53 protein-coding genes, 4 tRNA genes, 1 rRNA gene and 4 pseudogenes (2 of these 62 running past the window's edge) are annotated in these 57671 nt (G+C 36.5%); 29 read left to right on the top strand and 33 right to left on the bottom strand.

Annotation, left to right across the window (positions count from 1 at the left end; translation table 11 throughout):
* Positions 1–1143, bottom strand: the 5' portion of a protein-coding gene (gene hisS, locus ACRRVD_RS02240; RefSeq protein WP_432461536.1) for a histidine--tRNA ligase. 231 nt of this gene lie to the left of the window's left edge; 1143 of the gene's 1374 nt are visible here — the first part of the coding sequence; it begins with the start codon at positions 1141–1143; its stop codon lies beyond the left edge, outside the window.
* A gap of 773 nt (positions 1144–1916) precedes the next feature.
* Here hisS and ACRRVD_RS02235 point away from each other — a divergent pair.
* The 7 genes and pseudogenes from ACRRVD_RS02235 to ACRRVD_RS02205 form a co-directional block, all read left to right on the top strand.
* Positions 1917–3440: ribosomal RNA gene (locus ACRRVD_RS02235) — 16S ribosomal RNA — on the top strand.
* Positions 3441–3859: 419 nt separating this feature from the next.
* On the top strand, positions 3860–4378 hold the full coding sequence (locus ACRRVD_RS02230; RefSeq protein ID WP_432461535.1) for a hypothetical protein: 519 nt from the start codon (positions 3860–3862) through the stop codon (positions 4376–4378).
* A 200-nt stretch (positions 4379–4578) separates the two neighbouring features.
* Positions 4579–5229, top strand: a complete 651-nt coding sequence (locus ACRRVD_RS02225; RefSeq protein WP_432461534.1) for an SPOR domain-containing protein — start codon at positions 4579–4581, stop codon at positions 5227–5229.
* Between the two features lie 49 nt (positions 5230–5278).
* Positions 5279–5893, top strand: a complete 615-nt coding sequence (locus tag ACRRVD_RS02220) for a MotA/TolQ/ExbB proton channel family protein (protein ID WP_432461533.1) — start codon at positions 5279–5281, stop codon at positions 5891–5893.
* A gap of 27 nt (positions 5894–5920) precedes the next feature.
* On the top strand, positions 5921–6325 hold the full coding sequence (locus ACRRVD_RS02215) for an ExbD/TolR family protein (protein WP_432461532.1): 405 nt from the start codon (positions 5921–5923) through the stop codon (positions 6323–6325).
* Complete coding sequence (locus tag ACRRVD_RS02210; RefSeq protein ID WP_432461531.1) at positions 6315–6986, top strand: hypothetical protein; 672 nt, start codon at positions 6315–6317, stop codon at positions 6984–6986. Before ACRRVD_RS02215 ends, ACRRVD_RS02210 begins: the two co-directional genes overlap by 11 nt.
* 111 nt (positions 6987–7097) lie before the next feature.
* Positions 7098–7202, top strand: a pseudogene (locus tag ACRRVD_RS02205) (IS5-like element ISCca3 family transposase); the annotation flags it as partial.
* Positions 7203–7254: 52 nt separating this feature from the next.
* On the opposite strand, the gene ACRRVD_RS02200 reads toward ACRRVD_RS02205, so the two are convergent.
* Positions 7255–7383, bottom strand: coding sequence for a hypothetical protein (locus tag ACRRVD_RS02200; protein ID WP_432461530.1), 129 nt, complete (start codon positions 7381–7383; stop codon positions 7255–7257).
* 75 nt (positions 7384–7458) lie between these two features.
* Between ACRRVD_RS02200 and ACRRVD_RS02195 the strand changes: the two genes are divergently transcribed.
* On the top strand, positions 7459–8220 hold the full coding sequence (locus ACRRVD_RS02195) for an RNA methyltransferase (RefSeq protein WP_432461529.1): 762 nt from the start codon (positions 7459–7461) through the stop codon (positions 8218–8220).
* Positions 8221–8255: 35 nt separating this feature from the next.
* Here the strand turns inward: ACRRVD_RS02195 and ACRRVD_RS02190 are convergent, their stop codons facing one another.
* The 5 genes from ACRRVD_RS02190 to ACRRVD_RS02170 all read right to left on the bottom strand — a co-directional run bounded on the left by ACRRVD_RS02190 (position 8256) and on the right by ACRRVD_RS02170 (position 12761).
* Positions 8256–9464, bottom strand: coding sequence for a hypothetical protein (locus ACRRVD_RS02190; RefSeq protein ID WP_432461528.1), 1209 nt, complete (start codon positions 9462–9464; stop codon positions 8256–8258).
* A gap of 223 nt (positions 9465–9687) precedes the next feature.
* Positions 9688–9760: transfer RNA gene (locus tag ACRRVD_RS02185), tRNA-Lys, on the bottom strand.
* A gap of 125 nt (positions 9761–9885) precedes the next feature.
* Positions 9886–10206, bottom strand: a complete 321-nt coding sequence (locus tag ACRRVD_RS02180; RefSeq protein ID WP_432461527.1) for a hypothetical protein — start codon at positions 10204–10206, stop codon at positions 9886–9888.
* Positions 10207–10605: 399 nt separating this feature from the next.
* Positions 10606–11628 (bottom strand): aminotransferase class III-fold pyridoxal phosphate-dependent enzyme, encoded by a 1023-nt coding sequence (locus ACRRVD_RS02175; RefSeq protein WP_432461526.1) that lies wholly within the window; start codon positions 11626–11628, stop codon positions 10606–10608.
* Positions 11625–12761, bottom strand: a complete 1137-nt coding sequence (locus ACRRVD_RS02170; protein ID WP_432461525.1) for an aminotransferase class I/II-fold pyridoxal phosphate-dependent enzyme — start codon at positions 12759–12761, stop codon at positions 11625–11627. The genes ACRRVD_RS02175 and ACRRVD_RS02170 overlap by 4 nt, the downstream gene beginning before the upstream one ends.
* Positions 12762–12788: 27 nt before the next feature.
* On the opposite strand from ACRRVD_RS02170, the gene bioB reads away from it, so the two are divergent.
* Entirely contained in the window at positions 12789–13751 is a 963-nt protein-coding gene (gene bioB, locus ACRRVD_RS02165) for a biotin synthase BioB (RefSeq protein WP_432461524.1), read from the top strand.
* A 52-nt stretch (positions 13752–13803) separates the two neighbouring features.
* Here bioB and ACRRVD_RS02160 read toward each other — a convergent pair.
* A pseudogene (locus tag ACRRVD_RS02160) lies at positions 13804–14489 on the bottom strand (IS6 family transposase).
* Between the two features lie 106 nt (positions 14490–14595).
* Positions 14596–15156: a V-type ATP synthase subunit I domain-containing protein gene (locus ACRRVD_RS02155; protein ID WP_432461523.1), complete on the bottom strand. Its 561-nt coding sequence runs from the start codon at positions 15154–15156 to the stop codon at positions 14596–14598.
* Between the two features lie 584 nt (positions 15157–15740).
* On the opposite strand from ACRRVD_RS02155, the gene secD reads away from it, so the two are divergent.
* Together secD and ACRRVD_RS02145 are read left to right on the top strand one after the other, a co-directional pair.
* On the top strand, positions 15741–18626 hold the full coding sequence (secD, locus tag ACRRVD_RS02150) for a protein translocase subunit SecD (protein WP_432461522.1): 2886 nt from the start codon (positions 15741–15743) through the stop codon (positions 18624–18626).
* A 74-nt stretch (positions 18627–18700) separates the two neighbouring features.
* Positions 18701–19927, top strand: coding sequence for an MFS transporter (locus ACRRVD_RS02145; protein WP_432461521.1), 1227 nt, complete (start codon positions 18701–18703; stop codon positions 19925–19927).
* A gap of 193 nt (positions 19928–20120) precedes the next feature.
* Here ACRRVD_RS02145 and ACRRVD_RS02140 read toward each other — a convergent pair whose 3' ends face one another.
* Entirely contained in the window at positions 20121–20765 is a 645-nt protein-coding gene (locus ACRRVD_RS02140; RefSeq protein WP_432461520.1) for an alpha/beta hydrolase family protein, read from the bottom strand.
* 195 nt (positions 20766–20960) lie between these two features.
* Between ACRRVD_RS02140 and nth the strand changes: the two genes are divergently transcribed.
* On the top strand, positions 20961–21593 hold the full coding sequence (nth, locus tag ACRRVD_RS02135; RefSeq protein WP_432461519.1) for an endonuclease III: 633 nt from the start codon (positions 20961–20963) through the stop codon (positions 21591–21593).
* Between the two features lie 17 nt (positions 21594–21610).
* Here nth and lepA read toward each other — a convergent pair whose 3' ends face one another.
* Positions 21611–23410, bottom strand: a complete 1800-nt coding sequence (gene lepA, locus ACRRVD_RS02130) for a translation elongation factor 4 (protein WP_432461518.1) — start codon at positions 23408–23410, stop codon at positions 21611–21613.
* A 131-nt stretch (positions 23411–23541) separates the two neighbouring features.
* On the opposite strand from lepA, the gene rplS reads away from it, so the two are divergent.
* Both rplS and ACRRVD_RS02120 read left to right on the top strand, forming a co-directional pair.
* On the top strand, positions 23542–23898 hold the full coding sequence (gene rplS / locus ACRRVD_RS02125; RefSeq protein WP_432461517.1) for a 50S ribosomal protein L19: 357 nt from the start codon (positions 23542–23544) through the stop codon (positions 23896–23898).
* A 158-nt stretch (positions 23899–24056) separates the two neighbouring features.
* A tRNA-Thr gene (locus tag ACRRVD_RS02120) sits at positions 24057–24129 on the top strand.
* Positions 24130–24201: 72 nt separating this feature from the next.
* Here ACRRVD_RS02120 and ACRRVD_RS02115 read toward each other — a convergent pair.
* The gene (locus ACRRVD_RS02115; RefSeq protein ID WP_432461516.1) at positions 24202–25116 is read right to left on the bottom strand and encodes a site-specific tyrosine recombinase; all 915 of its coding nucleotides are present in this window, start codon (positions 25114–25116) and stop codon (positions 24202–24204) included.
* A 103-nt stretch (positions 25117–25219) separates the two neighbouring features.
* Positions 25220–25293 (bottom strand) — tRNA-Asn (locus tag ACRRVD_RS02110).
* A gap of 291 nt (positions 25294–25584) precedes the next feature.
* Here ACRRVD_RS02110 and ACRRVD_RS02105 point away from each other — a divergent pair.
* The 4 genes from ACRRVD_RS02105 to dnaX all read left to right on the top strand — a co-directional run bounded on the left by ACRRVD_RS02105 (position 25585) and on the right by dnaX (position 29956).
* Positions 25585–26184, top strand: a complete 600-nt coding sequence (locus tag ACRRVD_RS02105; RefSeq protein ID WP_432461515.1) for a 1-acyl-sn-glycerol-3-phosphate acyltransferase — start codon at positions 25585–25587, stop codon at positions 26182–26184.
* A 133-nt stretch (positions 26185–26317) separates the two neighbouring features.
* Positions 26318–27046: a nucleotide exchange factor GrpE gene (locus tag ACRRVD_RS02100; RefSeq protein WP_432461514.1), complete on the top strand. Its 729-nt coding sequence runs from the start codon at positions 26318–26320 to the stop codon at positions 27044–27046.
* The gene (gene dnaJ / locus ACRRVD_RS02095; protein WP_432461513.1) at positions 27047–28180 is read left to right on the top strand and encodes a molecular chaperone DnaJ; all 1134 of its coding nucleotides are present in this window, start codon (positions 27047–27049) and stop codon (positions 28178–28180) included.
* 30 nt (positions 28181–28210) lie between these two features.
* On the top strand, positions 28211–29956 hold the full coding sequence (dnaX, locus tag ACRRVD_RS02090; protein ID WP_432461512.1) for a DNA polymerase III subunit gamma/tau: 1746 nt from the start codon (positions 28211–28213) through the stop codon (positions 29954–29956).
* A gap of 191 nt (positions 29957–30147) precedes the next feature.
* Here the strand turns inward: dnaX and ruvC are convergent, their stop codons facing one another.
* Entirely contained in the window at positions 30148–30705 is a 558-nt protein-coding gene (gene ruvC, locus ACRRVD_RS02085) for a crossover junction endodeoxyribonuclease RuvC (protein ID WP_432461511.1), read from the bottom strand.
* Positions 30706–31049: 344 nt separating this feature from the next.
* On the opposite strand from ruvC, the pseudogene ACRRVD_RS02080 reads away from it, so the two are divergent.
* Both ACRRVD_RS02080 and ACRRVD_RS02075 read left to right on the top strand, forming a co-directional pair.
* Positions 31050–31199 (top strand): annotated as a pseudogene (locus ACRRVD_RS02080) (IS982 family transposase); the annotation flags it as partial.
* 335 nt (positions 31200–31534) lie between these two features.
* Positions 31535–32029, top strand: coding sequence for a hypothetical protein (locus ACRRVD_RS02075; RefSeq protein WP_432461510.1), 495 nt, complete (start codon positions 31535–31537; stop codon positions 32027–32029).
* Between the two features lie 248 nt (positions 32030–32277).
* On the opposite strand, the pseudogene ACRRVD_RS02070 reads toward ACRRVD_RS02075, so the two are convergent.
* Positions 32278–32397, bottom strand: a pseudogene (locus ACRRVD_RS02070) (transposase); the annotation flags it as partial.
* Between the two features lie 281 nt (positions 32398–32678).
* Here ACRRVD_RS02070 and ACRRVD_RS02065 point away from each other — a divergent pair.
* A complete protein-coding gene (locus tag ACRRVD_RS02065) occupies positions 32679–33155 on the top strand; it encodes an ankyrin repeat domain-containing protein (protein ID WP_432461509.1) in 477 nt (158 codons plus the stop codon).
* Positions 33156–33276: 121 nt separating this feature from the next.
* A complete protein-coding gene (locus ACRRVD_RS02060; protein ID WP_432461508.1) occupies positions 33277–34212 on the top strand; it encodes a 5'-3' exonuclease in 936 nt (311 codons plus the stop codon).
* Between the two features lie 63 nt (positions 34213–34275).
* On the opposite strand, the gene sppA is transcribed toward ACRRVD_RS02060, so the two are convergent.
* Positions 34276–35994: a signal peptide peptidase SppA gene (sppA, locus tag ACRRVD_RS02055; RefSeq protein ID WP_432461507.1), complete on the bottom strand. Its 1719-nt coding sequence runs from the start codon at positions 35992–35994 to the stop codon at positions 34276–34278.
* 113 nt (positions 35995–36107) lie between these two features.
* Positions 36108–36181 (bottom strand) — tRNA-Ile (locus ACRRVD_RS02050).
* Positions 36182–36594: 413 nt separating this feature from the next.
* On the opposite strand from ACRRVD_RS02050, the gene dusB reads away from it, so the two are divergent.
* Positions 36595–37581, top strand: coding sequence for a tRNA dihydrouridine synthase DusB (dusB, locus tag ACRRVD_RS02045; protein ID WP_432461506.1), 987 nt, complete (start codon positions 36595–36597; stop codon positions 37579–37581).
* Here the strand turns inward: dusB and dut are convergent.
* From dut to ACRRVD_RS02025, 4 genes are all read right to left on the bottom strand, one after another.
* Positions 37578–38012 (bottom strand): dUTP diphosphatase, encoded by a 435-nt coding sequence (dut, locus tag ACRRVD_RS02040; RefSeq protein ID WP_432461505.1) that lies wholly within the window; start codon positions 38010–38012, stop codon positions 37578–37580. The two genes, dusB and dut, sit on opposite strands and share 4 nt — an antisense overlap.
* 135 nt (positions 38013–38147) lie before the next feature.
* Complete coding sequence (locus ACRRVD_RS02035; RefSeq protein ID WP_432461504.1) at positions 38148–38891, bottom strand: ankyrin repeat domain-containing protein; 744 nt, start codon at positions 38889–38891, stop codon at positions 38148–38150.
* 178 nt (positions 38892–39069) lie between these two features.
* Positions 39070–40500, bottom strand: a complete 1431-nt coding sequence (gene gatA / locus ACRRVD_RS02030; protein WP_432461503.1) for an Asp-tRNA(Asn)/Glu-tRNA(Gln) amidotransferase subunit GatA — start codon at positions 40498–40500, stop codon at positions 39070–39072.
* Between the two features lie 26 nt (positions 40501–40526).
* A complete protein-coding gene (locus ACRRVD_RS02025; protein WP_432461502.1) occupies positions 40527–41381 on the bottom strand; it encodes a DUF3108 domain-containing protein in 855 nt (284 codons plus the stop codon).
* A 245-nt stretch (positions 41382–41626) separates the two neighbouring features.
* On the opposite strand from ACRRVD_RS02025, the gene ACRRVD_RS02020 reads away from it, so the two are divergent.
* The gene (locus tag ACRRVD_RS02020; protein WP_432461501.1) at positions 41627–42571 is read left to right on the top strand and encodes a hypothetical protein; all 945 of its coding nucleotides are present in this window, start codon (positions 41627–41629) and stop codon (positions 42569–42571) included.
* 158 nt (positions 42572–42729) lie between these two features.
* A complete protein-coding gene (locus ACRRVD_RS02015) occupies positions 42730–44658 on the top strand; it encodes a RecQ family ATP-dependent DNA helicase (protein ID WP_432461500.1) in 1929 nt (642 codons plus the stop codon).
* A gap of 795 nt (positions 44659–45453) precedes the next feature.
* Here the strand turns inward: ACRRVD_RS02015 and ACRRVD_RS02010 are convergent.
* The 12 genes from ACRRVD_RS02010 to rpmB form a co-directional block, all read right to left on the bottom strand.
* Complete coding sequence (locus ACRRVD_RS02010; protein ID WP_432461499.1) at positions 45454–46875, bottom strand: sodium:solute symporter family protein; 1422 nt, start codon at positions 46873–46875, stop codon at positions 45454–45456.
* A 38-nt stretch (positions 46876–46913) separates the two neighbouring features.
* On the bottom strand, positions 46914–48095 hold the full coding sequence (locus ACRRVD_RS02005; RefSeq protein ID WP_432461498.1) for a hypothetical protein: 1182 nt from the start codon (positions 48093–48095) through the stop codon (positions 46914–46916).
* A gap of 202 nt (positions 48096–48297) precedes the next feature.
* Entirely contained in the window at positions 48298–49296 is a 999-nt protein-coding gene (locus ACRRVD_RS02000; RefSeq protein ID WP_432461497.1) for a hypothetical protein, read from the bottom strand.
* Positions 49297–49474: 178 nt separating this feature from the next.
* Entirely contained in the window at positions 49475–50830 is a 1356-nt protein-coding gene (accC, locus tag ACRRVD_RS01995; RefSeq protein ID WP_432461496.1) for an acetyl-CoA carboxylase biotin carboxylase subunit, read from the bottom strand.
* A 39-nt stretch (positions 50831–50869) separates the two neighbouring features.
* Complete coding sequence (accB, locus tag ACRRVD_RS01990) at positions 50870–51325, bottom strand: acetyl-CoA carboxylase biotin carboxyl carrier protein (protein ID WP_432461495.1); 456 nt, start codon at positions 51323–51325, stop codon at positions 50870–50872.
* A gap of 2 nt (positions 51326–51327) precedes the next feature.
* A complete protein-coding gene (efp, locus tag ACRRVD_RS01985; protein ID WP_432461494.1) occupies positions 51328–51903 on the bottom strand; it encodes an elongation factor P in 576 nt (191 codons plus the stop codon).
* A gap of 77 nt (positions 51904–51980) precedes the next feature.
* Positions 51981–52988: a beta-ketoacyl-ACP synthase III gene (locus tag ACRRVD_RS01980; protein WP_432461493.1), complete on the bottom strand. Its 1008-nt coding sequence runs from the start codon at positions 52986–52988 to the stop codon at positions 51981–51983.
* Positions 52989–53080: 92 nt separating this feature from the next.
* Positions 53081–53272 (bottom strand): 50S ribosomal protein L32, encoded by a 192-nt coding sequence (gene rpmF / locus ACRRVD_RS01975; protein WP_432461492.1) that lies wholly within the window; start codon positions 53270–53272, stop codon positions 53081–53083.
* Positions 53273–53549: 277 nt separating this feature from the next.
* Positions 53550–54512, bottom strand: a complete 963-nt coding sequence (gene ftsY, locus ACRRVD_RS01970; RefSeq protein WP_432461491.1) for a signal recognition particle-docking protein FtsY — start codon at positions 54510–54512, stop codon at positions 53550–53552.
* 285 nt (positions 54513–54797) lie between these two features.
* Positions 54798–54956 carry a DUF4295 domain-containing protein gene (locus ACRRVD_RS01965; RefSeq protein ID WP_432461490.1) on the bottom strand — a complete coding sequence of 53 codons (159 nt, stop codon included), beginning with the start codon at positions 54954–54956 and terminating at the stop codon, positions 54798–54800.
* 15 nt (positions 54957–54971) lie between these two features.
* Positions 54972–55157: a 50S ribosomal protein L33 gene (rpmG, locus tag ACRRVD_RS01960; RefSeq protein ID WP_432461489.1), complete on the bottom strand. Its 186-nt coding sequence runs from the start codon at positions 55155–55157 to the stop codon at positions 54972–54974.
* Positions 55158–55199: 42 nt separating this feature from the next.
* On the bottom strand, positions 55200–55457 hold the full coding sequence (rpmB, locus tag ACRRVD_RS01955) for a 50S ribosomal protein L28 (RefSeq protein WP_034576936.1): 258 nt from the start codon (positions 55455–55457) through the stop codon (positions 55200–55202).
* Positions 55458–55654: 197 nt separating this feature from the next.
* Between rpmB and ACRRVD_RS01950 the strand changes: the two genes are divergently transcribed.
* From ACRRVD_RS01950 to ftsH, 4 genes are all read left to right on the top strand, one after another.
* Positions 55655–56143: a deoxycytidylate deaminase gene (locus ACRRVD_RS01950; RefSeq protein WP_432461488.1), complete on the top strand. Its 489-nt coding sequence runs from the start codon at positions 55655–55657 to the stop codon at positions 56141–56143.
* 5 nt (positions 56144–56148) lie between these two features.
* The gene (locus tag ACRRVD_RS01945; RefSeq protein ID WP_432461487.1) at positions 56149–56604 is read left to right on the top strand and encodes a nucleoside deaminase; all 456 of its coding nucleotides are present in this window, start codon (positions 56149–56151) and stop codon (positions 56602–56604) included.
* Positions 56605–56637: 33 nt separating this feature from the next.
* On the top strand, positions 56638–57276 hold the full coding sequence (locus ACRRVD_RS01940; RefSeq protein WP_432461486.1) for a superoxide dismutase: 639 nt from the start codon (positions 56638–56640) through the stop codon (positions 57274–57276).
* Positions 57277–57442: 166 nt separating this feature from the next.
* Positions 57443–57671 carry the 5' end (the start) of an ATP-dependent zinc metalloprotease FtsH gene (gene ftsH / locus ACRRVD_RS01935; RefSeq protein ID WP_432461485.1) on the top strand. Its footprint extends 1781 nt past the window's final position, so 229 of the gene's 2010 nt are visible here — the first part of the coding sequence; it begins with the start codon at positions 57443–57445; the stop codon falls past the right edge of the window.

Genomic DNA, 57671 nt, shown 5'->3' with positions numbered 1-57671 from the left:
ACGCAATAGATGAAGCAGTTGTGTAGCTCCATTTTCTTCCATGTTGGTTAGCAATACCTCCGTACTATAGGTAGGAATGCTTTGAAAGAGATTTTGTGCTTCCATAATATCATAAAGCCTATCTATGCCAAAGGAAAATCCTACTCCAACCAATCCAGTTGCCCCGAATAGATTACCAAGGTTGGCATATCTACCTCCTCCACCTAGGCTTCCTACAAGGCTATTTGCTATAGTTAATTCCATAACGAGGCCGGTGTAATAGTTCAATCCTCTTGCTAGGGTCGGTTCAATAGCGCAAACCTGATCTGGCAGACCAAGCGTATGGGTTTGTGCTAGTATATCGGTAAATGCTTTAATCGCCTTGGATCCTTGGTCGGTGTGGCCAATAGCGGTCTGCAATTGGATCAACCGTTCGGCATTGCTCCCTTTAAAGTTTTGTAATAAAGAAAGTGATGCAATCGTTGCGTCACTAAAATTTGCTTCTTGCAATGCGGTCACCACTTGTTGAAAACCAATTTTTTCTAACTTATCTACAATGGTGCAAAATAGGGTTTCTTTTTCTGGATCAGTAATAGCGGATAGTACACCCCTATGGTTGATTTTAATGCAAAAATTTTGTATTCCCAACTGGGCAGCTATATCATAGATTAGTTTTAAAATCTCCGCTTCACACAATAAAGAGAGACTGCCAATAATATCGGCATCACACTGTAAAAACTCTCTATAACGGCCTTTTTGCGGTCTGTCTGCCCGCCATACTGGCTGTACTTGGTAGCGCCTAAAAGGAAAGCAAATTTGATGCTGATGGGCTGCTACATAACGCATCAAAGGAACGGTTAAATCATATCGTAACCCTTTATCGCTGATTAACGGTTTTAATTTCCTATGTTCTGTAGGGCTTATGGCTTCAGCTATTCCTCCTAAGAAATTACCAGATTTGAGGACATTAAAGATCAATTGTTCTCCTTCTTGACCATATTTTCCTGTAAGGGTAGTGCGGGTTTCCAAAGCAGGCGTCTCGATCGGTTCAAATCCATATAAAGCATAAATAGACCGAATGATAGAAAGAATGTAATTGCGACGATACAGCTGAAGAGAGCTGTAGTCGCGCATACCTTTTACAAGACAGGGTAATATAGCCATCTATTTTTTTGCCAACGGGTGAACAATGTATTTCCAAATTATAAAAAAATGGCGCAGCATAATGCATAAACCCATAACTGTCGTTTCCCTTTTATAAAAATTTTAATAGCATAGATAACCTTAAAGGATCGAAACTACGACAAATGCTAAGTTACATGATCATTAGATTATTCACAACAGTTCATAGGGTTCTTTTCCATTTGTTTTAAAAAAACATTATCCTACGCAGTATATGGACAACTTAGCGTATCCAATGCATTAAAGCAGCAAAGTATACTTGTCTCTCCTGGAGGAGTCAGATCTGTAAAAATCGTACTTAAATAATGCAAACCTACGATTCACGTTAATAATAATCCAAACCACTTCTTTACTGCTACTAAACAACTAATAGCTTAAAATCACTGCCTCTATTATTTACATTAGAATAGTTAAGTAGTGCTTATGCTATATTAATTTATAATTATTTTTTAATCCAATATACAAAGTTAATCATTTGATTATTAGGTATTTTATAAAAAAACTAAAAAATTTTCTGCTTTATTTTTGAAAAGTATATTGGAAATTATAAAAAACTACGTACCTTTGTTTCAGAGCTGGTCAAAATAGCACAGCAACTTAAAAAAGTAGTAGTTTAATTTTGGCTTAGCTTTAGTTCTTTGAAATAAATGTAGGTAAGAAGCTCATTCTAAACATGAGTGAGAGGAAATTATGTAACTCAAAAAATCATTCTTAGTAATTATATCAATTATTTAAGAATACCGTTAATAAATAATAGAAAGAAGAGTTTGATCCTGGCTCAGGATGAACGCTAGCGGCAGGCCTCATACATGCAAGTCGAGGGGCAGCGAAACACTTCGGTGTTGTCGGCGACCGGCGGACGGGTGCGTAATGCGTATGCAATCTACTTTACACTGAGGAATAGCCTCCGGAAACGGGAATTAATACCTCATGCAATCTTATTAACGCATGTTAAAAAGATAAAAGCTCCGGCGGTGTAAAATGAGCGTGCGTCCTATTAGCTAGTTGGTGAGGTAATAGCTCACCAAGGCTACGATGGGTAGGGGTTCTTAGTGGAAGATCCCCCACACTGGCACTGAGATACGGGCCAGACTCCTACGGGAGGCAGCAGTAGGGAATATTGGTCAATGGGCGCAAGCCTGAACCAGCCATGCCGCGTGCAGGATGAAAGCTCTCTGAGTTGTAAACTGCTTTTGTACAGGAGCAAAACAATCCCTGCGGGGATTCTTGAGAGTACTGTAAGAATAAGCACCGGCTAATTCCGTGCCAGCAGCCGCGGTAATACGGAAGGTGCAAGCGTTATCCGGTTTTATTGGGTTTAAAGGGTGCGTAGGCGGCTTATTAAGTCAGTTGTGAAATCCTAGTGCTTAACGCTAGAACTGCAATTGATACTATTAGGCTTGAGTTAAGAATAGGTAAGTAGAATTTATGGTGTAGTAGTGAAATGCTTAGATATCATAAGGAATACCAATAGCGTAGGCAGCTTACTGGTCTTTAACTGACGCTGAGGCACGAAAGCGTGGGGAGCAAACAGGATTAGATACCCTGGTAGTCCACGCCGTAAACGATGATCACTCGGTATACATAAATCTTATGTGTGCCTAAGCGAAAGCGTTAAGTGATCCACCTGGGGAGTATACTCGCAAGGGTGAAACTCAAAGGAATTGACGGGGGTCCGCACAAGCGGTGGAGTATGTGGTTTAATTCGATAATACGCGAGGAACCTTACCTGGGCTAGAATGTATTTTGCTACTTTGAGAAATTAAAGGTTCCTTCGGGACAAAATACAAGGTGCTGCATGGCTGTCGTCAGCTCGTGCCGTGAGGTGTTGGGTTAAGTCCTATAACGAGCGAAACCCTTTTACTTAATTGCCAGCACGTAATGGTGGGAACTTTAAGTAGACTGCCCGTGTAAGCGGGAGGAAGGAGAGGATGAGGTCAAGTCATCATGGCCTTTATGCCCAGGGCTACACACGTACTACAATGGCATGTACAAAAGGAAGCTACTTGGTAACAAGATGCAAATCTAAAAAGCATGTCTCAGTTCGGATTGAGGTCTGCAATTCGACCTCATGAAGTTGGAATCGCTAGTAATCGCGTATCAGCAATGACGCGGTGAATACGTTCTCGGACCTTGTACACACCGCCCATCAAGCCATGGGAGTTGGTAGAGCTTGAAGACAGTGGCCGTAATAGGAGCTGTTTAGTGTTAGACCAGCGACTAGGGCTAAGTTGTAACAAGGTAGCCGTACCGGAAGGTGTGGCTGGAGTATCTCTTTTATAGAGTATGATACAATTCCTCTCTTCTTACCACATTTATTTTGAATTAAAAACCTTCCCCTTTCTTTGAAAACCTATTGGTTTTTTTACATGTTTTATCCATTTGACCCATTATTAAACCAAGTTCCTAAAATTGAAGTAAGATATTTTATCTAGATTATATCTATATTATATAGATGAGTTTCCCTTATTTGCCCCAAATAATTACTATATTCGTATATTACTTGTTGCTTCCACATTTTATCTATATGTACAAGAACAAATGGTTTAATCATCATATATAGACCACTAAAAATTTTAGAAAAAACGTAAAGGTATTGATTAAAAAGCGTTACCACCTACGCAGCTATTTTTAATGTCCTATAATTTACGTCTATCAAAGTTTAAAGAAATGCCACAAGATGAAAAGCAAGGTTCTTATGCTCACTACGACTGGGCCTGGTAATGCCTTCCCAGAAAATTTTAGTTGTTGGTGTGCAGGTGCATTAGAAGCAAAAGGCTGTGGTACAACATTAGAAGTAGTAAACTTGGGACAAATCATAGCTGCCTCATCCAATGAACCTTTAAAAATTGAAGAAGAAAAGTTAACGGTATTGCAAAATACCTTATCTCTTACAGATAAAATAGTGCTTGTGCTTCCTGAGTACAATAATATGCTACCAGTTGGGTTAGATAATTTTATAACGTTGGTTTCTGAGAATAAACATAAATTATGCAAATTGATCTCTATTGTTATGGATGTCCCTACCAATCAGGATAATGATCAACAAAGTAGTTTTTTGTTCCGTTATCCAATCTGTAAATTGGATATGCTTTTTGGCAAAACCTTTAGTGCTAGTCGCACACAAATTAAAAATAGCCCAACTGGCAATATGTGCCCACTATTTGCAGAATCTTATGCTGCCCTTTGTAATCTGATACAACAAATTCTATCATAAAAAGTATGATTTTTTTAAAGCATATATTTTAATAATGTTTGATTTGATCGGAGTAGGATCTTTTGGTTCATGTTATGGTCTGCGTCGGCAGATTTTTCTATAAATTTATTATATTACTATTGTTAACTAGCGCCTTTGTCTGTATTCTAGTTTGTAAATAGCATTTATATAGCTCTACTTAAAAACTTTTTAGTATATCTATGGACATTATCGATCATAAATTTGGATTGCCCCAACCAGACTTTCAACCATTGTCTAAGAGAAAACTTATATGGCCAATATTGGTTATTGTAGCTGTAATAGCGATGCTTATTACGGCCAAAATGGCTTATAATCGTTACATAAAGATGCTAGGTCAGAAAAATACTACGGCTGCTCTTGATACAGCAAGTAATAGTGGACCATCTTCTCTTCCCGAATTGGCCGATTCAAGCCAAATCGATACAAATGTTCATGAAGGATTTAACCAATCTGTTCGAGATCAGCGAGCCTTTGAACATAAAAAGAGTACCAAAATAAAAGAAAGCATTAGTGCTACGCAAAAACAGCTAGCCATAAAACAAAATAAGCCACTAGTAAAGCCAGGTACCTATCAGGTATTAAGTGAGCCACAAGGTATATACCACCTAGTGGTAGTCAGCTATTTAGATAAGCGGTCTGCTATAAAGGTGGTTCAACAGCTTATGAAAAAAAAACAGGGGGTCTGTCTTATTCTACCTAAAATTAAGAAAAACAAAACAGAAATGTACTATCGTGTAACGATAGGCCATAGTAAAACTGAATCTGAAGCAAAGGAAAAGCTTAAACAATTTAAGTCAAGATATCCACAAATTTTTATTTTAAAATACTAGTGCCTTATCATTGGGCTTGGTTTTAGATGCATTCATTATTTATAATTTTATGACTACACATACCCTATTAGGATTGCTATTAAAAGGTGGTTGGTTAATGTTACCGCTTATATGCCTATCTATAACAGCTGTTTATATAATAGTAGAACGTTTATTGATCTATCGAAAGTACTTAAACTTTTCCAGCAGTTTTTTGGCATTGATAGAAGAAGCATTAAATAATGGAGATCTTTCAAAGGTCAAGCATATCTGTACCGATCAAGATAATATTATACAAAAAGTAATCAGTAAAGGGATAGCGGAACGACAAACTGCAAATGTCGCATTGATTTTAGAAAGTGTATCTAGTAAGATAATAGCTTATTTAGAAGAAAAACTTTCTTTACTAGCAACCATTTCTGGAGTTGCACCTATGATTGGTTTCTTGGGTACCGTAACAGGTATGATTCAAACATTCATGGCAATTTCCCAAGAAAATCATCATATAGCTTCTCATGTTTTTTCAAGTGGCATCTATGAAGCCATGGTGACAACCGTAGCGGGATTAATCGTTGGCATTATAGCCTATTTAGGTTATAATTACTGTATTGCTCAAGTTAATAAAGCTGTAGCAACATTAACTTATGTAATCAATCTTTTCTTAGCTAAGATAAGATCCCTATAGTAGAATGGTATAAAATAGATTAAAAAAATGAAAATCAGTACAAAAAATAAGATAGATGCCTCTTTTAGCATGGCGTCTATGACTGATATTGTATTTTTATTATTGATTTTTTTACTGATCACATCCAGTTATGCCCCTCAAGTGCTTCCAGTTGACTTACCACAAAGCACAAATGAAAAAAGGGAGTCACTCTATGTAAGTGTAACCGTTACTGCGCAATTTACCTATTATGTGGACGGAAAACGGGTTGCTTTCAACCAGTTGCACAATGTGTTACAGGATCTACTAGCAAAAAGACGCTGTAAGGTAGTTGTATTATATATGGATAAGAGACTTTCTATAGCGCATATGGTTAAAATAGCTGATATAGTCAATAGACTAGGTGCTACAGTTTCCATAGCAACAGAATTTGAAAAAAGTCATGAAAGGTAGCTGGTTATTTTCTCCACATGGACAAGCAATAGCCCTATCAGCTGCATTGCATCTGTTCCTTTTAGGGTTGGCTTATTCGATACGTCATACCCCAGCCCCAAGATATCCTAATGGACAGGCTTATAAAGTTGCTTTACAATCCAGGTGTACAGTAGGCAAAAATAATTCTATTGAACATCCTAACCCTCAACCACTCATGAAAGCCATTGATGTGCCTGTTCCTAAAATCAATAATACATCTAAAAATCAGATAAAAAATAAAAATATTCGACTAAAACAAACGTCTAAAAAGCAGTCAACTGCTACAAAACTGGTACAAAAAACCATACCCGCTCATAAAACAGCTCCAATAGATACACGCGGATTATACCATGCAGGAAACCATATCCAAACAGGTGCTATACTTGAACTAAAAGGTTGGGAGTGGGATATAGTTCCTAATCCAAGAGATAGGACAGAAGAATGTGGTAAAATAGTTTTTGAAATTAAAGTAGATCAAAATGGTGAAATCATCTCCATTCAAACAATTGAAAAAACCGTTACACCTATAGTAGAAAAAATTTACGCAGATGCGCTGCTTGGCCTTACTTTTAAGAAAACAGCTGAGACAGCATCTGCTATTTCTACAGGTAAGGTTACTTTTGTACTAGTAGCAAAATAGCAGCCCCAATAAACTGTTTAGTTTAATTAGCCGATCCTGAATTATTATTTGTATTAAATTTATTTTATTGAAATTTTTTTTCAATATTTGAATGGTAACATTCGTTCTATTAGTCCGCTTCTTTTATTTAAAATGCTTTTGCTCCAGACTTGGTATTCTCTGGATAATTCTGTTCCAGATCATAGTGTGTTAAGTAGATTTAGGACTGCTCTTAGTTTTTGGATGGTTTCAAAAATAGTTGTAATATTATAGTAGTCGTTATTGTTGTTTATATACGTTTTTCCCATTTTTGATCTATGATTTCATTTAAAACTGGCTTTGTAATTGCTATACTATTATTCTTTTTATCTTGCTTCTCATTGCTTTTTATATTAAAAATTGCTATAATGCCATGCATCGTTGCAATCTATTATTTATTGTTTCATTATGTAAAAGCCAAGTACGTTCGTAAGTAAGGTGGTAAGCGATATATATGTACTCTACCTTAAGTAAAAGCAAAGCTACATTTATTCGTCAGTTAGCCCTTAAAAAGCATCGCCTAGCGCAAGCTGCTTTTGTCTTAGAAGGCAAAAAGGGTGTGGAAGCGTTGCTTTCTTCTGATTATGCGATAAAATGTATCGTGGGTACCCCTTCTTTTTTTCTAAAAAATCAAAATATTGTTGCAAATTTTCCCAACAGCATCGAAGTATTTGAGGCGTCGAAGGAGCTCCTTTCTGGGCTAGGGTCTTTGGTACATAACCATGAAGTACTGGTTGTCGCGGCCCTTCCGAAGCGCAGTGAACCCGATTTGCCATTGATGGGTATAACCCTTGCATTGGATGGTATACAAGATCCTGGAAATTTAGGGACGATCATCCGTATAGCAGATTGGTATGGCATACGCACCATACTCTGTGCACAAACAACTGTCGATCTATATAACCCAAAGGTACTCCAAGCCAGCATGGGCTCTTTTCTAAAGGTGAACCTACATTATATACATTTACTAGCCTATTTACAAAATGTAAACCTGCCTATCGTAGGGGCTATGCTAGAGGGCAAACCGGTACGCGATTTTGTCTTCCCAGAGCATGGAATATTGGTCATTGGGAACGAGTCGCATGGGATTCAGCCTGCCATACAAGCAGTGCTTACAGCTGCTGTTTCTATTCCTAGGTATGGCACTGCCAATTCTTTAAATGCAGCTATGGCTACAGCTGTTTTATGTGACCATTGGAAGGCAGCTCTCTGCTAAAACAGCTAACCATATACCAAAAGCCCATGCTCTATTTATTTCTTTTTATAAAACAATAGATAGGCTTCTTTAGATTTTTCTTCTATAGATTTTAACTTGTCAATTGGATTGATCAACTTATCATTTGCTTCGTACCATTTTCCATTTCGTTTTACGTAGGCAATGTAGTGGCCACCCTGCCAACTCCTTCCTTTGTGTACAATAAATCCATGTAAATCAAATAGAGTAGTAGTACGCTTACTAGGATCTGGTTGAATAGCGATGCTTAATGCGTCAGTAACATCAGTATTTATTTTTGTACCATCCCGATCAAATCTATTTAAACGGATGCAAATTTTTTCAGGAAGTTTATGGAATACCTTGTACGTGATATAGTTATTATTATTAGATTCTTGCGTATAATCCTTTAGCTCCTTTTCATATACTTCTACATAAGTAGGCAAGTTACGCTTTAATAAACTACATCCGTTTAAATCAATACCATTGAGATCAGTACCTTCCTTCACTAATTCGTATTGATAATCTTGAATCATAGTAGTCAGCTTAGGCACTTGTTTTATCTCTATAGTCAATACGGCATGGTGAGGTTCGGCATAGAAGGCTGGATTATGATTGTATTCGTAAACCTCTTTCCCTTTTTTGAAAATAAGAGACTCAATGCACTCAATAGAGTCTAGAAATTGAATTTCTTCCATAATACCGTTGATAAATTCAACAGGATCCTGTTGCTGATGTGATTCTGCCAGCTTTTGCGCATTTTTTGGTAAAGACGTCACAAATTTTTCTATCTCCGTAGAATCTAACGGCTCGTGACGATCATTTATTTGTTTGACCAGATCTTTTAACCCATTATGCGTCTGTACCTTATCTTCATACAACGCTGCAATAATCTGCAGCACTGCATTCATATAGCAAGTATTACTGGTATTAGGAAGACCAGCAAAATCAGTCGCGGGATCGGGGGAACTGGAGCGATTGGAGGAAGGGCTACCACTAGAAAAATTTGAGGAGGCACTGCTGCTAGAAGATGCTGAACCACTTCTGTTACTTGCATAACCTGAAGAGGTACTAGATTTTGCATCAGAGTTATCTATAGGCGTAGGAGCAGTAGGAGTGGGAGTAGGGGTAGACTTAGGGGTAGAGGGTCGGTTGCGGTTACAACTATCACAACTGCCTCCTATTATATGGATGGCAATGATGAGAAATACCCAGATGAGTTGATGGCATATATATTTTTTAGCCATATTACACAATATTTATCTTGTAAACTTACCTTAATTAGTCTAAAATAGTTACATTTAGGATGTGGACCAACCGACGCTATGGTCATGCACTATATATTGTGAATGGAGCTTTAAAAAAATTTATGCTTTTTAAATATTTTAAAGTTTAAATGGCGAAAATTTGTAATAAAAAGGAGTAGCATTGGATGTATGCTTTATTTTTAACTTATTGACTTAATAAACGTGATTCCGCTGGGACTCGAACCCAGGACCCTCTCCTTAAAAGGGAGATGCTCTACCAGCTGAGCTACGAAATCCTTATTCATACCGATAATTGTAAATTTATCTATTTTTTAGCGAAAATAAAAATTATGCCAATGATCTGTTGAAAGAATCTTATCAACATGCTTAGGGGTACTATATTTAAAACTCGGTAAAAGCTTTACTTGAGCTTTTTTAATTCAGCACGAGCAGCATGAAGGTTAGAGACATCGGCAGGATCAGAAGGCTTTTTAAAAAGCTTAGAGGCAGCCTGTGCAACAGCCACACGAGCTTCATAGCGCTTAGCATCATCAGCATCACCATAATTATAAGAAGGTTTATCATAAGTAGCCGAATGAGTAGAATTATAAAGTGAATGTCGAAAATCATCTAATTTTATTTTCTTACTATTTTTATAATAATCTTCCATAAGATTTTTATCATTTATGCTATTGCATCCAGCTAAACTTATCAAATACAGTAATATTTTTTTAAATTCCATAATTATTTTTTTAAAGTTTAAGATTTTTTATTAAAGATTCTATACATTTAGATTTAGGGCGACTTTGTCGGATCTGTTGGCTATACATTTAATAGCTATATCTTAAATTTGATTCCAGCTATAGTTCTTCAGTAATTTCTTTTTACAACCATATAATTTTTGTAATTTATATTGCGTAGATAACTATAAAAATGTTTTTATGTTGAAGTTCTAAAAAATTAACGCGTCCTGTATTGCAAGTACAAGGCTTAAGATTGCGACATAAATGGCTTAGCTACTGCACGTGCGCAGTTTTTATCCCAAAATGGGATACTTGAATCAGCAAATTAAGACAAAACATTTGTTAAAAACAAATACTTTCTATAATACAAAAATTATATATTCGTGTCAATATTTTATTTAAATTACTTTAAGGATATTGTTAATTTTTTTATAAGCTTCTTCTAGTGCAGAGGCGGTTGTGGAATAGGGAGGTAGTAGGTAAACAGCATTACCAAGCGGCCGGATTAAAAGTCCTTGTTCTAAACATTTTCTTTTCAAGCTTTGTGGGTTGTCTAGATCAAATGCGGCTATTGTACCGGTAACACGTCTATGTTTTACTGGTAAATTGGCTATTGCTTTTGTATGTGTATGATGAATAGTTTGAATGGATTCCATAGTACTTGGTTGCATTAATAAGTCCAAAGAAGCAATGGCCGCTGCACAGCCTAAAGGATTCGCTGTATAAGAATGGCCATGGGCAAAAGATTTTTTAAGTGAATCATCCCAAAATATCTTGTAAACTTTTTCTGTTGTAACGGTTAAAGCAAGGGGTAAAAAACCGCCTGTTAACCCTTTAGCAAGACATAAAAAATCTGGTATAATCTTCATCTGTTCGAAACAAAAGTATGTACCGGTACGGCCAAAACCGCTCATTACCTCATCAAAAATTACCAAAGTATCATTTTTTGCACCTATTATCAATAGTGGTATAGGTGACAATGGATGTGTGGTAGCGAGCAATCCTAAATCTTGTATTAACTTTGTTGTATTAAAATTTTTCGAAAGGGTATAATCTAGTCCACAACGTTTATGGAATGATCTCAATGTATCTATCGGATTGCTCTGAAAATAGTTGAACATGGTTTTAAGTTCTAACTTTCTTTTTTTTTGCAATTGTGGATCAAATCCTAAAAAGTTTATAAAAGCCTGTATCCCAATAAGTGCCGTAAATTTCACCTTTAGGGAAAGCAATTTTATAAATCCAAGCGAATGCCCCACACCGATAAATGGCTGATCAGTGGGAAACTCTATTTTTTCATTGCCAAAATAACCAAGGTCTAAGGAATAGCAGCTAATGGTAGGAAAGTATTCTTTTATAAGTGGCTCAAAAAACTGTTGATCAAATCCCCAACCATGACAAAATATAAAAAGCGGTTTCATACTTGCTTAAGTATATCTACTAAGTAGTCTAAATCCTCATCACTGTGACTTGTATTAAGTGCAACGCGTAATCTTGACGTACCAGGTGGAACAGTAGGTGGACGTACCATAGAAACAACCAATCGATGTTTTAAAAGCTGCTCTTTTACATAGATGGTATCGTGTTCACTACCTATAATGATTGGTATAATATGGGTTGTTGAATGACCTATGTTAAATCCAAGGTGCTGTAATTTTTTTCTCAGTTTTTCAGCTTTAAAATATAAATTTTGACGTTGGGTACTAAAATGTCTTACTAAGTCCCAAGCTTTAGATGCGGCTCCAATTACCATTGGAGAAAGCGCAGTTGAGTAGATAAACCCTGGACATTTATTAATTAGGTACTCTTTTAGAATATTAGAACAAGCCACATATGCGCCAAAGCATCCCAAAGCCTTGCTGAAGGTACCTAATACTAAGTGCGGAATTTCTGCAAGGTTAATATGCGTGGATAATCCATAGCCATTATGGCCAATCATACCCGTTGCATGTGCTTCATCTAAGTATAGAAAAGCTTTATTTTCTTTACTAATCGTAAAAATTTCATCTATGGGTACCATATCTCCATCCATACCAAAAATGGTTTCCGTAACAATAAACTTTGGCCTTTTCTTATCTTTGTATTTGGTCAACAACTTACTTAAATGATCCATGTCATTATGTTGATAGCGTATAAGCTCAGCATGACTTAAAAATACAGCTTGATACAAGCTTGCATGATTCAATTTGTCAAAAAAAACAATGGGTTGACTACCCCATACTGATGCATCTAATAGACTAGAAAGGACTGTTATATTAGCTTGAAAACCTGAATTAAAAATAAGCGCTGCTTGCGTTTTTTTATCTTGGGCAATTTTATTTTCAAAAGGGTAAAATAGACTTTTATTACCAGAGAGTAAACGAGAACCTGTAGCACCTACTCCAAATTCCTTTCCAGTAGATTGTGCTGCTAGAAATACTACTTTTGACTTACTTAGCCCGAGATAATCATTTGTAGAAAAATCAATCTGGTTTTTATCCAAAGCTAATTGTAACTGTCTATATTTTTCTTTAGATTTTTGTTCATGAAGGTATTTATTATATAACTCATACATAATTTTATCTAAAAAAATGTCAAAATAATGCTTCCAAAATGGACTTTTTCTGAGGTAGACAAAGTTTTTAGTCTTCCATTTCCAGAGTTAATGTATGCAGCACAAAAAGAACATAGGCAACACTTTAATCCTAGTGAAATCCAAGTTAGTACACTTTTAAGTATTAAAACAGGTAGTTGTCCTGAAAACTGCGCGTATTGTCCCCAATCGGCACACTATAACACTGGATTAGAAAAAAAGTCTTTATCAACCATTTCAGAAGTAGTTGCAGCAGCCAAACGTGCAAAAGAAGCGGGTAGTACCCGCTTTTGTATGGGTGCAGCTTGGCGTGGACCACGCGATCAAGATTTAAAGATTGTTTGCGAAATGGTTAAAGAAGTAAAAAAGCTAGGCCTTGAAACCTGTGTTACACTTGGCTTACTAAAAGATGGCCAGGCTAATATGCTCAAAAAGGCTGGATTAGATTTTTACAATCATAATGTCGATACCTCGGAAGCGTATTACGATAAAATTATAACGACACGTACTTTTAAAGATCGTTTAAATACCCTCGAACAGATCCGTAGTGCAGCCATTAAGGTTTGTTGCGGTGGTATTTTTGGTATGGGGGAAACAAATCAAGATCGAATAAAAATGTTGATCCTTCTTGCTAATATGGATACGCCACCAGAATCTGTTCCGATTAATATGCTGATGAAAATTCCAGGAACGCCTCTTGAAAATGTAGAAGATATTGATCCGTTTGATTTTGTTCGTATGATTGCAGTAGCGCGCATCATGATGCCAACATCTTATATTCGCTTATCAGCTGGGCGAGAGAAAATGTCAGATGCATTACAAGCATTATGTTTTCTTGCTGGAGCCAATTCAATTTTTTATGGTGAGAAGCTACTTACCGCTCAAAATCCAATACCAGAACAAGATCATAATTTATTCCAAAGGTTGGCATTGAAAAAAATGCTTATAAAGCCTATGGCAATAGATGGATAATCTTAAAATCATTGTAAAAATATAAGATTATTTGGCTCTGTCTTGTCTGTAATTAATTTTGTATAGTCCTCTCCTTTGTCTTGAATTTTGGATATTGTGCGGCCATAAGTTTAGCAAAGTTCTCAAAAGTAGATACCTGTTTTTTAGCTCCGATTAATTGTCTTTTTTGAATGATTCTAATGTTTTCTATTCCTGTAATGGTAGTGTTAGCAGCATCGAAACTCTTAAAATCCCAAAATGGGTTTTATTCGTTTTTTGATAAACCCATGATCTTGTTCGACTCTATTATTTAAGTATTTATTTTGAAATATTTGAATTTTGTGATCTTGATCTAGTCCTGTATTTAAAGTATCAAGAGCAGCCTTATTACTACCACTTTTGTCAAATACTACTTTGGATGAAGTGTTATTTTCTCTGATAGTCTTACGAAAAAAAAGAGCTGCAGACTTGTCTCTACGTGTACTTAGAAAAAAATTAACTGTATCTCTACAACGATCTACTGCTCTATATAAATAAATCCACTTACTATTTAGTTTGACGTAAGTTTCATCCATTCTCCAGCTAATACCAACTGGGCGTTTTCTTTTTCTTATCTTCTTGATCTATAAGGGGAACAAACTTAATGACCCACCTTGGTAAAGTAGAATGATCAATCTTTTCGCCTCTCATATGTATCATCTCTTCCAAGTCTCTATAGCTTAAAGAAAAACGACATTTCATATACACAAATAGAAGGATTAAATCTGGTCAAGAACAAAATCCTTTAAAATATCGCAATAATCTACGGGTATTAGTAAACATTTTAGTCAATTTTTGACTTAAAAATACTAAAGTAACTCTTTCCTTAAAATACATGCGACAGAAGTTTTTGTTTTATAGAAGTTAAGTTTTCTATTGCCTTATTTAATAAATCTTTTTCTTCATTGAGTATTAATTGTTCATCTTTAAAAAATGGAATTATTTTTTTATCTAAGTTACTTTCTATTTCTTTTAACTTTAATTTTTCTAAATCTAGACTACGTAATATATTTAATATATCATATAAGCTAGTTTTTACTCCAGATACTTCAGACTTTTCTGAATCTGTTAATTGTAAATTTGTTTGTCTATTAGAATATTTTTTTTTCAAGTTATTTAGGGATTCCTTTGTTTCATGTATGTATCGCATTAGGAGTAGTTTACATGTTAGCTGTTTTCGATCTGGTAGGTTTAGGTCTTTTATTTCCTCTATTATCTTTTGTAAATTTTTTAGATCTGAATTTAGATTTAGTTTTTTTATTTCCTCTATTATCTTTTGTATATTTTTTAGATCTGAATTTAGATTTAGTTTTTTTATTTCCTCTATTTTTTCTTGTATATTTTTTAGATTTAATGCTTCTATACTTTTAGATGTACCTTGTTTCAATTTTACATTACCTGAATCCTTAAGCTTATTTGGACAGGTCGGTTTATCGAAACAGCTAGATGTAGTTAAAGCTAGTATAGAGCCGCATAGTAAGTTTTTTATGTTGTTTTCCATTGCTTTAATCTATATTTTACCGTTGTTTTCGTTATCTTAACGTATTGCAAACATAGATGAGATCAAATCAATTTCTTTATTTTTAGAAAATTCTAAGCAATATAATAAATCTGAGACAGTTTTCATAGTTAGCTATTGTGATTTTTGTTAAGTTTCTAAGGTTATTTTTTGTAGTTTTTTTGTTAAGGATGCATATAATTCATTATTTATTGGTTTTTCTTAAAAGTCTATTGCAATGGTCTCATATGGCAATAATCTCCGCTTAATAGTAAACATTTTAGTCAATTTTTAACCAAAATTACTAAATTAACTGACGCCTTAAAACAAATGCGACAGAACCGCACTTTTGTAGGATTAGGTAAAATAGTAGCGCATCTGTTCAGATTGCTCCTATTTTTAAACTGCATTTGCTTTAATAAATTAAAGAAAATATATTTGCTTTAAATTATGCATTAATCGATTTAGAGTCAATGAAATCTAAAAAAATAGTATTTTTTCTGGCAACTGTTACGACCTTGCTCTCCCTTTATTATCTTTCCTTTACGTTTATAGACTATCGGGTGCAACGGCAAGCAGCAAAACAAGCAATGGATGAGCAGGGAAGAATAGACTTTGATAAAAGTCAGGCCTATTTGATGAAGATATGGCAAAAACCAGTTTGCAATTTATTGGGCACTGTCTACACCTACGAAGAAGTCAAAGAACGTTCCCTGAAATTAGGTTTAGATCTGCAAGGGGGTATGCAGGTAACCATGGAAGTTATGCCAGTGGAACTTGTAAAAAAATTGGCTGCTTATCCTACAGATCCTCTCTTTCTAGAAGCACTTCAATACGCACAGCACCAGATAGAAAAAGGTACAACGACCTCTTTTGGTAAACTTTTTGTAGCTGCCTATAAAAGGCTCGCGCCAAATGGAACCCTAAAGGATATTTTTGCTACTGCTCAAGTGGCTGGTTATAGTTTTTCTAGTGACGATGATATTATAAAGGCAATTGATCAAGCGATTTCAAAGGCACTAGATCACTCGCTTGTCATTATAGGTGCTAGACTGGATCGATTTGGCGCTACACAAACCACCATGCAAAAGCTACCGGGTAGTGAAAGAATTCAAATTGAATTACCAGGTGTTACCCATCCGGAACGGGTAAAAAAGTTACTACAAGGTGTGGCACAATTGCGTTTCTGGACCGTAGCAGAGGCCGATGCATATGGTCCGCCACTAGAAGCTGTAAATAACTTCTTGCTTGATAAAGAAAAAGCAACCATATTGGCAACCCTTCCCAAAGCGCTTACAGAGGAAGAAAAAACGCAACGTCTTCCGAAAGCATCCATAATCAAAAGGATTTGTAAAGATACCTTCCCTTATAAATTGGCATATGCTCCTGAAGAGATGGACCAAATAGATGGCATACTACGCAGCAAAAGGGTTAAAGCTTTATTACCCAAAAATATTACTTGGATGTGGGATAAAAAGGCAATAACCTTAGGCAATGACACAAAAGCGGTTGTTCTTTACGCGATCCAATCATCCAGCGCCAATGAACCACTTTTAGAAGGAGATATTATTACCGATGCTACCCAATCGTTTGCTGAAAATGGCAAACCAGTCGTAATGATACAAATGAACCAGAAAGGTGCACGTATCTGGAAACGCATTACTGCTAATCATATTGGTAAACGCATCGCTATAACCTTAGATGATCGGGTATACACTGCACCAGTAGTCAACCAAGAAATTCCAAATGGTGCTTCTCAGATAACTGGCGATTTTACCTTAGAAGAAGCTAAAGATTTGGCCAGTGTATTGCAAACCGGTGCGTTGCCAGCGCCGCTTAGAGTGGTTGAAGAAGCTATTATGGGACCAAGTTTAAGTAAGGCAGCTCAAAATCAAGGACTTATGGCCACAGCTGTGGGTTTAGGGTTGATACTACTTTTTATGTTGATTTATTATGCAAAAGGAGGTATAATAGCCAATGTGGCCCTCTTATTGAACTTGCTTTTTATGGTGGCTATTTTGGCACAACTGGAAGCCACTTTAACCCTACCTGGTATTGCTGGTCTTGTCCTTACGATTGGTATGTCTATCGATGCCAACGTCTTGATATTTGAACGAATACGCGAAGAATTGGCACAAAAAGTATCTATAAAAGAGGCTATTCAACGTGGATATAGCAAATCATATGGCTCTATTATTGATGCCAATATTACCACCTTTCTTGCTGCGTCCATACTCTATTACCTGGGTCAAGGGCCGGTTCGTAGTTTTGCCCTTATCTTAATGCTGGGGATCATCACTTCTATTTTTACTTCTATCTTTATTACAAGGTTGATTTTCTCCTTCTTTATGGATACCTATCCAACACCCAATTTGACCTTTTCTTATCTAACCTTACCTAGACTTTTTAAGAATGTGCAAATTGATTTTATTAAAAATCGTTACCGTTTTTACCTATGTTCCTTATTATTTATAGTCGTTGGTAGTTGCTGCTTTTACCACTATAAAGGACTTACTTTGGGCGTAGATTTTGCAGGTGGTCGTTCCTATACAGTCCATTTTTGTAAACCCATCGATGCTTCCTTACTCAAGGAAGGACTGTCAAATAAATACAAAGAAAGTATAGAAGTGCGTACCTATGGTGCCAATAATGTAATGCAGATTACTACTAGCTATTTGCGTGATGAAGATGGAACTACCTCTGATAAAAAAGTACACGATAAATTGGTTGCTGCACTAAAAGAATTAACTCAATTAGAGGAAAACAATAATCTATCAACTGGTAATTATTTTCACATTACAAGCAGCACTAGAGTAGGGGCTACTGTGGCACATGATGTCCAAAAAGCTGCACAGAAAGCCATACTACTTGCTATATTGGGCATATTTCTTTACATTAAGCTCCGTTTTAGAAAACGGGGATTTGGCTTAGCAGCTGTAGTAGCCCTTATACATGATGTTTTAGCAGTTATTGCTGGTTTTTGTATAGCACGCGGTTTTGGCCTCAACTATGAAGTAAATGAAGTATTCTTAGCAGCGATGTTGACCGTTATTGGCTATTCTATAAACGATACAGTGGTTATTTATGACCGGATAAGGGAAAAATTAGCCAATAAGGCTATGGATATACCCTCCCACATAATTAATGATGCGATTAGAGAAACGCTGAGTAGAACAGTTATCACTTCTTTTACAACATTATTAGCTATTACTGTACTTTTCTTCTTTGGCGGTCCTGCCTTGCACGGTTTTTCCTTTGCCTTAACACTAGGTGTATTATTTGGCACTTATTCTTCCATCTGCATTGCAGCCCCTCTTTTAGCAGATTTTAGCCGTAAGCTTTCTCCTACTAAACAATAGTCCAAATATCCCAAAATTGATGGTATAATCATCTGTAATAGCCATCATAATCCAAATAAAGAAATCTATAATCTATGAAGATCAAACAAATTATTCCTATTTATATGGTCTTAAACGGACTAAGTAGCATGGTGCCCACTATTTTGTCAATTGGTTTTTCAATTACTTTGTTTGAAACAGATACCACTGGTATTTCTGCAGCTTATTTGCAACCGGCTAGCTTATTAGGGATTGCTTCGGCTGGATTAATTGGAGGATTTTTTTTAAAACGTTTTTCTGTCTATACCATAGGTATAGGTGCCCTTTTATCGGCTACCTTGACCTTATTAGCTTTGTCGGTATATGGTGCTGTACATCTACGAGTCTGTACCTTTACATTATGGACACTGGCCTGTATCATGAGTATTGAACATTCCAATGGTCTTGCTTTTATGAGTAGACAAATAGCGCCCGATGATACACCTTTCTTTTTTTCTAATTTTCAAATTTTTTTAGAATGTTTTAATGTTTTGGCACCTATATTGGCGAAAAATTTATTAGGCATGATAGGATTAAAGGCAGTTTTATTGCTTTGTAGCTTTATTTACATTTTGCGCATCATACCTTGGCAGTTATTCCGCGTGGCAGATATTGGTGCAGAAGCAATCGCACCACAACAATTTGGCGTGTTGACCGGTTTTAAAGAAATCGTTCAAAATCCTGGACTATTGCGCATCACTAGTTTTCGTTTGGTGAATTACATAGCCACTATTGCCTATATCGTTAGTTTGCCTATTCTAGTAGCAAGGATTGCCAAAGGCGATAGCCAAGTCAATGCAACATTACACAGCTATAGTATGAGTATGATCCATCTAGGCTTTATTGTAAGTGGCATATGTGGTTCATGGATCCTAAGAAAACAACCTAAATGGATCATTGGTTTTTTTAATATTAGTCCTGTTTTTATTGTGTTGGCTTCGATTATCGCTTTTTATGTAACAGAGCCATGCTATCTTGAGGCCACTGCATTGCTCTATGGCATGGGACTTTATTTGTTTAGAACCACTATTGCAATTATAGGTCAAGCTTTAACTAAAAAGGAAAAGCTGGCCCACGTGATTTTAGTCGGGGATGCAGTAGTAAAATCTTTTGCTTATGGAATTAGTTCTTTGATACCATTGTGGATAGTCCTTCCACCTTTATGGGGCATAGCCCCTCCCTTTGTGGGTTTTGTTTTATGCTCTTTACTTTCACTGGGTATGATTAAACCCATTACTAAAATATACCTAGCATCCTTGTACAAAAAAAATAGTACAAAATAATAATAGCTGTTCATGCTAGTGGTAAAACAGCGATTTAAACCTTACTTTTTTCTTGATAGAAAGTAAAATATCCATTAAGCTTTTTTACCTGTAAGCCATCTTTGCACATTACAACTTTTTACAAAGGCTTTTTCCCACTCCTTGAAAAGTAACCTTTTTAGATAGGTGAAGGGATAAAAGCTGCGCAGATGATTTATTGCTTTAAGCCACTTTTTTTGATAAAATCAACAGCAATGTCTAAACCTCTATGGTCTATTGAATGGGCAAGGTCTTCTAATTTATGTGTGCTACAGGGTACATTATGGTCAAACAAATATTGTTTGGCATGGTCTATAGCATCTACCGCTACTACTCTGTCCAACATACCATGAATCAAACAAATAGGTGTCATGCTATTGATGCATGATGGAGGAGCTACTACCAACCCAGAAAATCCTATTGTACATAAAAATGGCTCCATTTGTACAAGGGTTAAATAGATGCCCATCATAGCCCCCTGTGAAAAGCCAATTATAATAGTCTCCTTATTGGTAACATTTAGCGCTATTTGTTTTTGTTTAATGAAGTCGTTAACCGGTGGCACATTCCTTCCCAGCAATCTTTTCATTACATATGGCGTTCGATCTTGTAGACTAAACCATTGTCGCCCATGAGAGGCCATATCATATGCTTCTATGCCATGTGGCGCTATGAAATGACAATCCGGTAAATGATTTTCCATATATGGAACCAATTTGATTACATCATGGCCATTAGACCCTACACCGTGTAACAATATTATTAATTTTTTTGCTGGTAATATTTTACTATATACTTCAGGATGTATTAAATTACTCATTATTGATCTGCTACTATGCTAAATTTATAAGATAGACATTTTAATCTATGCCACGGCCATTGATACATGTAATATGGATCCAGATATTGGATTGGTTAGTAAACTTACGTCTGCAGCTTTCCCCTAATATATAAGGCATATATAACCCTTTCCTAATAGCCATCTAACCATATGGTCTTTTTACATAAATATATTATGGAACAAGCAATAATTGATAAAATTTTTGAGATTTTAAGCCATAAAAATCAAAACCCTACTACAGAACTGGTCTATAAAAATGATTTTACTTTACTAGTGGCCGTACTATTATCTGCACAAGCTACCGATATATCGGTAAATATAGCAACAAAACCTTTATTTGAACGATTTGATACACCAGAGAAAATGGTATGCCTTGGAGAAGAAGGATTGAAAGAATACATACGATCCATTGGATTATTCAACCATAAAGCCAAAAATATTATAGGATTATCTAATCTATTGATCAACCATTATAATGGCCGTGTACCCAACCACTTTGACGCGCTGGTGCAATTACCAGGGGTAGGCAGAAAAACAGCCAATGTAGTATTAAATTGCCTATTTAACCAGCCAACTATTGCGGTAGATACCCATGTATTTAGAGTGGCCAAAAGGATTGGACTAGCAAAGGGTACAACAGCGGAAAAAGTAGAAGCGGAGCTATTAGCCGCCATAGACCAAAAGTGGCGGAAACATGCCCACCATTGGCTTATACTACATGGTAGGTATATTTGCAAAGCACGTAACCCCAATTGTACCCTTTGTCCCATTACAACCTACTGTACCTACTATCAAAGCAAGTTGTAAAGAATAGTTACTGCGCTTTAATCATACAACTTTAATACCGCCATAAAAGCCTCTTGTGGAATTTCTACTGAACCGACTTGTCTCATTCGTTTTTTTCCTTTTTTTTGTTTTTCTAAAAGTTTCCTTTTGCGTGAAATGTCACCACCATAACACTTGGCAATAACATTTTTTCGTAGAGACTTTACCGTTTCTCTAGCAACGATTTTTGTACCAATAGCTGCTTGAATACTCACTTCAAACATATGTCTAGGAATGATTTCTTTAAGCTTTTTACACAAGACCTTACCCCGTTCATAGGCACTTGATCTATGTACAATAGCCGAAAGGGCATCTACTTTTTCATTGTGCAATAGGATATCTAATTTTACCAAATCTGCATCGGCAAACCTAGCCAATTCATAATCCAAGGAAGCATAGCCACGTGAAATTGTTTTGAGTTTATCAAAAAAGTCAAAAACTACTTCTGCTAAAGGTAGTTCAAAAGTAAGTTCTACTCGGTCAGCCGTCAGGTAAAGTTGATTTTTTAAAATCCCTCTTCGATCCATACAGAGCTTTATAATCCCCCCCACAAATTCTGATTTTGTGATAATTTGGGCTTGAATAAGTGGCTCTTCAATCCGATCAATGGTATTGGGATCTGGCATATCTGCAGGTGCTTGTACCTCTATGCGTTGTCCTTTTTGGTCTACGACGTGAAACTGTACCGAGGGTACAGTAGTAATAATGGTGGTATTAAACTCTTTTTCTAGTCGTTCTTGGATAATCTCCATATGGAGCATCCCCAAGAAACCACACCTAAAACCAAACCCTAAAGCCGCAGAGCTCTCTGGTTCCCAAATCAGTGCAGCATCATTTAATTTTAGCTTTTCCATAGCATCTCGTAATAGTTCATATTCCGTGCTATCGACTGGATAGATGCCTGCAAAAACCATAGGTTTTACTGCCTCAAATCCTTTAATCATGCCCCCTACTGGACGGCCAGCTTTATCTACATGGGTAATCGTATCCCCCACTTTTACGTCACTTGCATTTTTAATACCCGCAATCATATAGCCTACATGACCTGCTGCTAAAGATGGTTGGGGGATTTGTTGCAATTTTAAAATTCCCACTTCTTCAACTTTATAATTTAGTCCTGTACTAATGCACTGAATTTGGTCTCCTGGCTGAATCGTTCCATTAAAAATTCGAAAATAGACCTCTACACCACGAAAAGTATTGTACAGTGAATCAAAAATCATTGCTTGCAGAGGAGCTTTAGGGTCTCCTTTGGGCGCAGGTATACGGGTAACTACCGTTGCCAGCAGGGCATCAATGCCGATACCCTGCTTAGCGCTAACAGAAAGAATTTCATCTCGATCGCATCCTATAAGCTCTATGATTTGATCTTTTACCTCTTCTGGCATGGCCCCTGGCAAATCCACCTTATTCAATACAGGAATAATCGTAAGGTTTTGCTCCAAAGCCAGATATAGATTAGAAATGGTTTGCGCTTCAACCCCCTGTGCAGCATCAACCACTAGCAGAGCTCCCTCACATGCCGCAATAGAGCGCGAAACTTCATAGGTAAAGTCTACATGTCCTGGCGTATCAATCAAATGGAAGAGGTAGGATGCACCCTTATATGTATAAGCCATTTGGATCGCATGGCTTTTAATGGTGATACCCCGTTCACGCTCTAGATCCATATTGTCTAGGACTTGATTTTTTTGATCCCGTAGGGCAACTGTTTTAGTGGCTTCTAATAAACGGTCTGCTAAGGTGCTCTTGCCATGGTCAATGTGTGCAATGATGCAAAAATTTCGAATATTTTTCATTAAACTTGTTTGAGTGAAAATAAAAAGGCTGAATACATTTCAGACTTAGCCATTTACAGTATTGCAAGGTACGGAATTTAAAAAATAGTATTATATTTGCATTAATATTTATATAATTTTGTAACCTTATTATGCATCAGTTAATAAAATACGTTGAGTCCATCTGTAATCCCCAACCCGCCCGCACATTTCCTAATTTTAAGGCTGGTGATACCATCAATGTCCATGTAAAAATACAAGAAGGCAATAAAGTTCGTATTCAACAGTTTCAAGGTGCGGTTATTCAGCGTAAAAATCCCAACACGAATGGGGAAACTTTTACTGTACGTAAGGTATCTAAGGAAGTAGGGGTGGAGCGTATTTTCCCTTTGCTTTGTCCCAATATTGAGAAAATAGAAGTAAAAAGAAGAGGTCGTGTCCGTAGGGCTAGGATTTATTATCTACGGGGTAAGCAAGGTAAAGCAGCTCGTATTAAGGAGCTTAGGTAAGATCATTTACAGCATGCTTTTTGCTTAAAAAAATCAACCCTACTCTAAAAAAATATTGGAAGCAACCCTTTGCTAAAAAATTTAGACCGGCTTACAGACTACAAAAAATAGATAAATATATTTTAATATATTTGTTTATGAGCGCCCAATTTTTTGTTGCCTCCTTAGCTCAACTGGTAGAGCAACTGATTTGTAATCAGTAGGTTGCTGGTTCGATTCCGGCAGGGGGCACTCCTCCTAATTCTACATCTATAGCGGCTCTTTCGCATCTGCAGTTGATTTTGTATAGTCATCTATCTCATCTCAAATTTTGAGTATGTGATGCTTTAGATGACTTCTTGGATGATAATCTTGCATGACTTGTTTAAGATAATTTCTGTCCAAATGGGTATATATCTCGGTAGTGGTAAGCGCACTATGCCCCAGCATTTCCTGTATAGCACGTAAATCTGCACCTCCTTCTATTAAATGTGTAGCAAAAGAATGTCTAAAAACATGAGGTCCTACTTCTACATTGATTTTGGCTTTTCTAGCAAGTGCCTGTACCATTAAAAAAACCATCACCCTAGTTAAGCTGCTGCCGCGTCGATTTAAAAACAGAATATCTAAATATCCAAGTTTTATGCTCATATGGGCACGAACTTCCTTCATATAAAGTTTAATATATTTTAGTGCCATAGCACCAATAGGTATCAAACGTTCTTTATTACCTTTTCCAATTACACGTATAAAATTTTCTTCGAAGTAAATATGACTTAACTTTAAATAGATCAGCTCAGAAACACGTATCCCTGTACCATAAAGTGTTTCCACGATGGCTCGATTGCGTACACCAATTGGTGTAGAATGGTCTATCGCCTTAATGATGCGCTCAATTTCCGATATAGACAAAATAAATGGTAAATGCTTGCCTAAATGAGGACTTTCTATAAGCTTAGTAGGATCTTTAGTGACCTGGTGACCCAAGAATAAGAACTTGTAAAAAAGACGCAAACTAGAAAGCATTCTCGATTGACTGGTAGCCTTTATGCCGATGTGGTGTAGTTTGGCTAAAAATTCTTGAATATGAGCGCCATCAACTGTCAGCGGTGTGAGCGCTTTATCCAACAAAAATTGGGTAAATTTTGTTACATCAGAAAGATAAGCTTTGATAGAATGGCTGGCAAGTAAACGCTCCAAACGGAGGTAGGTCTCAAATTGCTGCAAAAGAAAATTCATTCTTGATCTATTACAAATACTGAAAACAAAATACGGTTTAAAGACTTGCTATACTCCAAGAAGAAAAGGCAATAACTAAGGACCGATAAACCCATAGCCTAAGCTCCCCCTGCTGGACTCGAACCAGCGACCCTTTGATTAACAGTCAAATGCTCTAACCAACTGAGCTAAGGAGGATTATAACCATTACAATTTTACCATTTTTTTCTTTCATAAACAATAAATCATCATAAAAATGATCAACTTTACCATGTCTTTGAATAGATGATACATATTATATTTAAATTAATTTTAATAGCTTTGAGTAAGTATTTTTCTTCTTTCTTCTTATCGAAAAAGAGATAAAAGTGATAACATTAGACCAAAACAATTGAAGTTTGTAGCAGTGTACCCAATCCTAAGGTAAAGTTTTTATCTTACATTTCACCCAATAATATTGTGGTCAATTTAAATGAAACGCATCACATTATGGCTTCCATAAATAGCACAACCAAGCCAGCAGGGAGTTGGATCCAAAAATCTGCAATGGTTCTTATTAAGTTTTTAGGTTGGAAAATCAACAACACAACGCATCCAACCACTTGGAAAAAAGCAGTCATGGCATTGGCGCCACATACTAGTAATTGGGATTTTTTTTATGGCATGTTATTTAAACTTAGCCATCCCAATGTAACGATTAGATTTGCCATAAAAAAAGAAGTAATGTTTTTTCCACTTTCCTATCTAATGAAAAAGCTGGGTGCTATTCCAATAGATAGAAATAAAACAACCAAGCACACCAATATGGTAGCTGTAATGGCAGAGATGCTCAATAGCGCAGATGCGCTTGTACTAGCAATTGCACCTGAGGGTACAAGAAGCTATGTAAAACGCTGGAAAACAGGGTTTTATAGATTGGCTGAAGCAGCAAATGTTCCAATTATTTTAGGATATATACACTACGCTAAAAAAGAAATGGGGTTGGGTCCAATCTTCTATCCTACAGGTAACATAGAAAAAGATATAGCAAATATTCAAAGTTTTTACCGAAACATACTTGGAAAATATCCAAAGCAGGGTGTCGTTTGATATGACAAATTGACACCATCAAAAGCATTTGGCAAAAAAATTGCATGACCATATAGCATTAATGGAAACGATTACTTTTAACTTTTATATTTCAATCATCAGGCTATCTCATCATATTCAATACATATAAAGCATGAAGCTACAAGATACACATACAAACGAAACAGGATGCTGTTCATCAGAAGTAGATAAAAGCCAAACAGCTTGCTGTAACGGAGGACCAAAAACCAGTCAGCCATGTTGCTGTAGTGGTGAAGAAACTATGGATCAACCATGCTGCTGTGGCCGAAAAGAGGTCGAAAATCAAATAAATTGTGGCAATCCACAAGAAACAGAATTGCATATGGGTTGCTGTCAGTCAGGTGGCAGACTAGATGATGCACATAAGCAAATATTGAATCCTGATATAAGTTCATTCGATCAACTACAATTACTACTAAAGGAAACAAATGACAAATACCTTCGCCTATATGCTGAATTTGATAATTTTAAGAAACGTGCCACTAAAGAACATATAGCCCTTACCCATAAGGCCAACGAGCAAACACTAAAAGAACTCTTACCAATTATAGATGATTTTGAGCGATGTATAATGGCCTTACAAGGTACACAAGCAGTTGTTCAACATCTTGAAGGCATCAAACTAATTTATGATAAATTATGTGGGCTTTTAAGAAAATATGGTGTACAAGAAATAGCCATAGAGCAAGGCAGTGCATTTAATGCTGACTTGCATGAAGCGATTATGCAGCAACCAGTAGATAATATGGAAATGCAAGGAAAAATTGTAACAGTAGTAGAAAAAGGATACCTAATCAATGAATATGTGTTACGTTTTGCTAAAGTTATAATTGGAGTATAGATGGAAAAAGATTATTACAATATTCTGGGTGTAGAACGCAATGCCACTGCAGAAGAGATTAAAAAGGCCTATCGAAAGATAGCCATGCAATACCATCCTGATAAAAATCCAGGAAATAAAGCAGCAGAAGAGAAATTTAAAGCTGCTACAGAAGCCTATGACGTCCTAAGTAACCCAGAGAAAAAACAGCAATATGATCAATTTGGTACAACTGGATATCAAGGAGGAAGTAGATCTTATGAAGGTGATATTTTTGAAGGTGATTTGAATGATCTATTTCAAGATTCTCCTTTTGGTAGTTTTTTTAGTAGCGGAAGAAGAACACGACAGGCCAGTAATCGTGGCGAAGATTTACGTATAAGAATCAAACTAAACCTTGAAGAAGTTGCATTAGGTACCGAAAAAAAAGTCAAAGTAAAACGTTATACAAGTTGTGAGGCATGTGGCGGTAATGGAGCAGAAAACGGACTTTCTGTAGAAAAATGTGTCTCCTGTAAAGGGCAAGGTGTGGTTCGTAAAACAACCCAAACCATGCTGGGCAATATGCTTACAGAAGCCATTTGTAACCATTGTACGGGAACAGGTAGCCGTATTAAAAAATCTTGTAGTGATTGTCAAGGAGAAGGAAGAAAATTTATAGAAGATCTTATTACCTTTAAAGTACCTAAGGGGGTAAAAAAAAATATGGAGCTAACCCTACGTGGCAAAGGCAACGCTCCACTCCGTGGCGGTACACCAGGTAGTTTGATTATCCAAATAGATGAAGAAGAAAACGATCTTTTAAAACGTAAAGGCAATAATATTTGTTATACTTTACACATTAGCTTTATAGATGTCACACTAGGTTGCGAAATGGAAGTCCCTACTATATATGGCAAAGTTCGGCTTAAAATTCCACCTGGAACATCATGTAGCGAGGTTTTTAAATTAAGAGGAAAGGGTATCACAGATATAAATGGTTATGGCAAAAAGGGAGATCAGTTGGTTTTTATCCAAGTTTGGATCCCACAAGAGCTTACAAAAGAAGAAAAAGAGATTTTACTTTCTCTTCAAGGCTCGCCTAACTTTATACCTAAACCAAATAAGAAAGAAGAAAGTTTTTTTGATCGGATTAAATCTTTTTTTCAAGGATAGAGTCAATATGCTATCGTTTAAAGTGTTCCTATGACCCAATTTGTAGTTTCTGCACGAAAATACCGTCCTACTACTTTTAAAGATGTAATCAGTCAGTCCCACATTACAACCACACTGAAGAATGCAATAGCTACCAAACAGCTTGCACACGCTTTTCTTTTTTGTGGTCCACGTGGTGTGGGAAAAACCACTTGTGCGCGTATATTGGCTAAAGCCATTAATTGCTTACAAATTACAGCAGCAGTAGAGCCTTGTAACCATTGTGCCAATTGCCTTAGCTTAAGTAGCAATCGCGCGCTGGATGTCTATGAGTTAGATGCAGCCTCTCATAACTCTGTAGAAGATATGCGTGATCTAGTGAGTCAGGTCCGCTACGTTCCTCAAGCGGGTAAATACAAGATATACATTATAGATGAGGTCCATATGCTCTCTAATGCTGCTTTTAATGCTTTGCTTAAAACACTTGAAGAACCCCCTAGTTATGCTATATTTATATTAGCTACTACAGAACGGCACAAAGTTTTAGCTACTATTTTATCTCGTTGTCAAATCTTTAATTTTAACAGAATTAAATTAGAAGATATTGTTACACAGCTTAAAACAATTGCTAGTCAAGCGTCTATTGGTTATGAAGAATCTGCACTACAGTTGATTGCGCAAAAAGCAGAAGGTGCGATGCGGGATGCACTTTCTATGTTTGATTTGATCACTGCTTCCGCAGGCATAGGCGGTACGATTACCTATACCAATACACGTGATCATCTTCAAATTCTAGATTATGACTATTATTTTAAATGTACAGAAGCTTGCTTGACAGGTAATATTTCTGCGGTCCTTTCTCTCTATGATACGGTCTTACGCAAAGGATTTAATGGGCACCATTTTATAGTAGGATTGGGCGAGCATTTACGCAACGTATTGGTTTGTAAAGACAGCGCTACGCTTCCGCTTTTAGCGGTTACTGATAATATTCGTCCACGTTATGCTGAATATGCTACTAGATGCACGATGCCTTTTTTATTGAAAGCGCTGACACGCTTAAACCAGTGTGATATAGGCTATAAATCTAGTCAACACCAAAGATTGCATGTAGAGTTGGCACTGATTGAACTAGCTACTGCCCATCTGTCTATTCCAGAAAGCACAATAGACCCATTGCCCAAATCAGATCACTCACAAGAAGCAGTTATAGCCAAATCTAGATCAGCTGATTCGGCAAGATCATCTGTAACGCGATTGCCCCAGTCAAAGCATACTTTGGACGATATGGCTGTCAGGCCAGTAACATCTACTCAACAGCCAGAGACCATAGCTATTCCTAACTTAGCAAGCCTAAAGGCTTCATTGGCTGCAAAGAAAAAATCAAATACGACCGATTTAAAAAAAAAAATAGAAAATGGATGTGATTGGAAGGAAGCAATATCGGAAGAGATAATTCAAGCTTTTCTTGCTGATTATAGGCAACAACTTAAAAATAATGGTTGTATAGCTGCTTATCATCTTATGAGCCAGCCCATCAAGATAGAAGGTTCCGTTGTAACCATTTCATTAATCAATCCAGTACAAGCAGAGCTGTTACAAAGTCTAAAAGAAGAACTTTTACCTATAATTCGCAAAAAATTGAATCATCCTACCATGAATGTTCAAGGTATTTTGGTCAATCAGATTGTTCCCGAAAAACCTTATACAGATCAAGAAAAATTAAGGTGCTTAAGTAAAAAAAACGGTGCCATAGCACTACTCCAAGAACGATTTATGTTGGAAGTAGCTTACTAATTAGTCGACCTTAAGGTTCTCTCGCGTCTGTAGTTGATTTTGTATAGGTCTCTTCTTTGTCTTAAATTTAGGTATTATAAGGCCATTAGCTTAGCGAAGTTCTCAAAAAAATTTTTCGTATTTATACTGATTAACAAATAATTATATGGTATTTCAGGGCCGACTAAATAGAAAGAGTTGCTCGTTCACACTCAACAAAGAGATAACTTGCGATTAGGATGTGCTATTACAAATTGAGACCAACTTTTGGGCTTAGCAGTAGAAGATAAACGTTGTTGGCTATGGCATAAAGCTACTGCCAGTGCATCTGAAGCATCTAAAAAAGTAGATGGAATAGATAGGTTAAGGAGGTGGCCAACCATAGCAGCCACTTGTTCCTTGGACGCATTGCCGTTTCCTGTAACCGCCTGTTTCACCTTACGTGGCGCATATTCTGTAATAGGCGTTTCACACGCTAAAGCTGCTGCGATTGCTACTCCTTGTGCCCTTCCTAGCTTAAGCATAGATTGTACATTCGATCCATAAAAAATCGATTCAATCGCTACTGCATCTGGGGTATATTTTTTGAACAATGCTACCATATGTAAATAGATATGACGCATCCGTAACATATGTCCTTTGTATTTTTTTAATTCCAAAATGCCATAGTCTATTGGTTTTATAGCGCTATCTATTGCTGATTCTTGAATAATACCAAAGCCCATAATCACACTTCCAGGATCTAGGCCTATAATAATTTTTCCACCCATAGGTTATTTATTTCAAGTATATATAAAAATTTTTAGCTTGATAACTTGATTTTGCATCGCTCTATGATGTTTTTCTAAATTTTTATAGCATAGAGCAAAACAACATTTTATGTATACAAATAACAGGATTATTTCTGATTTAGAAGTCAGTACTTGATCTTATAGACAGTAAAAACCATATACCCTATACTTGTCATTTAATTTTAGTGTGTAAGATACACTTTTAACGTCAATTCTGGATTAGATATTAAGAAATTAGATATTAAAAAAAGGGATTAAAAAAGCTCCTTTCTATTTTAGATTTGGGGATAAAAATACGAACCAAATTAGCAAAAGAGCCGCTTATAAATGTATCAAAATTAGTTGAAATATATTACGCTGTTGATGAATTTCTAATAAAATTTATGCCTTACATGGAAAAACAGTTGTTAGCTACCTCAGATAGAAAACCTACTAGAACTTGTTCAATGACTTTGAGTGAAATAATTATAGTGGCCCGAAAAAATCAGACAAAAAAATAAGAATTTTATTTCCGTATAATCTAGATATAATTAGGTGATTAACAAATGGGAAAAATAGGAAATAAAATTCCTAAAAATTTGTCTTAAAAATCAGTCCACTGCTTTTTTTAACTAAAATTTCTTAAAATCTAATCCCGAGCTCACGTTAAAACAATTAATTTATTTACATTAATTATATAAACTACTACAGATCCGTTCTTGGTTGGTTCCTAGTTGAAACGACCACTAGATGGTCTAAGCTAGACTGACTTAGTTTAGGAAAATAGGTACCCCCCTAAAAATAACTATAGTATAAATTAATAACTTATATGAAATTTATCACTTACTCAAAAAAAATTGTTTTAATCTTAGCATGGTATGGAATAATGCTTTTAAATGGAACTGCCTGTTTTAAATCAGTCGAAAAAAAATATTGGTCTGTCAATAGTAAAGCAGATCCTATTACGAAAGAAACAAATGATATCTCTGAAAAAGAGGTTCCTGCTAACAATTCCCTAGCTGATGCAATAGAAAAAGATAATTTTATCTACCCATATTCGGATCATAAAATGGTGAATCAAACTAGTGAAGAAGAAAATATTATAGATCAATGCGAAAACAGTACGTATTGTAAACTACAACCATCTAGTCTACTAGTGGAAAACGATCCCATAATAGTTCTAGATAACCCTATAGTATTTCCAGGTGACATTATAAGGACAGACTCGACTGATAAAGAGGAACAGTCTGAGCAGGTGGAAGATTCGATTAAGCAGAAGAGTCAAAAACAAACTTTACAGGACGAACAAATTGAACAAGGTTAAGACGCAGAAAGATTTAGAAAACACTCTGATTTAGAGAATAAATTATACTAACCAATTCATTATCAAAATAAAAGTAACACTCGAGAAGATACTGCAAGATAAAATCAATATTATTTTATTTTTTTAATACGTAAATCAATAAAATAAATCCTTAGTTGACGTTAAAATAAGTCCATAATGTAAGTTTATATAAAATGATACAAGATCAACCACTTAATTTAAATACTAGTTATTATTCATCTCCTATTTTCTAATAAATTATTGACAATCAATTTTAAATTCATATCGTAAAACCATCCAGTAGTAGTTTTACCTTTAGTAGCAATTGTTTTAAATACTTTGTGGGCATAAGCTCTTTTGGTATCACAACTAATTTTCATACATTCATTATAGAATCCTTTGTTAACTTGGTTTTTATTTTTATCTCGAAATTTAAAACACAAAGGAACCCTTTGACCTTTTTTACTGTCTAATCCAGCATTGACGTTGTTAATGATGGCATTGTAAAATGGATCGTCTATGACAACTAAAAAGGAACCTCATGGATCATTGCAGAGGGATTCTATCTTCATCAATTAATATGACTGTATTTCTTATGGTACTAGATTTTTACCAAAAGAAATTCGTAACCAATAAATAATAATCTATCATGCATACAAAAGATACATCCTATTTTAAATCTTGCTGTACCCTATCAGGAATAGCTATCTGTTTTTCATTAATGACTTCTTCCTGTAATCAATTAACTAGATATGGGATGGATAGCAGTAGCAGTGAACAAGATTCAGAATCAGATACAGAGCAAATAGAAATAAGTTTTGTACCTACTGCACATTTTTGGGATTCCCTTCATATTGCAGCACAACAAGGTGATATAAAAAGGGTAAACCAACTATGTTCAGATTCATATGTTGATGTCAATACAAAAAATGACTTTGACAACACGCCACTTCATATTGCAGCAGAAAAAGGCCATATAGAAATAGTCAGAAAACTACTATCAGTTGATAATATTATAGTAAATCAGCAAAATATTTTTAATAAAACACCTCTTGATTTAGCATTAGAAAACAATCATGAAGAGGTGGCTGTACTATTACGATCAACTAGTGCGGTTAGTAGCTAAGAAAAACAATAGATAAAAACATATCAGATCATACAGCTAATCAGTCAGTAAACACTGCTCGTAACTTCAATAGCTACCATGATGGGAAAAAATCAATTATAGTATAGACGCAATAGAATCAATGTTATTCCAACCCCAAAAGCTTTTTCTATTAGATGGTATGTCGCTCATCTATAGAGCGCATTTTGCCCTTGGAAAGGCAGAAACTACTACCGCACAGGGGATTAAAACAGGAGCGATACTTGGCTTTGTGAATACCTTAGTAAAGGTACTACAAGAAGAAAAACCTACCCACCTCATCGTTGTCTTTGACGGAAAAGAAAAAACCTTTCGACATGAGCTATTTCCTGCCTATAAATCCCACCGGCCAGCTCAACCAGAAGCGATCTCTATAGCCATTCCATACATCAAAGCTATTCTAGAAGGGTTTGGTATTTTATCCATAACGGGTAATGGGTATGAGGCAGATGACTTACTGGGTACATTAGCCAAAAAGGCAGCGACAATGGGATATACGACCTACATCATGTCTACAGACAAAGACTTAGCTCAGATGGTACAATATAATATTTACCTCTATAAACCGAGTAGCCATGGCCAAAAGTCAACTATACTTGGTGAAAAAGAAATCTTAGTGCAATGGGAAATTAGTAGACCTGAACAAGTAAAAGATATTCTAGCATTAGAAGGAGATCCTTCTGATTTTATTCCAGGCATTCCTTCTATTGGCAAAAAAACTGCTCGAAAGCTTATAAAAGAATTTGATAATCTAGAAAATATATTGGCACATAGCCATGCGCTAACGGGTAAGTTAAAAGCAAACCTTATCCAATATGCAGCGCAAGGTATGCTTTCCAAACAACTGGCTACGATTCGAACAGATGTGCCGATCACGCTAGATTTAGAAAAATGCCATTACCAGATGCCCAACAAGGACAAATTGGAATCTCTATTTACTTTACTGGAATTTAAGCAACTTAAGGAGCGGTTATTTGGTAGACCAAACCCACAAAAAGAAGGCGACCAAATAGTTGGTTTATTTGATTCTATCGACTGAACTACGCACAGCTAACAAGATGATTAGTATCCTGGTCTAGATGGGCAAGAGAACCATATTCAGTTAATCAATATGAATCGTATAAGGAAGGATGGCTTGTACGCCATAGGGTTTAGATAGCAGTTGGTAATGATTGAGTATAGGATATTCTTGCACTAAGGAATGGAGTACCTCCATTTTGAGGTTACCAGTAGTATAGTTTAGCAACTGCTTTAATTTTGTTTTAGGACGAGGTAAATAACAAACACTATACTGGTCGCTTAACTGGGCCAAAGCAGCGGCTTTAGCAATAGCTGCTTTCAGTCCGCCGAGCGCATCGACCAACCCATTACTTTGAGCCATTGCACCAGTATATACCCTACCACCTGCTAATTTTTCCACAGAGGCTATATCCAGGCCACGTCCATTGGCAACTTTACGTAAAAAATCATCATAACCTTGTTGTAACACTTTATATATAAATTTAGACTCTTGCTCAGAACAACTTAGCCTAGGCTCTAAAAAATCTGCAGAAGGAGCAGTCTTTACCACATCACGGTAGATACCTATTTTATGCATCAATGCAGTGGAATCAAATAGCATACCAAAAATACCAATCGAACCTGTAATGGTAGTAGGTTGTGCAAAAATATAATTACATGGAGCAGCAATATAATACCCCCCAGAAGCAGCTACGTTAGACATAGAAGCCACAACTGGCTTAACAGATTTAAGTTCCTCTATTGCCTTCCATATAATATCTGAAGCCGCCACACTCCCCCCTGGTGAATGAATGCGCAATACTACAGCTTTTATATTGCTATCTTCTCGAATGGCCTTTATCGTTTTAATAAAATCACGGGCACCAATATATCCCGTACCACTGGATCCATTCACAATTTCCCCTTCAGCCATTACAACAGCAACTTGATTGTCCGAATTGGATGCGCTTTCTGAAGTAGTATAATGGATATAGCTGACAAAAGAAGGAGATTTTAGTTTTTCTTTTAACAATCTTTTAGCATCTGTTGCATAGCCTACCTTGGTAATTAAATTGGCCCGAAGGGCATCATTGGGCAATACTGCTGAAAGGTTATTGGCATGCGCTTTTAGTGCTGAAACCGCTATACTTCTAGCACTACCTATTTTAGTTAAAAAGTGATCATACATAGATGCAAGGTATGCTTTTGTTTGATTTTTACTTTCTTCACTCATTTTGGTCAAACAAAAGGGCTCTACCGCATCCTTACAGGCTCCAATGCGAAATATTATAGGCTTTATAGAAATATGCTCAAAAAGTTTTGTATAGAAATCAATGGTTGCAGACAAGCCTTTGAATGTCAACAAACCACTAGGATTTAGAATGATTTCGTCCGCCACAGAAGCTAAATAATAGGACTTTTGCGTATAATCATCCCCATATGCGATGATGGTTTTACCCTGCGCTTTAAAAGCCAACAAAGCTTCTCTTATTTCTTCTAAAGCAGCCCAGCCGGCATATAGATAAGATAAATCTAAATAAATAGCGGAAATACGATTATCTTTGGCTGCTTTATGAATGGCCTTTGTAACTACTTTAAAATTGACCACTCCTTTATTAGATTCAAATAATCCATTCGGCATCTTTTCAACCACTCGACCCGCTATATTGAATGATAGCACTGAGTTATTTGCTACTTCCTTGATATCCGTAGCAGTTAATTTTGAAAGGACAAAAAGAACTACATAAAATAAAGATAATAAAGAGATGAAACATCCTATAGCAATGGTCAATACCTGTTTAATAAAAGATTTTATGCGCATTTTGATTTATAAAAAAGTCTATTACGTAATGGCTGGAGCGCACAAAACGAGCAAAGAAATGTATTGTATACTTTTATGGTGTAGATCACGGTTTGTAATTTAGCGCGCTAGGGTGGGCCTGCGTGGACTTGAACCACGGACCTCTACATTATCAGTGTAGTGCTCTAACCAACTGAGCTACAGACCCTAAAATCTATGACTTTTTTACAGAAACTATTTGCAATCCAAGGAATAAAAAACAGATGTAATTAGACTTAAAGCTACTATAGGGTTCCCATAAATTATTTGAACTGGATAACAAAAGCACTAAGCAATCCTAATTGTACCGAATAAAGACTTTAATGCTAAAAATTAGTTAAGTGGACCAACACAGCTAAATTACGTATATATTCTGTATATACCCAATAAATAGCTATAATAAATAGTTATTTTAAGCTACTTTGTACTATTGGTGAGCGGAAGCAATCTTTTTATGCATAGGAAATACTAGTTTTAAGCGTAGATTTGTAGAAGGTCGCCAACCACCCGTACATTTCCAGCCCAGCCAACAATGGGTACAAAGATCAAATTCAAGGAGCTAAAAATATATTCATCCTATTTATGTTACAAATTGGCAACTATGTATTAAGTGATTTTCCGCTTTTACTGGCACCCATGGAAGACGTTAGCGATCCTCCTTTTCGTGCCATATGCAAGGCACATGGCGCAGATCTGATGTATACGGAATTTATTTCCTCCGAAGGACTGATTAGAGATGCTGCTAAAAGTATAAAAAAATTGGAAATATATGAAGCAGAACGTCCTATTGGGATACAAATTTTTGGAGATGCTATAGAAGTGATGCGGACAGCTGCTGCTATTGTAGAAAGGGCCCAACCCACTTTATTAGACATCAACTATGGTTGTCCTGTTAAGCAGGTAGCATGTAAAGGAGCAGGCGCTGGTATTCTTTTAGATCTTCCCAAGATGCAGGCAATGGCTGCAGAAATCGTTAAACAAGTCTCCATTCCTGTGACGGTCAAAACGCGATTAGGATGGGACCATTCATCGATTAAAATTTTAGAAGTAGTCCAACGCCTTCAAGATGTTGGTGTACAGGCTGTAACCATTCATGGAAGGACCCGACAACAAATGTACAAAGGATCAGCAGACTGGAGCTATATTGGAGCAGTAAAAGCAGATCCGAGCATTCATATTCCGATTTTTGGCAACGGGGATATTGACAGTCCTACTAAAGCGGTTGCTTATAAAGATAAATATGGGGTAGATGGTATTATGATTGGGCGTGCCAGCATTGGCTATCCTTGGATTTTTAGAGAAATCAAACATTATCATGCAACAGGTAAGCTCCTTCCTCCTCCTACCCTAGTAGAGCGGGTTGAAACTGTAAAAAAACATTTGACCCATGCGATAGAGTGGAAGGGAGAACGAACGGGTATATTAGAAATGAGGCGCCACTATGCGAATTATTTTCGAGGTGTGACTGGGATAAAACCGTATCGGTCTAGCTTGGTAACTGCTAATGATGCGAAGGCTATAGCTGACCTGTTAGATGAAATGACGCAAAAAGGATCTGATGGGGATTAGTTTCTACCGGTGCTGCCATGCCCTCCTAATCCCCTATTGGTTTGGTCTAGCATCGCTACTACTGTCCAACAAATGGATTCATATTTAGTGACCACTAGCTGCGCAATTCTATCCCCATCTTGTACTACAAAGGGTTCATCACCGCAATTGATAAGCAGTATTTTTATTTCCCCCCTATAGTCTTCATCAATTGTTCCCGGGCTATTTAAGACTGTAATGCCATGGTGCAATGCCAAGCCGCTACGTGGCCTTATTTGGGCTTCATAGCCTTGTGGTAAGGCAATAGAAATACCGCTAGGAATCAGCATCCTTTGCCTAGGAGCCAATCTAATAGGAAGATGGATAAAAGCACGCAAATCCATTCCGCTAGCCCCTAATGTAGCATAAGCAGGTAATGGATGGTGTGAGTGGTTAACAATTTGAACTTCCATACAATGCCATTTATTTAGAATTTTACTTTTTACAACAACTTTACAAAATGAGACCGTTGCTATAGAAGGACAAAAATGTGTAATACATTTATTTAAAAAACTGATTATCAATTTTTTAAATAAGTATAACAGTACTTACTTTTGTCTTTTTAGTGCTTCTTTTAGAACATTAACGCATGCTTCATAACCATCTTTTTTGGCTACATCAAGGGCAGTATTACCATCATTATTTTTTGCATTGATATCAATTCCTTTGGTTTCCAGTAACGCTTTAATTACCTCTACCTGATTACCATGGCCTACTGCAGTAATAAGAGGTGTCCTACCATCATTATCTTTTGTATTGATATCAATTCCTTTAGCTTTCAGTAACACTTTAATTACCTTTACGAAATTGTGACCTAGTGCATAATGGAGCGGGGTAGAGCCATTTTCATCTTTTGCATTAACTTCAATACCTGAAACTTTTACCAATTGGGTTACCACTTCTGTATGGCCACATACTGCTGCAATATGGAGCGGGGTACAGCCCTTTTTACCTCTTGCATTGACTTGAATATCTGTAGCTTTTAGTAATTTTATAACCTCTGATAGATGACCTTTTTGCGCTGCATGATGTAGTTTGGTAAAACCAATATCATTTTGTTCAGATTTTGCATTTTGGGGGAGTGTAGTACGAGATGCTTCTTTTTTAGAAAGTGTATCACCAACATCGGTATTTTCAACCACTACATTAGTTGGTTTTTTTTTAGGTTCTGTATGTTTAAGAACGGATTCATTATTTTTATTGGAATCAAGAACAGTGTTGCTTGTATGATTACTAGGACATTTTGCAGCTACAGATGACAATAATACAATTGAATAATATATTTTTTTCATATCTCTAAAATAATTTATATTTCTTGAAATTTTATATGGAACAATACGGAGTCAAAAGATAAAGGTATAAAAACATTTGGGTAATTGATGTGCGTTAAACTTTTAATAAAATTTAATCTAGGTTTTTATTCTAAAAATTTAAAAATCTATTGCAATGCTCTCATAATACATTTTATAACTATTTTACAATAGATTCAAAGTGACTTGCAAAGGTAAGTAGCTTGGCTTCTTCAAAATAATTACCAATCAGTTGGATACCAATGGGCAAATCTTTTTGATCTACTCCATTTGGTAAAGAAATAGCTGGTAGCCCAGCTACTGATGCCAATACAGTATAAAGATCGCTCCAATACATGGATAATGGATTACTGACAAAGCTATTTACCTTAAAAGCAGTAGTTGTAGTGGTAGGCAGTATGATAAAATCATAATGATTCAAGATGTTTTGCATGGCTTTTTTAATCATGTTACGGACTTTTAGTGCTTTAATGTAGTGTGTTTCACATTGAGATGCACTCAGCACAAATGATCCGAGCATAATCCGTTTTTTCACTTCCTTAGCAAAACCCTCTGTTCTGCTCTTGATATAGACCTCTTCCAATGTTGTAGCATGGCTACTTCGGTAGCCGTAACGAATACCATCAAAACGAGCAAGATTAGTGCTTGCTTCTGCATTGACCAATATATAGTAAGTTGGTAGGGCATATTTGAGTAATTCAAAATGGACATTGTCTACTTGATGTCCCTCTTTTTTTAACAGCTCTAGCCCATGTAATGTATGGTCTTTTATTTCTGGCTGTAAACCTCCATGGCTAAGTGTTTCTGCTAAACAGGCTACTTTATAACGGGCTGAATGACGCAATACACTAGTATAACAGGGCACCTCCCTAGCCGATGCAGTGCTATCAAATGCATCAGGTCCAGCTATTACTTCCAGCACAGTTGCACAGTCTTCTACTGTATGGGCCAAAATGCCAGCTGTATCAAAGGAAGAAGCATAAGCGACTAGACCATGCCTAGAAATTCTACCATAAGAAGGTTTCAGCCCTACAAGGCCACAAAATGCAGCCGGTTGTCTAACCGACCCACCTGTATCCGTTCCAATCGAAACATGACACATTTTTGCCTTTACGGCTGCTGCAGATCCACCTGAAGAACCACCGGCAACTCTTGTTTTATCTAAAGGATTGAGTACGGTACCAAAATAACCATTCTCTGAAGAAGAGCCCATGCCAAATTCATCACAATTTTGATGCCCAATAATCAATGCATCAGCTGCTAAGAGCCGCTCCGTAAGGGTTGCATGAAATGGAGAAATATAATTGGTTAAAATTTTACTACCAGCTTGTAATGGATGATCTTTGTAAGCAATCATATCTTTTAATCCCACCACCATCCCTGCCAAAGGACCTCCTTGATTTTGTGCTATTTTTTGATTGACTAAAACAGCCTTTTCTATTATCTCCTGATCGTAAACATGTACAAAGGCATTTAAGTTTTTTTGTCTTTCAATATGTTGCAAGAGCTGATCAACTACTTCGATAGGCGTAATTTTTTTTGATGCGAATAGCAACCGAAGTAGGCTAAAAGAATAGGCAAAATGGAGCATAAAAACAAGATTATAAAAAATAAAAATTAAGATTTTTGAAAATGAATCTGCTCTTTAAGACCTTTGCAGTCAGTGAGTGCTATTTCTACTGAACCTACTGCTAGATTAACTTTTAATTTTAAAGGAACTTTGTTGGCATCATCTGAAATATATGCTTCTACTGGGCGCTCTCCAGAAAATATACTATCCTCAACAGGCACCAACGGCGCAAAAACCAACGCGGATGTTTTGCCCAATTTGGTTTCAATCTTTTTTCTTCCAAGAAATAGAATCCCAACATCTTTATAGATCTGCTGGTCATACAAGACAGTGACCATAAGCTTATCACCGGGCTTTAGTTTTGTGGAATCAATAGAACGCAATGCATAATAACCACTGATTAAGTCTTTAATGTTTTGAACACTAGAGAGGGGATGATAGGTAACTTCAGGTTCCATATTATGACTACCTTCAGCCACTTCTACCCTAGCTTGATTGGATGCGTAATCAAAATCAATTTGCTCTTGCCTTACATAGCCATTTTCTTGAAGATGGGTGACACATCTATGTGGACGCAGTAGATTGGACACATCAGCTTCTAAATAACTTTCCCATGTATCCAACACTTTAAAACCTAAAACAGCTAATGCATTACTAGAGACACCTTTTACTTGAACTTTATAGCAAAGGTGCTCATTTAACTTATGCAACTGCTCATCTACATACATGGTAGCAGTACCCGCATGGATAAAGCTGTAACAAACTTGATACTCTAACCGTTCCCCTAGGAGAAAAGGAGGTTCAACTGTGCCAGCAGCTTTAGCATGTATACCACTTAAAAAAGTACTCGTTAGGCAACAGACAAAAAACTTCCTTACATATCTTATTATCACCATACCCATCAAAATATTAGCTTAATTAGAAAAATAATTAGTCGGTTAAATTTATAATTTTACAATAAAAAAAACAGTTAACCAAATAAAATAGGCAACAGGTTAGCAGGGAATCAAGCTATTTGTAAAAATAAAAAGCTAGAGCAATAGGAAAAAAAGAGATAAAAAACTATCTTGGCGAAGTACTCAATGGGGCTATACTATAAGTTAATTATAGTCAATTCTTTCAAACAGCCACAATATATTTTAAAAAAATGAATTTAAGAAAATATCCTAGTCATACGTTTGCACTGCTTCTTTTCTGTGGATCTACCTGCAACAATCAATACATCAGTCAAGAAGAAGAGGGTTACTATACGCAAAACGATTTTCAGTTAAGTAGAATAGAATCATTCGAAAAAACAATTTTTACACTAGAATCACCTGATGAGATTAGTGATTTTAGAAAAAAGTTAGCAGATAGGACGAAGAAATGGTGCACAACTGATACAGAAAAAACCCCAGATGAGCTTTGGAACAATTTTTTTAAGGAAGAAATAGAAGAAAAAATAATAAAAAATCTGCAACAAAAGCACGATACTACCCTTCTGGAAAGCTACTATGATCGCTTCGGGAAGTTGTTCAAAGCGCCTACAAAAGAAAATGAAAAAGAGTTGATCAGCGCAATGAAAAAGCTACAAGCGAATACTACGCTAATGCAAGCATTTAAAATTTATATAGCAGAAGAATATAATAACCCGGAAAACATTAATCTTACTAAGGCCATACTAGCATACCAAGAGTGTCTATATTTTATACAGAATAAGCCAGAGAAGAATTATATGCTGCATAATAAGCTAAAAAGGCTTCAATATTATTTGCTAAAATGGGAAAAAGATGGGCATAAAACTGGTCAACAACTATGGGAATCGATTCAGAAAGAAACAAAGACAAATAAATTACTAAATGAGGTTAAGTCATATACGTATCAAAAAAACAAAGAAGCCATTGCAAAGAGCTTAGAGCTGCTTGATGAATTGACAAAAGATCTGTATAGTTTAAGTTATAAAGATTTACTAGAAACATTACCGCATGGCATCAAAAAATTAAATGGTATTTTATACCAACTAGAATTAAAAAAAACAGATGACATCAAATTACTAACCAGCTATCTTAAATATATAGGAAATTTTTACAGCAATATATATAATCTATACTAACAGATTTAACTATAGTCTGTTATTGGTATATTTTGCGCCTTACAAGCGTTTCATGCTATGCCAGTAGGTGAAATTTCAATTTATACAAATATTTCATTGCCATCTGCTTTATTCTTTAGCCACGCGCTTTTAAAACAGTATAAAGCTACCGACCAGCCATGGATAAAATTTATGATTTATTAAAAAAACATTGGGGCTATTCTTGCTTTAGACCTTTTCAAGAAGCAATCATTAATGGTATTTTAGATGGCAAAGACCTATTGGTTTTTTTACCTACTGGAAGTGGAAAATCGCTTTGTTTTCAATTACCAGCCTTGCGGAAAACAGGCTTAACCTTAGTAGTTACGCCACTTATTGCGCTTATGAAAGATCAAGTAACACAACTTGCGCAAAAAGGTATTCACGCAGAAGCTATTTTTTCAGGCATGTCTAGTTTGGAAATAGAACGAAGACTAGATAATTGTGTATATGGTACGGTTAAATTATTGTATGTATCCCCAGAACGCTTGCAGACTGACCTTTTTAAACTGCGTGCGGCTACTATGGCTATTACTACCTTAGTGGTAGATGAGGCCCACTGTATTTCACAATGGGGATATGACTTTAGACCCTCTTATCTAGAAATTGCGCACTTTAAACAAACGATTCCAAAGGCCAATATAGTAGCCTTTACAGCTACTGCCACTAAAACAGTTAAACAGGATATTCAAGATTGTTTGCAACTAAACCATCCACTCCTTTTTGCTCAAACTTTTCATAGGCCCAATCTAGTCTACTGGGTACGCAAAACAGATCAAAAAGAAACACAACTGCTCAAGGCATTACAACAGAGTACTGGAGTAGCTATTATTTATGTAAATACACGAAAAAAAGCAGAAACCATCGCCACTTTTTTGCAAAAAAATGGTATTACCAGTGCATTTTACCATGCTGGTTTAACGACGGCTGATCGAGCTACAAAACAAGCTTTATGGAGTGAAAATAAAGTACGAACCATGGTTGCTACAGCTGCTTTTGGTATGGGGATTGATAAAGCAGACGTTTCATTAGTAATGCATTTAGATCTACCTACTTCCTTAGAAGCCTATTGCCAAGAAGCAGGAAGAGCAGGTCGAAATAATGCTACAGCCTACGCTATTCTTTGGTATGATGAACAAGATATTGCACATTTAAAAAAAAAGTGGAAGGAAAGTTACCCTACTATTGATCAAGTTAGAAAAGTTTACCAACATCTGGTTAATTACTATAAAATCGCAGTAGGCTCTCATGCTTTCGTTACCTATGATTTTGACTTAGAGAACTTTAAGCAAACAACTGGTCTATATGCAAAAGAAGCCTACTATGGCATCAAAACATTAGAGGCAGAAGGTTTTATACAGCTTAACGAAGCCTATTACCAACCTTCTAGGGTCTATTTTCTGCTATCTAGGGAAGCATTGTATGCGTTTCAACTCCATCATCCGGCTTATGATTTATGCATCAAAGCGCTTTTAAGGCTCTATGGTGGTACACTTTTTACACCATATTGTAAAATTATTGAAAAAAAAATAGCCCAGTTGATCCAACTTACGGAATACAAAGTAGCCGACCAATTACATGCCCTGCATCGACTCAAAGTTCTAGAATATCTTCCACAAAAAGCTAGTCCACAAATTACTTTCTTAACAGCACGTTATCTTGCTGCTGAATTGCCATTGCCTATTCATAAAATTGAGCAAAAAAATAAAATAGCCTATCAACAAATAGAAGCTGTTATACAATATGTTACCAACGATCGATGCTGCCGCCTGGCTACATTATTAGATTATTTTGATGAAACGGAAACGACTTGTAACCAATGCGATATTTGTAAAAAAAAGAGAACCGAAGCTATAAACCATACAGTGATGCTAGAAGGCCGCCATTACGTTATAGATGCCATTAGAAATGGTAAACAGGACCTTAAAAAGATAATAGAAGCAGTTGATTATAATAAAGAAAAAGAACTCTTACATATTATAAGAGCAATGCTAGATGCAAAAGAAATATATTATCAAAAGCCTGGCCAACTACAAATTAATGAAGGTTCAAAGCCTTTACATGGATAAGCTTTATAGTGGACCGAAAAAACTGGACAGAAAATGAGATAATTTGTTTCCTATTTTAGTAGTTTTATTGTTTCACAATCGAGTTTATCAAATGGGAAGAAAAAAGGTCAGAAAGTTTGGTTCAGTAGAGAAGACTAAAATAGTCTTAGATTTATTAAAAGAAGAATTGACGTTATATAGTGTCGTCATAAGAAATTAGCCCATATCTTTAGCAATAGCATCCCAACCGCCTTGTTGACCTGGAAGTAGAGGGGATAAAATAGACCAGACTTTGTCTGAAATATTGTGGCGATGAATCCATTTATACATCTACTTATATAATTAATGTTGTTATTTAAAATATCATATCAAGTACAAAATCAATATACAAAATATTTCATGACGACACTATCTAAGTCTCTTCAAACAGAGGATATAAATGACTATTTTACATATATTGATTATCCTGTTGAAGTGCAGAGAATATTTATACGACCAATAGCGTCGGAGAATCCGAATAGGCAAATAAGACGAGTTACCAAGACAAAAGTGACCTTTGATAAAGCTGAAAACTTATTGGATTTAACTTTTATGATAACAAAATATTTTGAGGCAAACAATTGGCAAAAGTTCCCAGTACATGCTTTTAATGCTTGGCAAAAAAACACATCTAATATGACGTTCCCATTATGATTTATTTTCTTAGATTTGATCCTTATTTTGCAAGGTTTTGATACAAATCAACTCAAAAACTGGTTATTTCATAATATAAATTTATGAATTTTTATACTGATTAATAAATAATTATATGTTATTTTAGGGCCTACTATTTATTTTGTGCTGGGAAGTAAGATAGTGTGCAATGACCATAACTAAGCCATTCATCAACATACAAGGAACGTGACCAGTACTTGTACCGACTATAGAGACCATCCATTTCCGCCAAGCCAACATAGACAGTAAGCCAGTAACCATGCCTATTAAAACAAGAAAGGGCGAAGAAGTACGAAACCCTAAAACAGCTAAAATAAATGGGGCGATTATTACTGGCACATAGAAACGCGCATACCACATAAGGATTCGGGATAAGATGGATATAGGACAGTTAAAAGCTAACACCATAGTAAGTAGCCCTAGCACAAACAGCCCTAGACGGGCCACTTTAACTTGGTGCAAGTGTATAAATTTTCTGAAACAACCTATACTTTTTGGTATATCATAAGCCAGCATAATACTAGCCACATGTAATCTAGAATCAACTGTGGACATAGCGAAAGATAACATAATCATACAAACGACTCCTTTTAAAGGAGACGAAGCCTTAGAGAGAAAATGATCCCAAATAACTCTAGAAGGTACATCGGGAAAGGAGACAAAAACCAATAGACCAACTACCATGATAGATGCCATAACAACAGTAAAGAAAACACCCGCATATAAGCATGTCTTTCTCGCTTGAGCGGGACGCGCACACATGTATACATATTGCACAAGAAAGGGCCCTATACTAGAAACCAAATTAGCGAGGTAATCAAGTATAGTTTGTACTTTTCTATCAGAGGGTATAATATTAGATAGCCCGAATTGTTTTTGCGCTTTAACAAAATCAATGATTTCAATCATTGTCTTACCGGACTTTTTAAAGACGCACCAAACTAGCACAACCGTAAGGATAGAAAAAACGATACATTGCCATACATCTGTAAAGGCAATCGCACGTGCACCGCCAAACATAGCATAAATCACCATAAGGGTTGTAATAAGCATTGTAATAGCCAATGGGTTAGCTAAAGGTATAAATAGGCCAACAGTGTCACGTATAATACGAATTTGTAAGGAAACTATAATGATCGTATTACATACTTCAAACAAAGCAGTAATGAATCTTGCGTAAGGACCATATACACTAGCCATAGACTCTGGCATCGATAGGTGATATATAAACTTGTGCATACGACCTCCTAACCAACTTAATACCAATAAGGGAAAAAGTGCAATCGTTATTCTATAAACTATATACGAGACGCCTTTATAAGCATAGGTGATGCCATGACGTAGTAGTCCTGCTGCACAAGAACAGGCTACGATAGTAGCTACTATCGTAGCGGTAGAAAATTGTCTATGGCCAACGGCATGCTCCCGAAAGTTGGTAGCCTTTTTAGTCAAAAAACAAAGAAATATTACTAAAGTAGATAGTAAAAAGATTACCAGTAGAAGTAATAAAAGATCAACTGGCATAATGGAAATAATCTAGTCAGATTGGGTTAACCCAATCTTTAAGGTTTCGATAACTGGTACACAATATGCCCACGCGAACTTGAAGAAGAAGTAGAAGGAGAAACAGCATTAGAGAAAGAACGCATCCTACTTGCAAAGAATGTGTTGATTTCTGACTCTGTTATACCTACTGCACGAAGGACTACTTCAATGTGACGTTCTCCCTCATTCAATTTCTGATCGCTGTCTAAAGGAAATTTAGATTCATTCTGATTACTTTTAATTCTTTCTGCTATGATACAAGCCTCACATTGATTAGATGAAAAATATTTTTCGTATAGATGAAGAGGACCCTGTTTATTTCGTGATGGGTGGTATTGATTTACTAAATCTTGCAGTTTATTAGCATTTTCTTGGTTCATAAGGTCTTTAAAAATACTAGATAATGGCCTACCTGTGTAGCTAGAAAGATTCAGTCTAATCAACTTATGGGTATAAGATATCAAAGCGTCAAATACCCCTGAAGCGCCATAGTTTATAGCTGCGCACATAGGTGTCTCTCCTTTGTTATTTTTGCGCATCAGCTCACTATCAATATTACAAGATTGCGTTTGTATATTTTTTAGAAGATCACGTGTTTTATCACATATGTTTACGCTAGATCTATTATCCTCCCAGGTATTAAGCAGCAAACAATCATCGTCTTCAAAAGAAGCTGGACCAGAAAAAGCTGGATGAAAAGAAGTTCGATCAAAAGCAGTTAGATCAATAAAAATTGGATGTGTTATGAAAGTTTCATTTGGAATGGATGAAATTTCATCAAGAATATTTTTAAGCGCTTCCTTAGTTAACAGCAAAGGCTTCATTTTATCTAATAAGAGCTTCATAATTCTTGCTGCGTCCATACATTTTTCCCGGCTGTGGTCACCTGCTGCTACATGTAGACAGGTATTTCCGTCTGCATTTGTTTGACATAAATGCATAAATGCATGACCGTTAAAATGCTTCGATAACAAGGATTCTACTTTTCCTAAATGACTATCTTTTATTGCTTTAAAAAGTTGTTTTGTGAAATGATTTAGACATGCATCTGCGTTTTCTATATTATTGCTGGGCGTATTATCCACACTTGCGGTTATACCATACCTGTTCCCTAGCTTACTACACCCCCCAAGCAAATAACAAGCGATATATATTGATAATGTAAGCCTAAAAAGCTTAGTATAAAATTTTAGCTTCATAAAAAAAGGCAAAGAAAGCTATTATACAATTTATTATCAAAATTAGCAAATATCTCCATTCGAGATTAGGTACGATTTGTTTCAATCGTTGCAACCGTGAAAAGTCAAAAGTATCCAAATATTGCGTCGTAAAGTGCCCTTGCTGAAAGGCTTCATCTTCTAACAAAGCATGGCATAATGGAAATAATCTAGTCAGATTGGGTTAACCCAATCTTTGACGTTTCGATAACTGGTACAAAAGATGTCCACGCGAACTTGAAGAAGAAGTAGAAGCAGCATAAGCAGGAATCCTCGATAGTGTACTGCCCGAAGTTAGTTCATCTTTAAAAGATATCCCTATTGCATGAATCAGTGTCAGCGTATCGATACTTTCTAAACTGTTTCCCTCTGATAGACGTTGGAGTGCATTTGCTACTTGGTAAGCTTTACAGCTAGAGCGTTCAATAATATGTCCATAGCGCCCAAGACTAGTATCGCATTTTTGGTATTCATTTATTAATATTTTAGCATTATTATCTCGTTGTAGAACCATAATTAAGTCCTTTTTTGACTTACTTATATGACTAGTAAGATCCAGTCCAACAAATCTATGGGTATAGTCTAACAAATACTTAAGTAAGCCTGGACTTCCTATTTTCATGGCTATCCACAAAGGTGTTTCTCCATTAGCATTCTTGCAAAGAAGCATACTATCAGTATTACAACTATACCTATAACGTTGCTCTTGTATACGGTCTAAACGATTTTTCATTGCTGTCCTAGGACATTTATTCCAGTCCTTATACTCAATCTTCCAAAAAGGACTTTGTTCAAAAAAATCTGACTTTGTCATATCGTAAGAAAGAGATAAAGATAAGACTTTTGAATCGTTTGGCAGGTTTTTACCAATAATGTCCCCAAGATTGTTCTTGCCTAATAGCAAAGGGTGCATTTTATGTAATAAAAGCTTTATAATCTCTTCTGCTTTTTTACTTTTAGATGGGTCGTGTTGACCTGCTGCTAGATGTAGACAAGTATTACCGTTGGCATCTGTTTGACATAAATTCATAAATGCATCATCCTCAAAATGATGATTTAACAATAATTCTACTGTATGCACTTCACTATTTTCTATTGCCCTAAAAAGTTCTTTAGTGAAATCACCCAAACCTGAGTTTGATACTTCTCTATTATTGCTATATGCATTATCTCCCTCCTTCATACCATACCTGCTACCTAGTTTACTACAACCCCCAAGCAAAAAAAAAGCAATATATATTGACAATGTGAGCCTAAAAGGCTTTGTATAAAATTTTAGCTTCATAAAAAAGAGTAAAGAAATGTATCATACAATTTATTATCAAATTTAGCAAATAACTCCACGCTAGATTAGATACGATTTATTCCAATCGTTGCAAGCGTGAAAAGTCAAAAGTATCCAAATATTGCGTCGTAAAGTGCCCTTGCTGAAAGGCTTCATCTTCTAACAAAGCACGGTGAAAAGGTATATTGGTTTGAATGCCCTCTATAACCAGCTCTTCCAAGCTACGCTTCATTTTGGCGATGGCATCCACTCTAGTATCGGCATGGACAATAAGTTTTGCAATCATGGAATCATAGTAAGGGGGCACTACGTAACCGGCATAAATATGGCTTGCAATGGTTATACCCAGCCCGCCGGGAAAATGCATATGGGTAATTTTTCCAGGAGATGGGCGGAAGCCGTTAAAGGGATCTTCTGCATTAATACGGAGCTCTATGGCATGACCTTTCGGATAAAGGTTGGATCTATCCAGTGATTGGCCAGCGGCTACTTCGATTTGTGTTTTTAGTAAATTAAAACCGGTAACCGCTTCTGTAACAAGGTATTCTACTTGAATACGGGTATTCATTTCCATAAAGTAAAAGTTTTGATACTTGTCCACTAGAAACTCCATAGTACCAACGCCTTCATACCCTATAGCCGATACACCTTTTATAGCCGCATCGGTTATTTTTCCCCTTAATGCTTCGGTAACAAAGGGAGAAGGAGACTCTTCGACCAGCTTTTGATGTCTACGCTGAATGGAACAATCCCGTTCAGATAGATGCACGACGTTACCATATTGATCCGCAACAATTTGTATTTCAATATGGCGTGGTTCTTCTATATATTTTTCCAAATAAAGCCCCTCTTTACCAAAAGAGGCAGCGGCCTCTTGCCTGGCCTCTACCCATTTTTGCTGAAATTGTTCTGGCGCATCAACCAACTTAATACCTTTCCCTCCCCCTCCTGCGGTTGCTTTTAGCAATACAGGAAATCCTATTTCATGCGCCAAACGAATACCTTCTTCAACCGATGTGAGCAAACCATTGGAACCAGGAATAGTAGGCACACCAGCAGCCTGCATGGTTACTTTTGCTGTAGACTTATCACCCATTTTAGCAATCGCGCTATCGGAAGGTCCTATAAATTTAATACCATATTCTCCGCAAATAGCTGCAAAGGTAGCATGCTCAGATAAAAAACCATAACCTGGATGAATGGCATCGGCATTGGTTACTTCGGCAGCGGCAATAATGGATGGAATAGAGAGATAAGATAGGTGGCTTGCAGGTGGGCCAATACAGACTGATTCATCTGCAAAACGGACATGCAAACTATCTTTATCTGCAGTAGAATGTACGGCAACGGTTTTAATGCCCATTTCTTTGCAAACCCGAATAATGCTTAAAGCAATTTCCCCACGATTGGCAATCAATATTTTTTGAAACATAGCATATCAAGCTGGTTAAATAAAGAAGGAATTAGCTATTTATCCGGTTACTGGCTCTACTAAAAAAAGAGCTTGATCGTATTCTACAGGAGAGACATCATCCACTAAGATTTGAATGATTTTGCCACTAACCTCTGACTCTATTTCATTATAGAGCTTCATGGCTTCTATAATGCAGAGCTTGGTCCCCTTTACAACCAGATCTCCTTCTTTTACAAAAGGAGTTTCTTCGGGACTCGGTGATCGGTAAAAAGTACCAATCATTGGAGATTTAATGGTTATATAATTGGCGGCAAGTTTGTTTTCTTGAACGGTTGGAGCCGCTTGGGTAGGAAAGGAAAGTGGGGGGACACTGGAAGAAAGAGATGCAACCGGTTGGGGGATGGCATTACTCCTTTTAACATGGATTTTAATGGCTTCTGTTTCAATATGCACCTCTTCTAACCCTGATTGGGTAATAAAGTCAATTAGTTCTTGAATTTCTGTAGTTTTCATACTTACTTTTTCTGTTCGTTTACACGCTCCATATAAAGGCCTGTACGGGTATCTATTTTTATAAGGTCTTCATTGTTAATAAATAGAGGCACCCTAATCTCTGCGCCTGTTTCTAGGGTAGCTGGCTTTAATGTTTTCGTAGCGGTATCCCCTCTAAGACCCGGCTCTGTATAGGTAATCCGCAATACCACAGATGGAGGCAATGCACACTTTAATACCTGATGTGCATCATCATGGTAAACAATTTCCACATGCTGCCCTTCTTTTAAGAATTGGGGGGTATGGATGAAGGATGGGGCAATGGTGAGTTGCTCAAAAGTCTCGGTATGCATAAAGGTATAACCTGAAGCATCCTTATAAAGAAATTGGTAGGGCCTACGCTCAATTCGTGCGATATGGATTTTTACACCTGCATTAAACGTATGATCAATTTGCCTTTCTTTTGTTAAACTTTTTAGTTTGGTTCTAACAAAAGCAGCACCTTTTCCTGGCTTGACGTGTTGAAATTCCACAACGGTATAAATATCATTGTTTAATACCATACAAAGACCATTTTTAATATCACTTGTGTTTGCCATAATATTTTGTTTTAAACCTATTGGTATCCTTATAAGAGTTTTACTTTACTATATAGCAACAAACTTGCTTCAATAGGTTACAAACCGTCATATCCCCAGACTATATACATGGCACCCCAAGTAAAACCTCCTCCAAAAACGGTTACAATCAACTTATCCCCTTTTTTAAGTTTTTGTTCGTAATCCCATAAACAAAGGGGAATGGTTGCAGCAGTTGTATTGCCATACTTATGAATATTCAACATAACTTTTTCCATAGGAATGGCTACACGATCGGCTACAAGTTTCAAGATGCGTTGATTGGCTTGATGTGGAACGAGATAGGTAATATCTGCTGGGGTAAGCTTATGACGGGCCATCATTTCTATAACTACTTCTGACATAGCGGTAACAGCGGCCTTAAATACCGTTTGTCCATCTTGGTAAATATAATGTGCGTTGGCTGCTACGGTTTCATGTGAAGCAGGTAATTTACTACCGCCTGCTTTTTGATAAAGAAAATTTTGACCGATGCCATCTGTTTTACAGATGCTATCTACAATCCCACAACCACTCTCTGGAGGATGGGTTGTTACTAGTACGGCACCTGCACCATCGCCAAAAAGAATACAAGTAGCTCTATCTGCATAATTGGTAATGGAAGACATTTTATCTGCCCCTACGACAACCACTTTTTTAGCTCTACCTGAAGCAATAAACTGAGCAGCTGTATCTAGCCCATAAAGGAAACCAGAACAAGCGGCTTGTAGATCATAACTAAAAGCACGGGTAGCCCCCACTGCATGGGCAATAATATTAGCGGTAGCAGGCGTGATCATATCTGGGGTAATGGTAGCACATATAAGAAGGTCTACTGTTTCAGGATCGGTCTCTGTTTTCTGTAGCAAATCTTTTACGGCTTGTATGGCCATTACTGAGGTACCTAGTCCTTCTCCCTTTAAGATCCTCCTTTCTTGAATACCGGTTCTAGTGGTGATCCACTCGTCATTGGTATTTACCATCTCCTGCAAGGCACTATTGGTCAATACATCATCTGGGACATAGCCGGATACGCCTGCAATAGCAGCACGATTTATTGTTTTCATTTATTGAACAAATTGGGGTAATTGTTTTATAGACTTTGCCCAAATCAGTAATCGTATAGGGGACAACGCAAGCATCTATTAAAGCAAAGAGATTATTCAGGCGTTGCACGATGCATTACCACCCTTCCCTTATAATACATTTTACCTTCATGCCAAAAGGCACGATGTGGTGTATGTACTACACCAGTAACGGGACAAACCACTAGCGCAGGCATGGCAAGTTTAACATGTGTCCTTCTTTTATCTCTTCTAGAAGCCGATGATCTTTTCTTTGGATGTGCCATGTTTTTAGAATTTTTTATTTAAAAGTTTGTACAAGGAAATAAAGCTAGTTATGCAGGTTATCCTTGCTAGGACATAACAGAATGGTAAATTTACGAATAATTTTATCAGTTAGAAAATTATTATAGGAATGGCATACAGCACGATTACATACAGCTGATTTTTTGAGATAAATATATAGCAAGCATAGCGGCTATACCATAAAAAAAGAATCGGTAACGTTAGGATGATATGGCTATTACCTAGAAAGGTGGTTGTTAGTTAGTTAGTTAGTTTTAGTTACCATTTTTGAAATAAGGAAACAACAAATGCGTGGGGATCAAAAACCCTTAAGTCATCCACTTTTTCCCCTACACCAATATATTTAATTGGAATGGAAAACTGATCTGCTATACCCAGCACCATCCCTCCTTTAGATGTGCCATCTAATTTGGTAACCACGATACCGGTTACTGTTACAGCCGCTGTAAAAGCTTCTGCTTGTAGAAAAGCATTTTGTCCATTTGTACCATCCAACACCAACCAGACCTCTTGTGGAGCACCTGGAAGACATTTTTGAATGGTTCGCTTAATTTTAGCTAGTTCATTGATAAGATGTACTTTGGTATGTAATCGGCCAGCCGTATCTATAATGACTACATCTATATCATTGCGTATACCCTGCTGCACCGTCTCATGTGCCACTGAGGAGGGGTCTGATTGCATGGGACGTGCTACTACTACTGCACCTACACGATTGCCCCAAATCATCAGTTGTTCCATAGCAGCTGCACGAAAAGTATCTGCAGCGCCTAGTATAACTTTTTTCCCTTGGCCAATAAACTGTGCAGCTAGTTTGCCAATAGTAGTAGTTTTACCTACACCATTTACCCCCACCACCAGTATGACATGGGGACGAACAGGTCGAGTCATGGGCATAGCATCTTCCTTCGAGCTAGGAAAACTATGTAAAAGTTGCTCCGTCTCAGATTGTAAAATCTGGTCTAGTTCACTTGTAGTAAGATATTTATCCCGTGCTACACGCTGCTCTATAGCATTTATAATTTTAAGGGTAGTGGGTACGCCAACATCTGAACCAATTAACAATTCTTCCAATCTATCCAATACATCACTGTCAATTGTAGCCCTTCCAGCGACAATCTTAGAGAGTTTACTCCAAAAAGAATGACGTGTTTTAGTCAGTTTTTCTGCTAAGTGTGTTTTAGGGATGGCTGGCTTAGAAAAAAAATTGAAAATACCCATAGCAAGAACTTATTTTTTTATCTATATAAAACCATTTATATAGATCTACTATTGAATTCGGAAATATATACAGATAAAAGGGGGTTATCTTACAACTGTTTTAACTTTTATGCTATGGCTTTTTATTCACAGAACTCAGGTTAAAAATTTAGAAAATGGCTTTACGTAATCTACATTGATCGCTTATTGGATTGCCGCTGTTAAATGGTTGGATGTTCCATAACAAATGTGATAGCAAAACTAGAAACAGACTACCACCCAAACCATAAAGAAGATAGGGAATGGCTATATTTTGCTAGATACCATCTCTTTTACTAATTCAGAAGGCACAATCCTGCTGCGAAAAGTATAAGCACCTGTTTTTGTTGATTTTCTTACTTGAATCAACTTAGTTAACTTAAGCGTATCTCCTTTAGAAAGGGTGGCCACTACTTTCTTTGCCATAATATATTATAATGCTTACTTGATTTCTTTATGAAGTGTATGACGCCTCAATATAGGATTATATTTTTTTAACTCCATTCGTGCAGTAGTCGTCGTTCTGTTTTTTTCCGTACAGTAACGGGATATGCCAGGAACACCACTGCTTTTCTGCGCTGTACACTCTAAAATTACCTGGACCCTACCGCCTTTTTTCTTTGCCATTTTACTTTGCTACTTTTTTATCAAGTTTCACTTGCTTTCCATTTATACCAGCCAATGGTATTGCTTGGATAAAGTTCCTTTCTGTTTCGCTTCCTTTAATACTGCATGAATGCCTTTCTTATTGATGGTACGGATGACAGAAGTGCAAACCTTCAATGGAATCCATATATTTTCTTCCGGAATATAAAAACGCTTATTTTGCAAATTTGGATAAAACCACCTTTTGGTTTTATTGTTTGCATGGGATACATTATTCCCTACAATGGGTTTTTTACCTGTTATATCACAAATTCTTGCCATTTTCTATATGATTTAATACAGCTACAAATATAGTATAACTTGGCACATTATTCAAACCCTTTAGCAATTAAAGCTAGATAGGAATAAAAAGTCTATTGCAACGGTCTCAATATGTTTATTTTTTCTTAAATTAATGGAGGTATATCATCTTTGATGATTTGGTTTATTAACTTAAAGGATAAATAAAATCATTATAAATGAAGAAAAACCCTACATTTGATCATCTTTTTATGTCATTGGCCATTCAATTGGCTAAACGTTCACACTGTGTTAAAAAAAAAGTAGGCGTTGTCTTAACAAAAGAGAGCCGTATTATTTCTACAGGATACAATGGCACTCCACCGGGTACCCATAATTGCGATGAAATATGGCCGAAAACAGGCTGCACTAGAAGTATAAAAGGAGGATGTGCTTTATCTATCCATGCAGAACAAAATGCTATTCTTTATGCATTAACCAATCATATAAATATAAAAAATGGTGTGCTGTATACGACACTCTCGCCCTGTCTACCTTGTGCCCGTATAATATTTAGTGTAGGTATTAAAAGAGTGGTATACAAAGATTCTTATGCAGCTTATAAAAACTTAGATTATGAAGAGGGATTACAGTTTTTAACTGAGTTCGGTATCATAGCAGAAGCATATCACCCATATAAAGCCATAGATCCTTTACCCATTACATAAGTCCAATGCCCCTCATACACGAAGATGCCTTCTTTATGGAAGCAGCCCTAAAAGAGGCTACGCATGCGGCTACAATTGGAGAAGTGCCCATTGGCGCGGTAATCGTAGCCGAACATCAAATTATTGCACGTGCCCATAACCAAGTAGAACAACTTAAAGATCCAACCGCTCATGCAGAACTGTTGGCGATTACAGCTGCTGCCCATTACTTCAATAGCAAATATCTTCCGAATTGTACACTATATGTTACGCTAGAACCCTGTATGATGTGTGGTGGCGCACTTTACTGGTCTCAAATAAAACGACTTGTTTTTGGCGCCAGTGACCCTAAAAGAGGCTACCAAAGCTGCTCTAACACTATCCTACACCCCAGAACCGAAATACACCAAAATGTTTTAGCACAAGAAAGCAATGAATTACTGATTTGTTTTTTTAAAAAGCTAAGAAACACTATATTGTAGCGGATAGAACTAATTATTATAATTTAGACGCTTATGATTTTTACACTTCCTTCTTTGCCTTACGCCTACAATGGATTAGAACCTTATATAGATGTCCAAACCATGGAGATCCACCATACCAAACATCATGGAACTTATGTAGATACACTTAATCAAGCAGTGGCCGGTACCGCAATAGCTACCGCAGAAGGAACTGAAATATCAGTATTAATCCATCTGTTAAAGGATATAAGTGCCTACCATACTACTGTACGGAATAACGCTGGTGGCCATTTTAACCATCTGCTTTTTTGGAATAGCCTCACACCGCATGCTTCCCCAAATTCTGGAGCAAACTTACTAGACAAGATAAAAAAATCATTTGGCAGCTTCGAAAAATTCCAAGAAAGCTTTTCAACAGCAGCTGCTACCCACTTTGGTGCTGGATGGACCTGGTTAACGGTAGCCAAGAAGGACGGCAGTTTATTTATTTCTACAACTGATAAGCAAGATAATCCACTTATGAATACCCTTCCTATTCAAGAACAAGGTATCCCTATTTTAGGACTAGATCTATGGGAACATGCCTACTACCTAAGCTACCAAAACAGACGCTCAGCCTATATAAAGGCTTTTTGGAAAATGGTTCACTGGAAAGTTGTTGAGGATAGGTACATAGAAGCTACAAAGTAAAAAGTTGTATCATTTTTGTTGTAGATCGACTTATAGCTTTAAGCTCGCGCGCAATTTATTCTCTTTAACTGTAACCATTATTCAAAGCTGTTTTGCTGTATTTCAATGCTTTTTTAAATTTTCATCTTCATTCAGAAAAAAATAGCAGTTCAATTTAAATCAGATTATGAAACAAAGAGAAAAAAAATTTGTACAACACAATGTCCCACAGTCTATTTTTATATTGGCTATATTGGTAATACTGGGGTTGCTTTTCTATTACAACAAAGAAAAAAGTGTAATTTCCATTTCTGAGAAACGTTTTGAAGAAATGATGCTGAACCAAGAGGTTAAATCTGTTACTTTAATCACCAATCAGCACCTAGTGGAAGTGGTACCCAAAGAAGACGCATTGC

This window comes from Candidatus Cardinium hertigii, assembly GCF_050864915.1.
GTDB classification, from domain to species: Bacteria; Bacteroidota; Bacteroidia; order Cytophagales; family Amoebophilaceae; genus Cardinium; species Cardinium hertigii_D.
The sequence above is the reverse complement of the archived record's forward strand: the minus strand, read 5'-3'. Positions and strand labels throughout refer to the sequence as shown.

Excerpts from the sequence above, each read along its gene's own strand:
- ACRRVD_RS02230 (WP_432461535.1), top strand. The coding sequence starts at position 3,860 with ATGCTCACTACGACTGGGCCTGGTAATGCCTTCCCAGAAAATTTTAGT.
- ACRRVD_RS02225 (WP_432461534.1), top strand. The coding sequence starts at position 4,579 with ATGGACATTATCGATCATAAATTTGGATTGCCCCAACCAGACTTTCAA.
- ACRRVD_RS02220 (WP_432461533.1), top strand. The coding sequence starts at position 5,279 with ATGACTACACATACCCTATTAGGATTGCTATTAAAAGGTGGTTGGTTA.
- ACRRVD_RS02215 (WP_432461532.1), top strand. The coding sequence starts at position 5,921 with ATGAAAATCAGTACAAAAAATAAGATAGATGCCTCTTTTAGCATGGCG.
- ACRRVD_RS02210 (WP_432461531.1), top strand. The coding sequence starts at position 6,315 with ATGAAAGGTAGCTGGTTATTTTCTCCACATGGACAAGCAATAGCCCTA.
- ACRRVD_RS02200 (WP_432461530.1), bottom strand. The coding sequence starts at position 7,383 with ATGCATGGCATTATAGCAATTTTTAATATAAAAAGCAATGAGAAGCAA.
- ACRRVD_RS02195 (WP_432461529.1), top strand. The coding sequence starts at position 7,459 with ATGTACTCTACCTTAAGTAAAAGCAAAGCTACATTTATTCGTCAGTTA.
- ACRRVD_RS02190 (WP_432461528.1), bottom strand. The coding sequence starts at position 9,464 with ATGGCTAAAAAATATATATGCCATCAACTCATCTGGGTATTTCTCATC.
- ACRRVD_RS02180 (WP_432461527.1), bottom strand. The coding sequence starts at position 10,206 with ATGGAATTTAAAAAAATATTACTGTATTTGATAAGTTTAGCTGGATGC.
- ACRRVD_RS02175 (WP_432461526.1), bottom strand. The coding sequence starts at position 11,628 with ATGAAACCGCTTTTTATATTTTGTCATGGTTGGGGATTTGATCAACAG.
- ACRRVD_RS02170 (WP_432461525.1), bottom strand. The coding sequence starts at position 12,761 with ATGTATGAGTTATATAATAAATACCTTCATGAACAAAAATCTAAAGAA.
- bioB (WP_432461524.1), top strand. The coding sequence starts at position 12,789 with ATGCTTCCAAAATGGACTTTTTCTGAGGTAGACAAAGTTTTTAGTCTT.
- secD (WP_432461522.1), top strand. The coding sequence starts at position 15,741 with ATGAAATCTAAAAAAATAGTATTTTTTCTGGCAACTGTTACGACCTTG.
- ACRRVD_RS02145 (WP_432461521.1), top strand. The coding sequence starts at position 18,701 with ATGAAGATCAAACAAATTATTCCTATTTATATGGTCTTAAACGGACTA.
- ACRRVD_RS02140 (WP_432461520.1), bottom strand. The coding sequence starts at position 20,765 with ATGAGTAATTTAATACATCCTGAAGTATATAGTAAAATATTACCAGCA.
- nth (WP_432461519.1), top strand. The coding sequence starts at position 20,961 with ATGGAACAAGCAATAATTGATAAAATTTTTGAGATTTTAAGCCATAAA.
- lepA (WP_432461518.1), bottom strand. The coding sequence starts at position 23,410 with ATGAAAAATATTCGAAATTTTTGCATCATTGCACACATTGACCATGGC.
- rplS (WP_432461517.1), top strand. The coding sequence starts at position 23,542 with ATGCATCAGTTAATAAAATACGTTGAGTCCATCTGTAATCCCCAACCC.
- ACRRVD_RS02115 (WP_432461516.1), bottom strand. The coding sequence starts at position 25,116 with ATGAATTTTCTTTTGCAGCAATTTGAGACCTACCTCCGTTTGGAGCGT.
- ACRRVD_RS02105 (WP_432461515.1), top strand. The coding sequence starts at position 25,585 with ATGGCTTCCATAAATAGCACAACCAAGCCAGCAGGGAGTTGGATCCAA.
- ACRRVD_RS02100 (WP_432461514.1), top strand. The coding sequence starts at position 26,318 with ATGAAGCTACAAGATACACATACAAACGAAACAGGATGCTGTTCATCA.
- dnaJ (WP_432461513.1), top strand. The coding sequence starts at position 27,047 with ATGGAAAAAGATTATTACAATATTCTGGGTGTAGAACGCAATGCCACT.
- dnaX (WP_432461512.1), top strand. The coding sequence starts at position 28,211 with ATGACCCAATTTGTAGTTTCTGCACGAAAATACCGTCCTACTACTTTT.
- ruvC (WP_432461511.1), bottom strand. The coding sequence starts at position 30,705 with ATGGGTGGAAAAATTATTATAGGCCTAGATCCTGGAAGTGTGATTATG.
- ACRRVD_RS02075 (WP_432461510.1), top strand. The coding sequence starts at position 31,535 with ATGAAATTTATCACTTACTCAAAAAAAATTGTTTTAATCTTAGCATGG.
- ACRRVD_RS02065 (WP_432461509.1), top strand. The coding sequence starts at position 32,679 with ATGCATACAAAAGATACATCCTATTTTAAATCTTGCTGTACCCTATCA.
- ACRRVD_RS02060 (WP_432461508.1), top strand. The coding sequence starts at position 33,277 with ATGTTATTCCAACCCCAAAAGCTTTTTCTATTAGATGGTATGTCGCTC.
- sppA (WP_432461507.1), bottom strand. The coding sequence starts at position 35,994 with ATGCGCATAAAATCTTTTATTAAACAGGTATTGACCATTGCTATAGGA.
- dusB (WP_432461506.1), top strand. The coding sequence starts at position 36,595 with ATGTTACAAATTGGCAACTATGTATTAAGTGATTTTCCGCTTTTACTG.
- dut (WP_432461505.1), bottom strand. The coding sequence starts at position 38,012 with ATGGAAGTTCAAATTGTTAACCACTCACACCATCCATTACCTGCTTAT.
- ACRRVD_RS02035 (WP_432461504.1), bottom strand. The coding sequence starts at position 38,891 with ATGAAAAAAATATATTATTCAATTGTATTATTGTCATCTGTAGCTGCA.
- gatA (WP_432461503.1), bottom strand. The coding sequence starts at position 40,500 with ATGCTCCATTTTGCCTATTCTTTTAGCCTACTTCGGTTGCTATTCGCA.
- ACRRVD_RS02025 (WP_432461502.1), bottom strand. The coding sequence starts at position 41,381 with ATGGGTATGGTGATAATAAGATATGTAAGGAAGTTTTTTGTCTGTTGC.
- ACRRVD_RS02020 (WP_432461501.1), top strand. The coding sequence starts at position 41,627 with ATGAATTTAAGAAAATATCCTAGTCATACGTTTGCACTGCTTCTTTTC.
- ACRRVD_RS02015 (WP_432461500.1), top strand. The coding sequence starts at position 42,730 with ATGGATAAAATTTATGATTTATTAAAAAAACATTGGGGCTATTCTTGC.
- ACRRVD_RS02010 (WP_432461499.1), bottom strand. The coding sequence starts at position 46,875 with ATGCCAGTTGATCTTTTATTACTTCTACTGGTAATCTTTTTACTATCT.
- ACRRVD_RS02005 (WP_432461498.1), bottom strand. The coding sequence starts at position 48,095 with ATGAAGCTAAAATTTTATACTAAGCTTTTTAGGCTTACATTATCAATA.
- ACRRVD_RS02000 (WP_432461497.1), bottom strand. The coding sequence starts at position 49,296 with ATGAAGGAGGGAGATAATGCATATAGCAATAATAGAGAAGTATCAAAC.
- accC (WP_432461496.1), bottom strand. The coding sequence starts at position 50,830 with ATGTTTCAAAAAATATTGATTGCCAATCGTGGGGAAATTGCTTTAAGC.
- accB (WP_432461495.1), bottom strand. The coding sequence starts at position 51,325 with ATGAAAACTACAGAAATTCAAGAACTAATTGACTTTATTACCCAATCA.
- efp (WP_432461494.1), bottom strand. The coding sequence starts at position 51,903 with ATGGCAAACACAAGTGATATTAAAAATGGTCTTTGTATGGTATTAAAC.
- ACRRVD_RS01980 (WP_432461493.1), bottom strand. The coding sequence starts at position 52,988 with ATGAAAACAATAAATCGTGCTGCTATTGCAGGCGTATCCGGCTATGTC.
- rpmF (WP_432461492.1), bottom strand. The coding sequence starts at position 53,272 with ATGGCACATCCAAAGAAAAGATCATCGGCTTCTAGAAGAGATAAAAGA.
- ftsY (WP_432461491.1), bottom strand. The coding sequence starts at position 54,512 with ATGGGTATTTTCAATTTTTTTTCTAAGCCAGCCATCCCTAAAACACAC.
- ACRRVD_RS01965 (WP_432461490.1), bottom strand. The coding sequence starts at position 54,956 with ATGGCAAAGAAAGTAGTGGCCACCCTTTCTAAAGGAGATACGCTTAAG.
- rpmG (WP_432461489.1), bottom strand. The coding sequence starts at position 55,157 with ATGGCAAAGAAAAAAGGCGGTAGGGTCCAGGTAATTTTAGAGTGTACA.
- rpmB (WP_034576936.1), bottom strand. The coding sequence starts at position 55,457 with ATGGCAAGAATTTGTGATATAACAGGTAAAAAACCCATTGTAGGGAAT.
- ACRRVD_RS01950 (WP_432461488.1), top strand. The coding sequence starts at position 55,655 with ATGAAGAAAAACCCTACATTTGATCATCTTTTTATGTCATTGGCCATT.
- ACRRVD_RS01945 (WP_432461487.1), top strand. The coding sequence starts at position 56,149 with ATGCCCCTCATACACGAAGATGCCTTCTTTATGGAAGCAGCCCTAAAA.
- ACRRVD_RS01940 (WP_432461486.1), top strand. The coding sequence starts at position 56,638 with ATGATTTTTACACTTCCTTCTTTGCCTTACGCCTACAATGGATTAGAA.